Source organism: Geodermatophilus sp. URMC 65 (assembly GCF_053502545.1).
In genome coordinates, this window is the sequence record NZ_CP199954.1 from 4,311,412 (window position 1) to 4,366,070 (window position 54,659).

61 protein-coding genes (1 of these 61 running past the window's edge) are annotated in these 54,659 nt (G+C 75.0%); 36 read left to right on the plus strand and 25 right to left on the minus strand.

Annotated features, from left to right (window positions below):
• Positions 1-302 precede the first annotated feature (302 nt).
• From ACWIX7_RS20885 to ACWIX7_RS20895, 3 genes are all read left to right on the plus strand, one after another.
• A complete protein-coding gene (locus ACWIX7_RS20885) occupies positions 303-752 on the plus strand; it encodes a hypothetical protein (protein WP_448618323.1) in 450 nt (149 codons plus the stop codon).
• Positions 753-941: 189 nt separating this feature from the next.
• Positions 942-3,266: a transketolase-like TK C-terminal-containing protein gene (locus tag ACWIX7_RS20890; protein ID WP_448618324.1), complete on the plus strand. Its 2,325-nt coding sequence runs from the start codon at positions 942-944 to the stop codon at positions 3,264-3,266.
• A gap of 12 nt (positions 3,267-3,278) precedes the next feature.
• Entirely contained in the window at positions 3,279-4,073 is a 795-nt protein-coding gene (locus ACWIX7_RS20895) for an enoyl-CoA hydratase/isomerase family protein (protein WP_448618325.1), read from the plus strand.
• 268 nt (positions 4,074-4,341) lie between these two features.
• Here the strand turns inward: ACWIX7_RS20895 and ACWIX7_RS20900 are convergent, their stop codons facing one another.
• Both ACWIX7_RS20900 and ACWIX7_RS20905 read right to left on the minus strand, forming a co-directional pair.
• Positions 4,342-5,232, minus strand: coding sequence for an isocitrate lyase/PEP mutase family protein (locus ACWIX7_RS20900; RefSeq protein WP_448618326.1), 891 nt, complete (start codon positions 5,230-5,232; stop codon positions 4,342-4,344).
• Between the two features lie 37 nt (positions 5,233-5,269).
• A complete protein-coding gene (locus ACWIX7_RS20905; protein WP_448618327.1) occupies positions 5,270-5,695 on the minus strand; it encodes a nuclear transport factor 2 family protein in 426 nt (141 codons plus the stop codon).
• Between the two features lie 239 nt (positions 5,696-5,934).
• Here ACWIX7_RS20905 and ACWIX7_RS20910 point away from each other — a divergent pair, with 239 nt between their 5' ends.
• From ACWIX7_RS20910 to ACWIX7_RS20950, 9 genes are all read left to right on the plus strand, one after another.
• Positions 5,935-6,627 (plus strand): GntR family transcriptional regulator, encoded by a 693-nt coding sequence (locus ACWIX7_RS20910; protein ID WP_448618328.1) that lies wholly within the window; start codon positions 5,935-5,937, stop codon positions 6,625-6,627.
• Complete coding sequence (locus ACWIX7_RS20915; protein WP_448618329.1) at positions 6,624-8,708, plus strand: hydantoinase/oxoprolinase family protein; 2,085 nt, start codon at positions 6,624-6,626, stop codon at positions 8,706-8,708. The genes ACWIX7_RS20910 and ACWIX7_RS20915 overlap by 4 nt, the downstream gene beginning before the upstream one ends.
• A gap of 3 nt (positions 8,709-8,711) precedes the next feature.
• Positions 8,712-10,595, plus strand: a complete 1,884-nt coding sequence (locus ACWIX7_RS20920) for a hydantoinase B/oxoprolinase family protein (protein WP_448618330.1) — start codon at positions 8,712-8,714, stop codon at positions 10,593-10,595.
• A 52-nt stretch (positions 10,596-10,647) separates the two neighbouring features.
• On the plus strand, positions 10,648-11,307 hold the full coding sequence (locus tag ACWIX7_RS20925; RefSeq protein WP_448618331.1) for an isochorismatase family protein: 660 nt from the start codon (positions 10,648-10,650) through the stop codon (positions 11,305-11,307).
• 97 nt (positions 11,308-11,404) lie between these two features.
• On the plus strand, positions 11,405-11,869 hold the full coding sequence (locus ACWIX7_RS20930; protein ID WP_448618332.1) for an NUDIX domain-containing protein: 465 nt from the start codon (positions 11,405-11,407) through the stop codon (positions 11,867-11,869).
• Between the two features lie 125 nt (positions 11,870-11,994).
• A complete protein-coding gene (locus tag ACWIX7_RS20935) occupies positions 11,995-12,168 on the plus strand; it encodes a hypothetical protein (RefSeq protein WP_448618333.1) in 174 nt (57 codons plus the stop codon).
• A gap of 161 nt (positions 12,169-12,329) precedes the next feature.
• On the plus strand, positions 12,330-13,301 hold the full coding sequence (locus ACWIX7_RS20940) for a ferritin-like domain-containing protein (RefSeq protein WP_448618334.1): 972 nt from the start codon (positions 12,330-12,332) through the stop codon (positions 13,299-13,301).
• A gap of 174 nt (positions 13,302-13,475) precedes the next feature.
• Entirely contained in the window at positions 13,476-13,898 is a 423-nt protein-coding gene (locus ACWIX7_RS20945; RefSeq protein ID WP_448618335.1) for a hypothetical protein, read from the plus strand.
• A gap of 140 nt (positions 13,899-14,038) precedes the next feature.
• Positions 14,039-14,272, plus strand: a complete 234-nt coding sequence (locus tag ACWIX7_RS20950) for a hypothetical protein (protein WP_448618336.1) — start codon at positions 14,039-14,041, stop codon at positions 14,270-14,272.
• Positions 14,273-14,345: 73 nt separating this feature from the next.
• Here the strand turns inward: ACWIX7_RS20950 and ACWIX7_RS20955 are convergent, their stop codons facing one another.
• Both ACWIX7_RS20955 and ACWIX7_RS20960 read right to left on the minus strand, forming a co-directional pair.
• A complete protein-coding gene (locus tag ACWIX7_RS20955; protein WP_448618337.1) occupies positions 14,346-15,719 on the minus strand; it encodes an FAD-binding oxidoreductase in 1,374 nt (457 codons plus the stop codon).
• Between the two features lie 274 nt (positions 15,720-15,993).
• Positions 15,994-16,377: a PaaI family thioesterase gene (locus ACWIX7_RS20960; RefSeq protein WP_448618338.1), complete on the minus strand. Its 384-nt coding sequence runs from the start codon at positions 16,375-16,377 to the stop codon at positions 15,994-15,996.
• A gap of 121 nt (positions 16,378-16,498) precedes the next feature.
• On the opposite strand from ACWIX7_RS20960, the gene ACWIX7_RS20965 reads away from it, so the two are divergent.
• Entirely contained in the window at positions 16,499-17,191 is a 693-nt protein-coding gene (locus ACWIX7_RS20965) for a maleylpyruvate isomerase family mycothiol-dependent enzyme (protein WP_448618339.1), read from the plus strand.
• A gap of 296 nt (positions 17,192-17,487) precedes the next feature.
• Positions 17,488-18,465 (plus strand): bacteriorhodopsin, encoded by a 978-nt coding sequence (locus ACWIX7_RS20970; RefSeq protein ID WP_448618340.1) that lies wholly within the window; start codon positions 17,488-17,490, stop codon positions 18,463-18,465.
• 124 nt (positions 18,466-18,589) lie between these two features.
• On the opposite strand, the gene ACWIX7_RS20975 is transcribed toward ACWIX7_RS20970, so the two are convergent.
• On the minus strand, positions 18,590-18,943 hold the full coding sequence (locus ACWIX7_RS20975; protein WP_448618341.1) for a hypothetical protein: 354 nt from the start codon (positions 18,941-18,943) through the stop codon (positions 18,590-18,592).
• Positions 18,943-19,392 carry a GNAT family N-acetyltransferase gene (locus ACWIX7_RS20980; RefSeq protein ID WP_448618342.1) on the minus strand — a complete coding sequence of 150 codons (450 nt, stop codon included), beginning with the start codon at positions 19,390-19,392 and terminating at the stop codon, positions 18,943-18,945. Before ACWIX7_RS20980 ends, ACWIX7_RS20975 begins: the two co-directional genes overlap by 1 nt.
• A 95-nt stretch (positions 19,393-19,487) precedes the next feature.
• Between ACWIX7_RS20980 and ACWIX7_RS20985 the strand changes: the two genes are divergently transcribed.
• The 6 genes from ACWIX7_RS20985 (at position 19,488) to ACWIX7_RS21010 (ending at position 25,586) form a co-directional block, all read left to right on the plus strand.
• Positions 19,488-20,510, plus strand: a complete 1,023-nt coding sequence (locus ACWIX7_RS20985; RefSeq protein WP_448618343.1) for an iron ABC transporter substrate-binding protein — start codon at positions 19,488-19,490, stop codon at positions 20,508-20,510.
• A gap of 110 nt (positions 20,511-20,620) precedes the next feature.
• Positions 20,621-22,093: an ABC transporter permease gene (locus ACWIX7_RS20990; protein ID WP_448618344.1), complete on the plus strand. Its 1,473-nt coding sequence runs from the start codon at positions 20,621-20,623 to the stop codon at positions 22,091-22,093.
• A 34-nt stretch (positions 22,094-22,127) separates the two neighbouring features.
• Positions 22,128-23,180 carry an ABC transporter ATP-binding protein gene (locus ACWIX7_RS20995; RefSeq protein ID WP_448618345.1) on the plus strand — a complete coding sequence of 351 codons (1,053 nt, stop codon included), beginning with the start codon at positions 22,128-22,130 and terminating at the stop codon, positions 23,178-23,180.
• Positions 23,181-23,218: 38 nt separating this feature from the next.
• Positions 23,219-24,004: an aldolase/citrate lyase family protein gene (locus tag ACWIX7_RS21000; RefSeq protein ID WP_448618346.1), complete on the plus strand. Its 786-nt coding sequence runs from the start codon at positions 23,219-23,221 to the stop codon at positions 24,002-24,004.
• Positions 24,001-24,855, plus strand: a complete 855-nt coding sequence (locus tag ACWIX7_RS21005) for an NAD-dependent epimerase/dehydratase family protein (protein WP_448618347.1) — start codon at positions 24,001-24,003, stop codon at positions 24,853-24,855. The genes ACWIX7_RS21000 and ACWIX7_RS21005 overlap by 4 nt, the downstream gene beginning before the upstream one ends.
• Positions 24,852-25,586 (plus strand): glycosyltransferase, encoded by a 735-nt coding sequence (locus tag ACWIX7_RS21010; RefSeq protein WP_448618348.1) that lies wholly within the window; start codon positions 24,852-24,854, stop codon positions 25,584-25,586. Before ACWIX7_RS21005 ends, ACWIX7_RS21010 begins: the two co-directional genes overlap by 4 nt.
• A gap of 93 nt (positions 25,587-25,679) precedes the next feature.
• On the opposite strand, the gene srmL is transcribed toward ACWIX7_RS21010, so the two are convergent.
• Both srmL and ACWIX7_RS21020 read right to left on the minus strand, forming a co-directional pair.
• Positions 25,680-26,822 (minus strand): PheS-related mystery ligase SrmL, encoded by a 1,143-nt coding sequence (srmL, locus tag ACWIX7_RS21015; RefSeq protein ID WP_448618349.1) that lies wholly within the window; start codon positions 26,820-26,822, stop codon positions 25,680-25,682.
• A 226-nt stretch (positions 26,823-27,048) separates the two neighbouring features.
• The gene (locus tag ACWIX7_RS21020; protein WP_448618350.1) at positions 27,049-28,494 is read right to left on the minus strand and encodes a hypothetical protein; all 1,446 of its coding nucleotides are present in this window, start codon (positions 28,492-28,494) and stop codon (positions 27,049-27,051) included.
• A 101-nt stretch (positions 28,495-28,595) separates the two neighbouring features.
• Here ACWIX7_RS21020 and ACWIX7_RS21025 point away from each other — a divergent pair, with 101 nt between their 5' ends.
• Complete coding sequence (locus ACWIX7_RS21025; protein WP_448618351.1) at positions 28,596-29,036, plus strand: very short patch repair endonuclease; 441 nt, start codon at positions 28,596-28,598, stop codon at positions 29,034-29,036.
• Between the two features lies 1 nt (position 29,037).
• Here ACWIX7_RS21025 and ACWIX7_RS21030 read toward each other — a convergent pair whose 3' ends face one another.
• Entirely contained in the window at positions 29,038-29,565 is a 528-nt protein-coding gene (locus ACWIX7_RS21030) for a DUF6328 family protein (protein WP_448618352.1), read from the minus strand.
• A 107-nt stretch (positions 29,566-29,672) separates the two neighbouring features.
• Here ACWIX7_RS21030 and ACWIX7_RS21035 point away from each other — a divergent pair, with 107 nt between their 5' ends.
• Positions 29,673-29,894, plus strand: coding sequence for a hypothetical protein (locus tag ACWIX7_RS21035; protein WP_448618353.1), 222 nt, complete (start codon positions 29,673-29,675; stop codon positions 29,892-29,894).
• A 55-nt stretch (positions 29,895-29,949) separates the two neighbouring features.
• Here ACWIX7_RS21035 and ACWIX7_RS21040 read toward each other — a convergent pair whose 3' ends face one another.
• From ACWIX7_RS21040 to ACWIX7_RS21055, 4 genes are all read right to left on the minus strand, one after another.
• The gene (locus ACWIX7_RS21040; RefSeq protein WP_448618354.1) at positions 29,950-30,414 is read right to left on the minus strand and encodes a PGPGW domain-containing protein; all 465 of its coding nucleotides are present in this window, start codon (positions 30,412-30,414) and stop codon (positions 29,950-29,952) included.
• Between the two features lie 40 nt (positions 30,415-30,454).
• Positions 30,455-30,994, minus strand: a complete 540-nt coding sequence (locus ACWIX7_RS21045; protein ID WP_448618355.1) for a hypothetical protein — start codon at positions 30,992-30,994, stop codon at positions 30,455-30,457.
• Positions 30,995-31,077: 83 nt separating this feature from the next.
• The gene (locus ACWIX7_RS21050) at positions 31,078-31,347 is read right to left on the minus strand and encodes a DUF2277 domain-containing protein (protein WP_448618356.1); all 270 of its coding nucleotides are present in this window, start codon (positions 31,345-31,347) and stop codon (positions 31,078-31,080) included.
• Positions 31,348-31,387: 40 nt separating this feature from the next.
• Positions 31,388-31,969: a hypothetical protein gene (locus tag ACWIX7_RS21055; protein ID WP_448618357.1), complete on the minus strand. Its 582-nt coding sequence runs from the start codon at positions 31,967-31,969 to the stop codon at positions 31,388-31,390.
• Between the two features lie 90 nt (positions 31,970-32,059).
• Here ACWIX7_RS21055 and ACWIX7_RS21060 point away from each other — a divergent pair, with 90 nt between their 5' ends.
• On the plus strand, positions 32,060-32,452 hold the full coding sequence (locus tag ACWIX7_RS21060; protein ID WP_448618358.1) for a hypothetical protein: 393 nt from the start codon (positions 32,060-32,062) through the stop codon (positions 32,450-32,452).
• 158 nt (positions 32,453-32,610) lie between these two features.
• Complete coding sequence (locus tag ACWIX7_RS21065; protein ID WP_448618359.1) at positions 32,611-33,510, plus strand: SDR family NAD(P)-dependent oxidoreductase; 900 nt, start codon at positions 32,611-32,613, stop codon at positions 33,508-33,510.
• A 20-nt stretch (positions 33,511-33,530) separates the two neighbouring features.
• Here the strand turns inward: ACWIX7_RS21065 and ACWIX7_RS21070 are convergent, their stop codons facing one another.
• A complete protein-coding gene (locus tag ACWIX7_RS21070; RefSeq protein WP_448618360.1) occupies positions 33,531-34,256 on the minus strand; it encodes a GAF and ANTAR domain-containing protein in 726 nt (241 codons plus the stop codon).
• Positions 34,257-34,451: 195 nt separating this feature from the next.
• Between ACWIX7_RS21070 and eat the strand changes: the two genes are divergently transcribed.
• The 3 genes from eat to eutC all read left to right on the plus strand — a co-directional run bounded on the left by eat (position 34,452) and on the right by eutC (position 38,156).
• Entirely contained in the window at positions 34,452-35,918 is a 1,467-nt protein-coding gene (eat, locus tag ACWIX7_RS21075) for an ethanolamine permease (RefSeq protein ID WP_448618361.1), read from the plus strand.
• Positions 35,915-37,327 carry an ethanolamine ammonia-lyase subunit EutB gene (locus tag ACWIX7_RS21080; protein WP_448618362.1) on the plus strand — a complete coding sequence of 471 codons (1,413 nt, stop codon included), beginning with the start codon at positions 35,915-35,917 and terminating at the stop codon, positions 37,325-37,327. Before eat ends, ACWIX7_RS21080 begins: the two co-directional genes overlap by 4 nt.
• 73 nt (positions 37,328-37,400) lie before the next feature.
• A complete protein-coding gene (gene eutC / locus ACWIX7_RS21085) occupies positions 37,401-38,156 on the plus strand; it encodes an ethanolamine ammonia-lyase subunit EutC (RefSeq protein WP_448618363.1) in 756 nt (251 codons plus the stop codon).
• A 4-nt stretch (positions 38,157-38,160) separates the two neighbouring features.
• Here the strand turns inward: eutC and ACWIX7_RS21090 are convergent, their stop codons facing one another.
• The 4 genes from ACWIX7_RS21090 to ACWIX7_RS21105 all read right to left on the minus strand — a co-directional run bounded on the left by ACWIX7_RS21090 (position 38,161) and on the right by ACWIX7_RS21105 (position 42,027).
• Entirely contained in the window at positions 38,161-38,655 is a 495-nt protein-coding gene (locus ACWIX7_RS21090; RefSeq protein WP_448618364.1) for a nuclear transport factor 2 family protein, read from the minus strand.
• A 239-nt stretch (positions 38,656-38,894) separates the two neighbouring features.
• Positions 38,895-40,508 carry a tripartite tricarboxylate transporter permease gene (locus tag ACWIX7_RS21095; RefSeq protein ID WP_448618365.1) on the minus strand — a complete coding sequence of 538 codons (1,614 nt, stop codon included), beginning with the start codon at positions 40,506-40,508 and terminating at the stop codon, positions 38,895-38,897.
• On the minus strand, positions 40,508-41,023 hold the full coding sequence (locus ACWIX7_RS21100; RefSeq protein WP_448618366.1) for a tripartite tricarboxylate transporter TctB family protein: 516 nt from the start codon (positions 41,021-41,023) through the stop codon (positions 40,508-40,510). The genes ACWIX7_RS21095 and ACWIX7_RS21100 overlap by 1 nt, the downstream gene beginning before the upstream one ends.
• Complete coding sequence (locus ACWIX7_RS21105) at positions 41,020-42,027, minus strand: Bug family tripartite tricarboxylate transporter substrate binding protein (protein WP_448618367.1); 1,008 nt, start codon at positions 42,025-42,027, stop codon at positions 41,020-41,022. The genes ACWIX7_RS21100 and ACWIX7_RS21105 overlap by 4 nt, the downstream gene beginning before the upstream one ends.
• Before the next feature lie 185 nt (positions 42,028-42,212).
• Between ACWIX7_RS21105 and ACWIX7_RS21110 the strand changes: the two genes are divergently transcribed.
• The 3 genes from ACWIX7_RS21110 (at position 42,213) to ACWIX7_RS21120 (ending at position 44,990) form a co-directional block, all read left to right on the plus strand.
• A complete protein-coding gene (locus ACWIX7_RS21110) occupies positions 42,213-43,820 on the plus strand; it encodes an ATP-binding protein (RefSeq protein WP_448618368.1) in 1,608 nt (535 codons plus the stop codon).
• Positions 43,817-44,512, plus strand: a complete 696-nt coding sequence (locus ACWIX7_RS21115; RefSeq protein ID WP_448618369.1) for a response regulator — start codon at positions 43,817-43,819, stop codon at positions 44,510-44,512. The genes ACWIX7_RS21110 and ACWIX7_RS21115 overlap by 4 nt, the downstream gene beginning before the upstream one ends.
• Before the next feature lie 82 nt (positions 44,513-44,594).
• Positions 44,595-44,990, plus strand: coding sequence for a universal stress protein (locus ACWIX7_RS21120; RefSeq protein WP_448618370.1), 396 nt, complete (start codon positions 44,595-44,597; stop codon positions 44,988-44,990).
• A gap of 188 nt (positions 44,991-45,178) precedes the next feature.
• On the opposite strand, the gene ACWIX7_RS21125 is transcribed toward ACWIX7_RS21120, so the two are convergent.
• Positions 45,179-45,874: a GntR family transcriptional regulator gene (locus ACWIX7_RS21125; RefSeq protein ID WP_448618371.1), complete on the minus strand. Its 696-nt coding sequence runs from the start codon at positions 45,872-45,874 to the stop codon at positions 45,179-45,181.
• The gene (locus ACWIX7_RS21130; protein WP_448618372.1) at positions 45,871-46,953 is read right to left on the minus strand and encodes an Ldh family oxidoreductase; all 1,083 of its coding nucleotides are present in this window, start codon (positions 46,951-46,953) and stop codon (positions 45,871-45,873) included. The genes ACWIX7_RS21125 and ACWIX7_RS21130 overlap by 4 nt, the downstream gene beginning before the upstream one ends.
• Before the next feature lie 45 nt (positions 46,954-46,998).
• Here ACWIX7_RS21130 and ACWIX7_RS21135 point away from each other — a divergent pair, with 45 nt between their 5' ends.
• From ACWIX7_RS21135 to ACWIX7_RS21150, 4 genes are read left to right on the plus strand one after another with little or no spacing between them, the layout of a single operon-like run.
• Entirely contained in the window at positions 46,999-47,310 is a 312-nt protein-coding gene (locus ACWIX7_RS21135; protein WP_448618373.1) for a putative quinol monooxygenase, read from the plus strand.
• Entirely contained in the window at positions 47,307-47,780 is a 474-nt protein-coding gene (locus ACWIX7_RS21140; RefSeq protein WP_448618374.1) for a cupin domain-containing protein, read from the plus strand. The genes ACWIX7_RS21135 and ACWIX7_RS21140 overlap by 4 nt, the downstream gene beginning before the upstream one ends.
• On the plus strand, positions 47,777-49,189 hold the full coding sequence (locus tag ACWIX7_RS21145) for an NAD-dependent succinate-semialdehyde dehydrogenase (protein WP_448618375.1): 1,413 nt from the start codon (positions 47,777-47,779) through the stop codon (positions 49,187-49,189). Before ACWIX7_RS21140 ends, ACWIX7_RS21145 begins: the two co-directional genes overlap by 4 nt.
• A 14-nt stretch (positions 49,190-49,203) precedes the next feature.
• The gene (locus tag ACWIX7_RS21150; RefSeq protein WP_448618376.1) at positions 49,204-50,286 is read left to right on the plus strand and encodes an isocitrate/isopropylmalate dehydrogenase family protein; all 1,083 of its coding nucleotides are present in this window, start codon (positions 49,204-49,206) and stop codon (positions 50,284-50,286) included.
• Between the two features lie 2 nt (positions 50,287-50,288).
• On the opposite strand, the gene ACWIX7_RS21155 is transcribed toward ACWIX7_RS21150, so the two are convergent.
• Both ACWIX7_RS21155 and ACWIX7_RS21160 read right to left on the minus strand, forming a co-directional pair.
• Positions 50,289-51,467 carry an MFS transporter gene (locus ACWIX7_RS21155; protein WP_448618377.1) on the minus strand — a complete coding sequence of 393 codons (1,179 nt, stop codon included), beginning with the start codon at positions 51,465-51,467 and terminating at the stop codon, positions 50,289-50,291.
• Positions 51,464-52,141 (minus strand): GntR family transcriptional regulator, encoded by a 678-nt coding sequence (locus tag ACWIX7_RS21160; RefSeq protein WP_448618378.1) that lies wholly within the window; start codon positions 52,139-52,141, stop codon positions 51,464-51,466. Before ACWIX7_RS21160 ends, ACWIX7_RS21155 begins: the two co-directional genes overlap by 4 nt.
• 81 nt (positions 52,142-52,222) lie before the next feature.
• Here ACWIX7_RS21160 and rraA point away from each other — a divergent pair, with 81 nt between their 5' ends.
• Positions 52,223-52,714: a ribonuclease E activity regulator RraA gene (gene rraA, locus ACWIX7_RS21165; RefSeq protein WP_448618379.1), complete on the plus strand. Its 492-nt coding sequence runs from the start codon at positions 52,223-52,225 to the stop codon at positions 52,712-52,714.
• A gap of 3 nt (positions 52,715-52,717) precedes the next feature.
• Here the strand turns inward: rraA and ACWIX7_RS21170 are convergent, their stop codons facing one another.
• Both ACWIX7_RS21170 and ACWIX7_RS21175 read right to left on the minus strand, forming a co-directional pair.
• Positions 52,718-52,945 carry a hypothetical protein gene (locus ACWIX7_RS21170; RefSeq protein ID WP_448618380.1) on the minus strand — a complete coding sequence of 76 codons (228 nt, stop codon included), beginning with the start codon at positions 52,943-52,945 and terminating at the stop codon, positions 52,718-52,720.
• Positions 52,946-53,074: 129 nt separating this feature from the next.
• Positions 53,075-53,614: a dihydrofolate reductase family protein gene (locus ACWIX7_RS21175; protein ID WP_448618381.1), complete on the minus strand. Its 540-nt coding sequence runs from the start codon at positions 53,612-53,614 to the stop codon at positions 53,075-53,077.
• Positions 53,615-53,761: 147 nt separating this feature from the next.
• Here ACWIX7_RS21175 and ACWIX7_RS21180 point away from each other — a divergent pair, with 147 nt between their 5' ends.
• Positions 53,762-54,076, plus strand: a complete 315-nt coding sequence (locus tag ACWIX7_RS21180; protein WP_448618382.1) for a hypothetical protein — start codon at positions 53,762-53,764, stop codon at positions 54,074-54,076.
• A gap of 110 nt (positions 54,077-54,186) precedes the next feature.
• Here the strand turns inward: ACWIX7_RS21180 and cydC are convergent, their stop codons facing one another.
• Positions 54,187-54,659, minus strand: the 3' end of a protein-coding gene (cydC, locus tag ACWIX7_RS21185; protein ID WP_448618383.1) for a thiol reductant ABC exporter subunit CydC. The gene runs 2,911 nt beyond the window's last position; 473 of the gene's 3,384 nt are visible here — the last part of the coding sequence; its start codon lies off the right edge, out of view — the gene reads right to left on this strand; it ends in the stop codon at positions 54,187-54,189.

Genomic DNA, 54,659 nt, shown 5'->3' on the forward strand with positions numbered 1-54,659 from the left:
ACTGAAGAAGGACCCTCCTGCCCCCCATCGCTCGCACGCTCGCGGCGGGACCCTGCAGGAGGGCCGGCCGGGTGCCCCTGCGGAGGGTCACGACGCCGGGGTCGCGTGCCGAGACGGCCCCCGGCGGGCCCGATCCCAGCAGCGCCGGGCCGCCCGTCCTGGCCGTGCGGCCAGACCGTCGCCCCACCCCGGAGGACCTCATGACCCGACCGCCGTACGACCCACCGGGCCAGTTCGCCACTGCCCCCCTCCCGTCGGCGCCCGCCAGGAAGCCCCTCCACAAGCGTCCGGCGGTGTGGGCGGTGGCCGGAGCACTGGTGGTCGGCGTGGGCATCGGCAACGCCGGGGGCGAGACGGGGGAGGCGTCGACGAGTGCGACGGCGTCCACCTCCTCGTCGGCGCCGAGCCCGGTTGCCGTCGCTCCCACACCTGCGCCGGTGACGGTGACGGTGACCGAGACACCCGCCCCGGTCCCGTCGCCGGCCCCGGCCCCGGCCACGGCCACCGCCCCCGTCGTCGACTTCGCCATGCCGGATCTCGTGGGGCTCGACCTGCAGACCGCGCAGAACCTCATCCAGGGCAACGGTGTCTTCCTGAGTCGCTCCCACGACCTCCTGGGGATGCGCAACCAGGTCCTCGACTCCAACTGGGTGGTGTGCACGCAGAACATCCCGGTCGGTCAGCAGGTGACCGGGGACGCCGAGGGGGTGATCGACCTCGGCGTCGTGAAGCGTGAGGAGTCGTGCCCCTGAGCCAGCCCCGGTGATGTGCAGCTGGGGCGCGTCTCGTGGCCGAGACGCGCCCCAGCTGCACATGGTCGGCAGGGCACGGGCGCGTGGCGGTCCCTCGCGGATTGTGCGGCGCCGCCGTCCGTGATCGTCTGCTGGCGCCGGTGCGCGGGCCCGGCGACCGTCCCGGCGACACCCAGGAGCGAGGAAGGCATGAGCCTCACGGCCACCCCGGCGGGCAGCGACACCGGCAGCGACCGGGCCCTGCGCCAGATCGAGGACCGCGTCCTCTGGCTGGCGACCGCGATCGTCGACCACGCCAACCGGGTGCGCCCGAACCCGGGCGGGCTCAAGGTCGGCGGGCACCAGGCCTCCAGCGCCTCGATGGTCACGATCATGACCTCGCTGTGGCTCGAGCAGCTGCAGGCCGAGGACCGGGTCTCGGTCAAGCCGCACGCCTCCCCGGTGCTGCACGCGCTGGAGTACCTGCTCGGCCAGCTCGACGCCTCGTACCTGACGACGCTGCGCGAGTTCGGCGGCCTGCAGAGCTACCCCAGCCGGCTCAAGGACCCGGTCCCGGCCGACTACTCGACCGGCAGCGTCGGCATCGGGGCGACCGCGCCGATCTGGGGCGCCATCGCCCGCCGCTACGTCAACACCCAGCTCGGCGCCGGCGGCACCGGCCGGCAGTGGTCGCTGGTCGGGGACGCCGAGCTCGACGAGGGCGCGGTGTGGGAGGCCGTGCTCGACCCGATGGTCGCCGAGCTCGGCGAGGTGGTGTGGGTCGTCGACCTCAACCGGCAGTCGCTGGACCGCGTCGTCCCGATGATGGGCGCGACCCGGCTGCAGGGCATGTTCGCCGCGGCCGGCTGGCAGGTGCTCACCGTCAAGTACGGCCGGCTGCTCGAGGAGCTGTTCGCCCGGCCCGGCGGCGGGGCGCTGCGCGACCGGATCGACGCGATGTCCAACCCCGAGTACCAGCGGCTGCTGCGTCACGACCCCGCCGACCTGCGCCGGCTGCTGCCGGGGGAGGGCCCGGGCGCGACCGAGATCGCCGCGCTGGTCGCCGACCTGCCGGACGCCGCCCTGCGCGCCGCGGTGCGCAACCTCGGCGGGCACGACCCCGCCGCCCTCCGCGCCGCCTTCGCGCAGATCGACGACACCCGCCCGACGGTGGTCCTCGCCTACACGCTCAAGGGGTACGGGCTGGCCACCGAGGGCCACCCGCAGAACCACTCCGCCCTGCTGACCGAGGCGCAGCTGCACGAGCTCGCCGCCCGGGTGGGCGCCGACCCCGCCGACCCGTGGGCGGGCCTGCCCGCCGACGGCGACGCGGCCCGGCTGCTGCGCGACGCGGCCCAGCGGCTGCGCCGCCGGTCGTACGAGGCGCAGGCCACCCCGCCGGTGCCTCCCGACCTGGGCCGCACGCCGGCGGGGACGGCGACCACGCAGGCGGCGCTGGGCCGCACCCTGCTCGACCTCAACCGCGCCGCGCCCGAGGTGGGCCGGCGGGTGGTCACGGTCAGCCCCGACGTCAGCTCCTCGACCAACCTCGGCGGCTGGGTGAACAAGGTCGGCGTCTGGTCGCACGAGGACAGGCGGAACTGGTTCGCCGACGACGCCGAGACGATCCTGCACTGGCGCGAGCGCCCCTCCGGCCAGCACATCGAGCTGGGCATCGCCGAGACCAACCTGGTCGGCGCCATCGGCGAGCTCGGCGCGACCTGGAGCCGCTGGGGGCAGCCGCTGCTGCCCATCGGCGTGCTCTACGACCCGTTCGTCGAGCGGGCGCTGGAGCCGTGGTCGTTCGGCATCTACGCGGGCGGGCAGTCGATCCTCGTCGGGACGCCGTCGGGCGTGACGCTGGCGCCCGAGGGCGGCGCGCACCAGTCGATCACCACGCCGTCGGTCGGGCTGGAGCAACCCGGCTGCACCAGCTACGAGCCGGCGTTCGCCCTCGACACCGAGTGGTGCCTGCTCGCCGCGCTGTCCCAGCTGGGCCGGCCCGGCGGGTCCTCGGCGTACCTGCGGCTGTCCACCCGACCGGTGGACCAGGCCCTGGCCGCCGTCCCGGCCGATCCGGCCGCCCGGGAGCGGCGCCGCAGGCAGGTCGTCGCCGGTGCCTACCCGCTGCGCCGGTCCGCCCGGCCGGTGGTGACCCTCGCAGCCATGGGTGCCCTGGTGCCCGAGGCTCTCGCCGCCGCCGGGCGCCTGGAGGCACTGGGTCTCGGGGCCGACGTGGTGTGCGTGACCAGCCCCGGCCTGCTGTTCCGGGCGCTGCAGGGCCGTCGCGGCCTCGACGAGGCCTCCGGCTGGGTGCTCGACAGCGTGTTCCCGGCGGAGCGGGCGGCGCCGTTGGTCACCGTCCTGGACGGGCACCCGCACACGCTGGCGTTCCTGGCCGGCGTCCGCGGCGTGCCGGCCACCCACCTGGGTGTCACGGCCTTCGGGCAGAGCGGCGACCTCGAGAGCGTCTACCGGCACCACGGCCTCGACGTCGACTCGATCGTCGGGGCCGCCCTGGACCTGGTCGACTGAGAGGCTTCCGGCATGGCTGATGCACAGCGCCGGGAGTCCGGACTCGTCGTCGAGGAGCGCGGGCACGTCCGGGTGCTCACCCTGGACCGGCCCGAGCGCCGCAACGCGCTGTCCAGCGCGCTGCAGGCCGACCTGGTCGAGGAGCTGCTGCGCTGCGGGGAGGACGGCGACGTCCGCGCGGTCGTCCTCGCGGCCAACGGGCCGGCGTTCTGCGCCGGGTTCGACCTCGACGAGATCCGCCAGCTGGACCGCCGTGGCGAGCGGTTCCGCCCGCCCATGGACCGGCCCACCCGCGCGCTGTTCGAGGTGGTGACCGAGGTGCCGGTGCCGGTGGTCGCGGCGATCGCCGGTGCCGCCGTGGCCGGCGGGTTCGAGCTGGCGCTGGCCTGCGACCTGCGGGTCGCCGCCCCCGGCGTCCGCATGGGGCTGCCCGAGGCGAAGATCGGCATGGGCGCCAACTTCGGCTCCGTCGTCCTGCCCAAGCGGATCCCCATGGGCATCGCCCTGGAACTGCTCTACACCGGCGAGTACGTGACCAGCGAGGTCGCCGAGCGGTGGGGGCTGGTCAACCGCCTCGTGCCGGCGGACGACGTGCTGCCCACCGCGCTCGGGCTGGCCGACGCGATCGCCGCGAACGCCCCGCTCTCGGTGCGCCGCATGAAGGCGACGGCGGTCAAGGGCCTGGAGCTGCCGCTGTGGCAGGCGCTGCGGCTGGACGTCGGCCCGAACCCGTACCTGTCCGAGGACCGCAAGGAGGGCATCGCCGCGCAGCGCGAGAAGCGCGCACCGCGGTGGACCGGGCGCTGACCCGCTCCGTCCGCCCGCGGTCGGGAGCCGGAGCACGGTCCTCCCCGGAAGCTCTCCCCCTGCCCTGCACCGTGGGCAGGGGGGAGCTTCCCGGAGAGAGTGGGACGGCTGGGGTGGGAGGCGCGGCCGGGACGGTCCGTGCCCGGATCAGTGCACGCCGCCCGCTTCGCGCTGTGGATCGGCGAGCTGGAGACCGAGCCCGGCTCGGCTCCTGCTCACGAGGGCGAGCAGAGGTGGGCGCAGGGTGTCCGAGCCGTGCGGCGGCGGGTCAGGCGGTGCCGAAGCGACGCTCCAGGTCCTGCACCTCGGGCAGCCCGATGAGGTCGGTGAACTCCTCGAACGCCGGCAGCCCGTCGAGCGAGGGGGTGCCGTCGCGGCGGAGCCCCGCCAGCAGCGAGCGCATCCCGGCCGTCGCGGCCAGCAGGGTGCCGATCGGGTAGATCACCAGCGCGAAGCCGAGCTCGGTCATCCGCGCCAGGGACAGCGGGGGCGTGCGCCCGCCCTCGGCCCAGTTGAAGACCAGGGGCGCGACGCCCGCGAGCTCCCCGGCGATCCGCTCGATGTCGGCCTCGCTCGTGGGCGCTTCCACGAAGAGCAGGTCCGCGCCGGCGTCGGCGTAGGCCCGGGCCCGGACCAGCGCGTCCTCCACCCCGCTGACCGCCACCGCGTCGGTGCGCGCGACGAGCACCAGGTCGGGGTCGCTCCGGGCGGCGGCGGCAGCGTGCACCTTGCCGACCATCTCGTCGGCCCCGATCAGCGCCTTGCCGCTCATGTGGCCGCACTTCTTGGGCATGACCTGGTCCTCGAGCTGGATGCCGGCTACGCCGGCCTGCTCGTAGAGCTGCACGGTGCGGACGACGTTGAGCGCGTTGCCGTACCCGGTATCGGCGTCGGCGATGACCGGGACGTCGACCGCCGTGGCGATCCGGCGGGCGTTGTCGACCATCTCCGCGCCGCTGAGCAGCCCGACGTCCGGCCGGCCGATGAGCGAGGCCGTCGTCCCGAAGCCGGTCATGTAGACGGCGTCGAAGCCGGCCTGCTCCACCAGCCGGGCCGACAGCGCGTCGTAGGCGCCCGGCGCCACGAGCGGCGCGGGCGCCGCGAGCAGTTCACGCAGCCGGGCCCGCGGTGCGCGGCCGCCTCCCAGTAGGTCTCCCACGTGGGCCTCCTCGTTCGTGTCCAGCCCCGCGGGACGGTCAGTGCAGGACGTTGACGCCGTCGCTCATGTAGACGAAGACCCGCCGGAACCGCAGCCCCTCCAGGTAGAAGAAGTTGCAGTTGGTGAGCGTGACCTCGGTGCCCTCCACGTCGGTCAGCTCGACGGTGAACTGCGAGGTGATCCGGTTGTTCGCCGGGTCCGCCACGTGCGTGAAGTGGATGTGCCGCATGCGCGGCCGGTAGGTCGCGAACAGGTCCTCGTACATCTGGCGCAGCTCACCGTCACGACCGGTGTGCGTCGAGTGGGCCGACTGGATCGTGAGGACGGCGTCCTCCGTGAAGCAGTCGAGCACTCCGTCCAGGTCGTTGTCGTCGACGCAGGAGAAGTAGCGCTCGACGAGGTTCACCAGGTAGCCGTAGGTCGCGACCTGGTCGGCCGGACGCGTGAGCGTTGCAGAGACCATGACCTGTCCTCGTTCCTCGGAGGTCGGCCGGGCGATCCGGCCGGACTGCCGGTGTCACGACGCCGACGCGGCCGGTTGCATACAACGCCCGGCCGCGGGTGCCTCGGCGGCGAGCAGTCTGTACCCGGGGTGACGAGCCGCGCAAGCATGATGTCGACCCGAGGCCGTCCGCCTGCACCCTCTTGTGCCGCACCGGCATCAGCCCTAGGTTGCATGCAATCGTACGGGAGGTGTGACCTGTGCCACGTACCCTGACGTCCGCGGAACGGGTGCTGGCGACCCTGCGCGACCTGATCATGGGCGGCGAGCTGGCCCCCGGCGCCCGCCTCGGTGAGGTCGAGCTCGCCGAGCGGCTGGGGGTCAGCCGGACGCCGGTGCGCGAGGCCCTGTCCCGGCTGGCCGCCGAGGGGCTGGTCGAGGTCGTGCCCAACCGCGGCGCGCGCGTCGCCACCTGGACCGTCGCCGAGCTCGAGGGCGTCTTCGACCTGCGCGCGGTCCTCGAGCCGCAGCTGACCGCGCACGCCGTCCCGAACGCCACGCCGACCGACGTCGAGGAGCTGGACGACCTCGCGCGGCGCATGCGCGAGGTCGGCACCCCCGGACCGGGGCAGGACCTCGATGCGCTGGTCCCGCTCAACCGCGATTTCCACGACCGGCTCGTCGCCCTCGCCGCGCACCCCACCTTGGCCACCGCGCTGGCTGCGGCGATCCACCCGCCCATCGTGCGCCGCAACTTCCTCACCTACGACGAGGCGTCGCTGCGCCGCAGCCTCGCCCACCACAGCGAGATCGTCGCCGCCCTCCGCGCGGGTGACCCCGAGTGGGCCCGTGCGGTCATGACCTCGCACATCGCCAACGCCCGCGCCGTGATGGTGCGGGCGGCCCGTGTGCAGATCGCAGAGCAGGCAGCCCGAGAAGAGGAGTCCGCATGAGTTACCGGCTCGGAGTCGACGTCGGGGGCACCTTCACCGACGTCCTGCTCGTCGACGAGGACAGCGGGGCCACCTGGCGGGCCAAGACCGCGTCGACGCCGGCCGACCAGGCCGTCGGGGTGCTGCACGGCATCGAGAAGGTCTGCGCCGACGCCGGCATCGCGATGAGCGAGGTCGCCCAGGTGCTGCACGGCACCACCGTCGCGACCAACGCCATCCTCGAGGGCAAGGGCGCCACCGTCGGGCTGCTCACCACCAGGGGCTTCCGGCAGGTGCTGCAGATCGCGCGCTCATTCGTGCCCGGCGGACTGGCCGGCTGGATCATCTGGCCCAAGCCCGAGCCGCTGGCCGACCTGGAGAACACCGTCGAGGTCGACGAGCGGATCGCCAGCAACGGCTCGGTGGTGCGCCCGCTCGACGAGGGCGACGTCCGGCAGCAGCTGCAGCGGCTGGCCAGCCGGGGCGTGCAGGCCCTCGCCGTCTCGCTGGTCAACTCCTTCGCCGACCCCGCGCACGAGCAGCGGATCGGCGCGATCGCGGCCGAGGTGCTGCCCGGCGTCCCGGTGTCGCTCTCCTCCGACGTCCTGCCCGAGCTGCGCGAGTACGAGCGGACGCTCACCACCGTCGCCAACGGGTACGTCCAGCCGCAGGTGGCCCGCTACGTGCAGCACCTGTCGTCCGGCCTGCGCCAGGGCGGGGTGACCGGCGAGCTGTCCATCCTGCGCAGCGACGGCGGGCTGCAGTCGGCCGATGCCGCGGTCGCCGCTCCGGTGACCATGCTGCTGTCCGGCCCGGCCGGCGGGGTCACCGGCGCGGTGTGGGTGGCCGAGCAGTGCGGCCACCGCGACCTGATCACCTTCGACATGGGCGGCACCTCGACCGACGTCGCACTGGTCCGCGACCTCGACCCGCGGATCGGCCGGGAGACCAAGGTCGGCGACCTGTCGGTGCGGGCCTCGAGCGTCGACGTCCGGACCGTCGGCGCCGGCGGCGGCTCGATCGCGCACGTGCCCGAGCTGACCCGGGCCCTGCGGGTGGGCCCCCAGTCGGCCGGCGCCGACCCCGGGCCGGCTGCCTACGGCAAGGGCGGGGTGGAGCCCACCGTCACCGACGCCAACGTCGTCCTCGGCTACCTGCCCTCGTCGCTGGCCGGCGGGGAGATCACCCTGGACGTCGAGGCGTCGCGGGCCGCGGTGGGCAAGGTCGCCGAGGCGATGGGGCTGGACTCCCCGGAGGCCGCGGCCGCCGGCATCGTCGACATCGTCAACGAGAACATGCTCGGCGGCCTGCGCCTGGTGTCGGTGCAGCAGGGCTTCGACCCGCGCGACTTCGCCCTCGTCGCCTTCGGCGGCGCCGGCCCGCTGCACGCCAACGCGCTCGGGAGGCTCACCGGGGCGTGGCCCGTGATCGTCCCGCCCGGCCCGGGGCTGCTGTGCGCACTGGGCGACGCCACCACCAGCCGCCGCGACGAGTCCGCCCGCACCGTGCTGCGCCGGTTCGGCCAGCTGACCGGTGCCGAGCTGGCACAGGTCCTGCGCGAGCTCGCCGACGACGCCGGCGGGCGGCTGGCCGCCCAGGGGTTGCCGCGGGAGGAGCAGACGGTCGGCTACCAGGTCGACGTCCGCTACCACGGTCAGGGCTTCGAGATCCCGGTGACCGTCGACCCGGCCTGGCTGGCGGGCGACGGTGGGACGGATGGGGGCAGCACGGACGCCCTGACGAAGCTGGGGGAGGCCTTCGACGCCGAGCACGACCGGCTCTTCTCGTTCCTCCTCGACGTCGACCACGAGCTGGTCAACGCCCGTGCCACCGTCACCGGCCCGCGCCCGGACGTCGCGCCCGTGCACCTCGAGCCGGGGGACGGTGACCCGAAGGGCGCGCTGGTCACCGAGCACCCGATCCACGTCGGCGGGGACCAGGTGACCGCGTCGGTCTACGACCGGGCGCGGCTGCGTGCCGGCGACGTGGTGACCGGTCCGGCGATCGTCACCGAGATGGACTCCACGACCCTCGTCCTGCCCGGGCACGCGGCCGCCGTGCACCTCTCGGGCAGCCTGCTCATCAACCCGGTGGAGGTCTGAGACGTGGCACGGATCCTCGAGACCGCGACCGGCGTCGTCGAGCGGGTCGACGTCGACCCGGTGACCCTCGACCTCATCGAGAACGGCTTGCGCAACGCCCGGTACGAGATGGACGAGGTGCTGTTCCGCACCGCGCTGTCCCCGGGCATCCGCGAGCAGCACGACGAGTTCCCGCTCATCGGCGACCCCAGCGGGAAGATGGTCGTCGGCCAGTTCGGCCTCTCCATCCCCGACTTCCTCGAGGGCTTCGACGGCACCATCGAGGAGGGCGACGTCCTGCTGACGTCGGACCCCTACTCCTGCGGCGCCGCCATCAGCCACGCCAACGACTGGCTGGTCGTCGTCCCGATCTTCCACGAGGGCCGCATCGTCGGCTGGGCGTCGATGTTCGGCCACATGTCCGACGTCGGCGGCAAGACGCCGTCGTCCATGCCCACGGACGCGACCACCATCTACGAGGAGGGGGTGGTCATCCCGCCCTTCAAGCTCTACAAGAAGGGGGTCCCGAACGAGGACGCGCTGCGGATCATCCTCAACCAGGTCCGCAAGCCCGACTGGAACCGCGCCGACCTCAACGGCCTGGTCGCGGCCTGCCGCACGGCGTCGCGCCGGGTGGTCGAGATGTGCGACCGGTTCGGCACCGACACCTACCTGTCGGCGCTCGACGCGCTGCTGCAGCGCAACCACGACGCCATGAAGGTGTTGCTGTCGATGGTGTTCGAGGAGGGGCGCACGCTCTCGTTCACCGACTACATCTGCGACGACGGCGTCGGGAACGGGCCGTACGAGCTGAAGATGTCGCTGACCCGCACCGGCGACAAGGTGCACATCGACTTCACCGGCTCGTCCCCGCAGGCGGTGGGGCCGATCAACTACTACATCAACGAGAACCTGACCCGGATGTTCTTCGGGATCTACATGATCACCGTCGCCGACCCGCAGATCCTCTGGAACGACGGCTTCTACCCGCTGGTCGACGTCACCATCCCGGACGGCTCCTACTGGAAGCCGAAGTTCCCGGCCGCTCTGTCGGGGCGCAACCACGGCATCGGCCGGGTCTTCGACCTGTTCGGCGGGCTGCTCGGGCAGACCAACCCGGCGCTGCTGAACGCCGCCGGGTTCTCCTCCTCGCCGCACTTCATGTACTCCGGGCACTACTCGCAGGGCGAGCGGAAGGGGGAGTGGTTCCAGCTCTACTCGATCGGCTTCGGCGGCATCCCCGGTCGGCCGCTCGGCGACGGCCCCGACGGGCACTCGCTGTGGCCGAGCTTCGTCAACATCCCCTGCGAGTACCTGGAGTCCTACTACCCGCTGCGGATCGAGAAGTGGGAGACCGTCCCCGACACCGGCGGCCCCGGTCTGCACCGCGGCGGCAACGGCGTCGACGTGGCCTACGTCTTCGAGGAGTCCGGCGAGATCGCCATCCACGACGACCGCTGGCTGACCTACCCGTGGGGCGTGAACGGCGGGCACCCCGGCGCCCGCGGCCGCAAGTGGATCGACCGGGCCGACGGCACCCGCGAGGTGCTGCCCTCGAAGTGCCACGGGGTGCCCGTGTCGCCCGGTGACGTCCTCCACTTCGTCACCTGGGGTGGCGGCGGGTGGGGCGACCCGCTCGAGCGCGACCCCGAGTTGGTGGCGCTCGAGGTGCGCCGCGGGCTGGTGACGGTCCGGGGCGCCGAGCGGTACGGGGTCTGCGTGACCGAGGACGGCAGCGGCTCCTTCGTCGTCGACGCCGAGGCCACCGAGCGGGTGCGCGACCAGATGCGGGCCGACCGGCCGGCCGAGCTGCCGGTCTTCGACATGGGGCCGCCGATCGAGGAGCTGCTGGCCCGCTGCGAGGAGGAGACCGGCCTCCCCGCACCGCGGCGCCCGGTGTGGGTCTGATGCCCGTCCCCGTCGAGATCGCGCCATCTCGCCCGTCCGGCGGGCTCCCTGCGTGCGAGACCGCGCGATCTCGACGCCGGGGGGCGCGGTGACCGTCCCCGAGCCGGCGCCCGGGCCGCACGGGTCGGCGTTCTCCGGCCGGGTCGGCTGGGGGGTGCGCCCGGCGCTGCTGGTCATCGACCTCTGCCGGGCCTACACCGAGCCGGGCGGGCCGTTCGCCCTGCCCGACCCGGGCCCCGCGGTGGGCGCGACGGCCGAGCTGGTGGCGGCCGCCCGGGCAGGTGGCCACCAGCTCGTGTGGACGGCGGTCCGCTACGCCTCCGGCCTCGGGGACGGCGGGCTGTTCGTCCGCAAGGTGCCGGCGCTCGCCTGCTTCGTCGAGGACGCGCCGGGCGACTGGGGTGCGCTGACCCTGCGACCGGGGCCCGGTGAGCCGGTGGTCGTCAAGCAGTACGCCTCGGCCTTCTTCGGCACCTCGCTGGCCTCCACCCTGCACGCGGCCGGTGTCGACACGGTGGTGGTCGCGGGCGTCTCGACGTCGGGCTGCGTGCGGGCCACCGCGATGGACGCGCTCAACTGCGGCTTCCGCCCGCAGGTGGTGCGCCAGGCCTGCGCCGACCGGACGCCGGCGCTGCACGACAGCAACCTCGCCGACCTCGACGCCAAGTACGCCGACGTCATCGACCTGCCGGAGGCCCTCGCGCACCTGTAGACCGCGGCGCCGCCCGGCTGCCACCCCCCCCGCCGGGTGGCGTCGCTCCCACGAGCCCGGGGGCGGCGGGGGTGGCACGCGGGCGAGGATGGGGCCCGTGCCGAGGACCAGTGCGGGGCTGCTGCTCTACCGGCGGCACCCCGAGCGCGGCGTGGAGGTGCTCGTCGGGCACATGGGCGGGCCTTTCTGGGCGCGCAAGGACGCCGGCGCCTGGTCGATCCCCAAGGGCGAGCACGGCCCGGACGAGGAGCCGCGGGACGTCGCCCTGCGGGAGTTCGCCGAGGAGCTGGGCTCCCCGGCACCGGTCACCGATCTCGTGCCGCTCGGTGAGGTCCGGCAGTCCGGCGGCAAGCGGCTCACCGTCTGGGCCGCGGAGGGCGACCTGGACGCGGCGGCCGCGGTCAGCAACACCTTTTCCCTGGAGTGGCCGCCGCGCTCGGGTCGCGTGCAGGAGTTCCCCGAGATCGACCGCGCCGCCTGGCTGACCGTCGACGAGGCCCGCGGGAAGCTGGTGGCGGGCCAGGTGCCGCTCCTCGACCGGCTGCTCGACCTGCTCGCGTGATCGTTCCGCAACGGTTGGACGACGGCTCGTCCCACCCGTCCCACTCCGCACCGGAGCGGGCCGCCGTCCTGGCAGGGTCCGGCCGAGCGAAGTCGCCGGACTTCCCGAGGACGAGGAGGACGCCGATGTCGGCGTGTGCGAAGTGCGGTGCGGCCCGTCAGCAGGGCCGGTTCTGCGTCGGCTGCGGCGCGGTGGTCCCGGTGGCTACGGTGCGGCCCCGGTCGCCGCTGGCCGACGAGCTCACCCAGCCGGTGCTCCGCCTGGACCGCCCGTCGAAGCCCGCCGTCCCCGCACGCTGAGCCGACCCGCCCACCGCAGCACGACACGTCGACCTGTCCACAGGTCGACGTGTCGTGATGGGGTTCACAGCAAGCAATGCGCTTGCAGTAGTTAGCAAGCGCTCGTGTCGGGCATGGTGTGAGACGTCAGGTCATCCCCGATGTCTGGAGTCCCCCCCGTCATGACCGACAACGCCAAGATCATCAACCAGCTCCGTGCCCTCGTCCTGCTGACCCAGACCGAGGAGCAGGTCGCCCGCACCCGCGTCTCGCAGGCTCGCACCGAGGCCGTGCGTCGTGAGCTGACCCAGAACGCCGACAACGCCGCCGAGCGGACCCGGGCCATCACCGACCAGCTGCGCGCCCTCGGTGGCGTGCCGGACGTCGTGACCCCGGCCGTGGGTCGTCTCTCCGCCGTCCTCAAGGCCGGCTTCGAGCAGGCCGAGCCGCTCGAGGAGGCCCTGCTGCAGGACCTGTCGCTGGAGCACCAGCTGCTCGACCGCGCCACCTACCTCAAGGTCCTCGCCGAGCAGGCCGAGCTGCCGAAGGTCCGTCAGCTCGCCGAGCGGCTGGTCACCGCGCACAAGGCCACCGTCGAGTGGCTGACCGTCGTCCTCGCCGAGGAGGCCATGGGCGGCCCGGCCGCGCTGCAGGCCACCGCGCTGCAGCGGGTCGCCGGCACCGCCGCCCGCGCCGCCAACGCCCCGGTCCGCTTCTGGGCCAACCGGGTCAACGAGGTCGTCGAGTCGGTGCACCAGCGCCGGGAGCAGGCCGGCGAGCGGCTGAACGAGGCGTCCGACAAGGCCTCGTCGTTCACCGACGCCGTCCGCGAGACGCTGACCGTCGGCCGCAGCGCCGCGCTGCGCCGGGCCGAGCGGATCGCCCGCCGCGAGGGCAACAAGGACGCCGCGAACGCCGCCAAGGCCGCCCGCGAGGAGCTCGGCGACGTCAGCGCCGACGAGCTGCCGATCAAGGGCTACGACTCGCTGTCGACCCAGGACGCCATCAAGGCGGTCAAGGAGCTCAAGAGCGCCCACGACGTCCGGGTGATCATCCGCTACGAGGAGACCCACAAGAACCGGACCAGCGTCGTCAACGCCACGCAGACGCAGCTGGCCGCGCTGGCCAAGGAGGCCGTGGGCGTCTCCGAGTGAGGCTGCACCACCCTTCGCGAGGGCCCGTTCCCACCCCGGGAGCGGGCCCTCGCGGCTGTCCGGGGCGGGCTGCACGTGCACGCCCGGGCGCGGTCGGTCGGGGGCTCGCGCAGTCGGGTGGATCACGGTCGCACCGCGTTTGACCTGCGGCGCACCCCGGGGATGGGATGCCGCATGAGCATCACACCGGACGCCCTCGAGCAGGAGTTCTCCCTGACGACGGCCGTCACCCGCCTGGACTTCCTGGCCCGGCGGGACAGCGGGGAGACCACGCTGAACACGGCGCAGGACGTCGACGCCGACGACTGGACCTCGTTCAGGTCGGCCGGCACCTCGCTCGACGTCCCCGAGTCACTGGAGCTGCTCGCGCTCGGCGAGGTCGTCGCGCGCAAGGCCCGCGACAGCCAGCTGACCGGCTTCCGCGCCGCGCTGCGCGGCGGCGCCTCCTGGGAGCAGATCGCCGCGGCGCTCGACGTCCGGCCCGAGGAGGCCTGGACCCGCTACCACCAGCTCATCGAGCGCCAGGAGCGCGCCCGCGTGCTCGACGCCGACGCGGCCGCGGCCGCCCGCGAGCTCGCGGGCACCCGCCCCCGCTGACGCCGGGCGACCGCGCCGCGCACGGGCCGGTTCCGCTCCGCGAGCCGATCCGCTGCACTTGCCCTGCCGACGTCGTCCGGGGCAGCTGCCACGGGGGCGCCGACGCGCGACAGCCCGAGCAACCGTCGAGGAGGAACGCGATGAGCCAGGCCACGGAGACCGGCGACGTCACCGGCACCAAGGACAAGGACTACAACATCATCTGGTTCACCGAGCAGTGCCTGAGCAACGCGCTGCGGCTGGAGACCTACATCCAGGACGCGGAACGGGACGGTGACAACGAGGTCGCCGAGCTGTTCCGCAAGGCGCAGAGCGACAGCCGCAAGGGCGCCGAGCAGGGCAAGGCGCTGCTGCGCTCCCGCATGAGCGGCTGAGTTCCGGCGATCGGGGCCGGTGCCGGACGACGTCCGGCCCCGGCCCCTCCGCGTGTCAGCGGGACCGGTGCCCCTACGAGGGCTCGATGTTCTGGTTCAGCCGGAACAGGTTGCCCGGGTCCCAGGCGCGCTTGACCTCGCGCAGCCGCGCGTAGTTGGCGCCGTAGTTCTCGGCGACCTTGGGTGCGTCGTCGGCCGAGGCGAAGTTGGTGTATCCCCCGGCCTGGGAGTGCGGCGCGATCGCGGCGTGGTAGTCGCGAACCCAGCGGATGTTGGCCTCGTTGTCGGCCGGGTCCGGCCACATGCCGGCGATCACCGCCGCGAAGTCCGCGTCCCGGTGCCCGAACGCGGTCGCGTCCGACGGCACGTCGTGCACCGCTCCGTTGATCGGGTAGATGTGCACCGTCGAGTTGACGACCGGCACGCGGGGGCCGTGCTCGGCGTGCGCGGCGATCGCCTCGTCGGTGAGCTCGGTGACGAACGCGGCCTTCCAGTAGTGCTGCAGGCCCGGTGGCACCAGCGGGTCGAAGGCGCTGTTGAGCGCCGGGTAGGGCATCGGCCCGACGTGCTCGGCGACCGGCATCGCTACCTCGCGCAGCCCGTCGATGATCCGCTCGCCCTCCTCGGCCGGCCCGGTGTAGCAGGACACCACCGCGGCGAACGGCTCGCCGACCCGGTCCGCCGGCACGAACGGCAGCGGCGGGGCGATCTGGAAGGCCGGGAAGCCGCCGTACTCGCGGGGCGCGTCGCGGATGAACTCACGGAAGAACGTCAGCACCGCGGGTGCGTCGGAGAGCTCGAAGAACATGGGCCCGCCGTAGACGGTCTCGACGGGGTGCAGCCGGTAGGTGAAGCGGGTGACGACGCCGAAGTTGCCGCCCCCACCGCGCAGCGCCCAGAACAGGTCGGCGTTCTCGTCCTCGTCAGCGGTCACCACGCGGCCGTCGGAGGTGACCACCTCGGCCGCGGTCAGGTTGTCGCAGGACAGGCCCGCGGCGCGGCACAGGTAGCCGATCCCGCCGCCGAGGCTCAGCCCGCCGATGCCGGTGGTCGAGATGATCCCGCCGGTCGTGGCCAGGCCCGAGGCGGCGGTCGCGTCGTTGAACCGACCCCACGTCGTCCCGCCGCCCGCGGACGCCGTCCTGGCGCCCGGGTCGACGTCCACCGCCTGCATCGCCGACAGGTCGACGACGACCGCGTCGTCCGCGGTGCCGAAGCCGGGCACGGAGTGCCCACCGCCGCGGACGGCGACCGTGCGACCGGTCTCCGCCGCGTACCGGACCGTGGCCACCACGTCGTCGGTGCCTGCGCACCTGACGATCAGGTGCGGCCGGGCCTCGATCATGGCGTTGTAGACGTGCCGCGCCTCCTCGTAGTCCGGGTCCTCGGGCCGGATCACCTGGCCCCGGACGCGGTCGGCGAGCGTGCCTGGCACCTGCGTGGTCATGGCCCCTCCAGCTGTCGTCCGGAACGGTGGACGACGCCGACGGGGGTGCGGCCTGGCCAGCAGCGCGCGGCCGCCGACCCGGGGACTGCGGGAGCTCGCTCCTGGCTCGGCGCAGCCCCCGTCGTCGCCGGCCGGGGCCGACCGTAGTGACGCCGCACCCGCGCGGACAGGGCCCATCGACCGTGCGCCGGTGAGGGCCGCAGCGCGGCCGGAGGCGGCCTCCTGCAGGGTCCCGCCGCGAGCTTGCGAGCGGTGGGGGGCAGGGGGTCCTTCTTCAGCGCTGCAGCAGCGCGAACGTGGCGACGGCGTGCGCGACCGCCTCGCCGTCCTGCTCGACGTCGGCCTCGCAGACGGTGAGGTGCTTCCCGCGGGTGCGGACCCGGCCGGTCACGACGAGCGCGCCGGGCTGCCCCGGCCGCAGGTAGGTGACGGTGAGCTGGCTGGTCGCCGGCACCTCGCCCTCCCCGGTGGTGGTGCGCACCGCCTGGCCCATCGCGGTGTCGACCAGCGTGGCCACCACACCCCCGTGCAGCGTCCCCGCCGGGTTCAGGTGCTCGTCGCGCACCTCGAAGGCGATCCGCGCGCCGCCGTCGTCGGCGTCCTCGACCTGCGCGCCGATCCGTCCTGCGAAGCCACCCGGGCTCGTCTGCTCGCTCATGCCGCCGCGCTACCCCCGCACGGAGCCGCCGACGCACCGGCCCGGCTCGTGTCGCGGCCCCCGGGGCCCTAGCGTCGGGGCCGTCCCGCCGGCGCGGCCGGCGCCGTCGGGAGGAGGACGCGTGAGTGCACCGCAGCAGGTCCTGGACCGGTGGGCCGACGGCGAGCGGTTGTTCGCCACCGCGCTGGGGCGGCTGACCGACGAGGAGCTCGACGCCGCCTCGCTGCTGCCCGGCTGGGACCGCCGGCACGTGGTGGCCCACGTCGCCCGCAACGCCGACGCGCTGGGCAACCTGCTGACCTGGGCGCGTACGGGCACCGAGACACCCATGTACCCCTCGCGGGAGGCCCGCGAGGCGGGCATCGCCGAGACCGCCGCGCTCGACGCAGCGCGGCTGCGCACGGAGCTGGTCGCCGCCACCGCCCGCTTCGTCGACGCCGTCCGCGGGCTGCCGGGGGAGGCCTGGTCGGCGCAGGTGCGCACCCTGCTCGGCCGCGAGGTGCCGGCCACCGAGGTGCCGTGGATGCGCTGCATCGAGGTGGTCGTGCACGCCGTCGACCTCGACGCCGGCGTGGGGTTCGCCGACGTCGAGGAGGGGCTGCAGGCCGCGATCTGCGAGGAGGTGCTCGCCTCGTGGGCGCGCCGCGGCGAGACGCCCGACATCGTCCTCTTCGCCGGCGACCGCGAGTGGGGCAGCGGTGCGGTCGCGGTCTCCGGGCCGCTGCCGGCGGTCACCGGCTGGCTCACCGGGCGCAGCCGTGGGGAGGAGCTCACCGCGGACGGCGACCTGCCCGCCCTGCCCCGTTGGATGTGAGAACCCCGCCCGTCCCGTCGTTCGTCTGTCCCGCCGTCGTGCGCCGAGTGTGGTCTCGGCGCGGTCGGAGACCACACCGAGCGCACAGCCACCGGATCCACGGTGGTGCCCGGGGCCGGCTGGGCCGCTGCCCGGAGCTCACCGGTACCTGAACCTCATGGTCTCGTACAGTTCGGTGTGTCCGGCGTCACGGGGGCGCCGGACACCCCTCCTCGGGGGCGGACCCGCGGTTGCGCGCCGCGCTCGCCCGGGTACCGGGCACGGGCCCGCCCGCCCCCGAGCCTCCGGAGTGGTCCGTGGACCCGACCGACCCGCCCGTGCCCGAAATGCAGACCATGCCACTGGGCCTCTACGACGTGGTGCAGTTCGCCATCCTCGGCGCGGGCTTCGCGCTGCTCGCCTACTTCCTCTACTCCCTCGTCAGTCGGGACGAGGTCTCCGCCCGGTACCGGCCCTCGTCCTACGCCGCCCTCTGCCTGGCAGCGGTGGCGACGGTCGCCTACGCGCTGCTGTACCAGGACTGGGACAGCGGCTTCCGGCTCGAGGACGGCGTGTACGTGCCGACCGAGGAGGCGCGGACGACGGAGAGCACCCGCTACATCGACTGGTCGATCACGGTGCCCCTGCTGACCGTCGAGCTGCTGGCCGTCTGCTCCCTCGCCGGGTCTGCCGCCCGCCGGCTGCGCTCCAGCACCATGGCCGCGGCGTTCCTCATGATCGCCACCGGCTACCTCGGTGCACAGGTCCTCGACCAGGGCCGCGACCGGACCGCGCTGGTCGTGTGGGGCCTGATCAGCACCGCCTTCTTCGGCTACCTCTACGTCGCGCTCATCGGTGCGGTGCGCCGGTCACTGCCGACGATGGGCCCCGAGGCGGCCGTGAGCCTCCGGAACGCGACGATCGTGCTGCTCAGCAGCTTCGGCGTCTACCCGCTGGTCTACGCGGTCCCGGTCTTCGCCGACGTCACCCCCGCCTGGTTCACCGCCATGCAGGTCGGCTACTCCGCGGCCGACGTCGTGGCCAAGATCGGTTTCGGCGTCCTCGTGCACAAGGTCGCCAAGCTGCGCACCGCCGAGGACGTCGCGGCCGGGGTCGACACGCACCCCGAACCGGTGTGGTCGAGCAACGTGCACAAGAGCGACGGCGTGCTCCCCGAGGTCGGGCGGGTCGCCCCGGGGGTGCTCGACCGGCTCGGCGCCGCCTCGGGCGGGCAGGTCCTCCGCCGGACCGACGCGGTTCCCGGCGCTGCCGGCCGCCGCCGCGGGGACACGTGACGGGCCCCGTCCTCCTCACCGTGGAAGGACCCCGCCCTCCCCACCCTTCGCAGGCTCGGGGCGGTGCCCAGGACGGGGCCGCGGCGAGCCTCTGGAGGGGGCCTGCCCTGGACGGGGTGCTCCTTCAGGGCAGCCGGGCCAGCAGCGCCCGGGCGAACGCCTCGGCCGCCGGGTCGACCGGACCGCCCGCCGCCGCGGCCCGCAGCCAGCCGGCCAGCGGTTCGGCCAGCGCGGGGGAGAGCGCCGCGATCCACGCCCCGGTCCCCGCCCGCGCCTCGGCCACGTGCTCGGTGCCGCCGTCGGGGGAGTGCGCGACCACCTCGGGCCGGGTGGCCAGCAGCCCGCCGACCCGCCAGTCGCCGGGTGTCGTCCGGGCGGCGAGCGCCTCCAGCCGGTCGGCCGCCGTCCGCAGCAGGACGGCCCCGTCGAGAGGCTCGCCGCGAGCCTGCGAGTGGCGGGGGACAGGGGGTCCGTCCATCAGGCCGGCTCGCGGCGCATGGGCACGTGCGGGATGCCGTCCTCGACGTAGCCCGGGCCGCTGCGCACGAAGCCGAACCGGGCGTACCAGCCCTCCAGGTGCGCCTGCGCGCCGAGGGTGATCGGCGCGCCCTCGCACAGCGCGATCCCGGCCTCGACCAGTCGCGCCGCCAGCCCCTCGCCGCGGTGCGCGGCCGCGGTCGCCACCCGGCCGATCGCGCGGGTGTCGCCGTCGTCGAGCACGCGGATGGTCGCGGCGATCCGGCCGTCGTCGTCGGCGAACCACAGGTGCACCGTGGCGGGCTCGACGTCCCGGCCGTCCAGCTCCGGGTACGGGCACTGCTGCTCGACCACGAAGACGTCGACCCGCAGCCGGCACAGGCCGTAGACCTCGGCACCGGTCAGCTCGGCGAAGCGGGCTGTGCGCATGCGGAGCGGTGCAGCAGTCACGAGGTGAGTTGTAGCCGATCGGGCAGACCTGCCCGCTGCCGCCCGTGGTACACCTTCTGCTGAGGTTTGGCTTGCCTATCTTCTGGAGCTCCTACGTGACCAGGCTCGTGCGGACCACCGCGACCGCCCTCTCCGCCCTCACCGTCGCCGGGGCGCTCGCCGGCTGCGGGGGAGGGGACGCGGGGGCAGCCGAGACGCTGACGGTCTACAGCGCCCAGCACGAGAGCCTGGTCCGCACGATGCTCGAGGGCTTCACCGACGAGACCGGCATCGCGCTGGAGTTCCGCGACGCCAACGACGCCGAGCTGGCCAACCAGATCGTGCAGGAGGGCGAGGCCAGCCCGGCCGACGTCTTCCTCACCGAGAACAGCCCGTCGATCGACGTCCTCGACCGCGAGGGCCTGCTCGCCCCGCTGGACCAGGCGACGCTGGACCAGGTCGGCGCGCAGTACCGGCCCGCGTCGGGCAACTGGACCGGCTTCGCCGCCCGCTCGACCGTGCTGGTCTACAACCCCGCGCAGCTGCCCCAGGACCAGCTGCCGGCGTCGATCCTCGACCTGGCCGACCCCGTGTGGCAGGGCCGGATCGGCATCGCCGCGGGCGGGGCGGACTTCCAGGCGATCGTGGCCGGGGTCCTGGCGCTGCGCGGCGAGGAGGCGACCCGGGCCTGGCTGGAGGGGCTGGAGCGCAACGCGAACGTCTACCCGAGCAACTCCGCGGTGATGGTCGCCGCCGACGAGGGCGAGATCGACGCCGGGGTCATGTACCACTACTACTGGTACCGCGACCAGGCCGAGAACGCGCTCAAGGGCGACGACGCCGAGCTGCACTTCTTCCGCAACGGCGACCCCGGCGCCTTCCTCAGCGTCTCCGGCGCCGGCGTCCTGGCCTCGTCCGACCAGCCCGGGCAGGCCCAGCAGCTGGTCGCCTACCTGACCAGCCCCGAGGCGCAGCAGCGGCTTTCCGAGAGCAGCGCGCTCGAGTACGCCGTCGGCAACGGCGTCCCCTCGGCCGAGGTGCTGCCGCCGCTCGAGGAGCTGCAGGCGCCGGAGGTGGACCCGGGGTCGCTGGACCAGCAGCGGGTCACCGAGCTGATGCAGGACGTGGGGCTGCTCTGAGCGCTCCCGCGTCGCCGGTCGCCGCGCCCGGGACGACGGCCCGGCCGGCCGTCCCGGGGCGGTCGCGCACGCGCGCCCCGCTGACCCTGCTGCTCGCCGCGGCGGTCGCGGTGCTCGCGCTGGTGCCCCTGGCCTTCGTCGTCGCGGGGGTGGTCGAGGTCGGCTGGGCCGGCGTGCGGGAGCTGGTGTTCCGCCCGCGGGTGGCCGAGCTGCTGGGCAACACCGCGCGGCTGGTCGTCGGCACGGTGCTGCTGTGCGCCGTCCTCGGGGTCGGCGCGGCCTGGCTGGTGGAGCGCTCGGCGCTGCCGGGACGGCGGCTGTGGCACGTGCTGCTGGTCGCGCCGCTGGCCGTGCCGGCGTTCGTGAACAGCTACGCCTGGATCTCGCTGCTGCCGGGGCTGGACACCTACGGCGGGGCGCTGCTGGTCGTGACGCTGTCGTACTTCCCGTTCGTCTACCTGCCGGTGGTCGCCGCCTTCCGCGGCCTGGACCCGGCCCTGGAGGACACCGCCCGCGGCCTGGGCCTCTCCGGCCCCGCTGTGTTCCGGCGGGTGCAGCTGCCGCAGCTGCGGGTGGCCCTGCTCGGCGGCAGCCTGCTCGTCGCGCTGCACGTGCTCGCCGAGTTCGGCGCGCTGCAGATGCTGCGGTACCCGACCTTCACCACCGCCATCTACGACCAGTACCGCGCCACCTTCAACGGGCCCGGCGCGACCGCGCTGGCCGGCGTCCTGCTGCTGCTCTGCCTGGGCCTGCTGCTCGCCGAGCTGCGGCTGCGGGGCGTGCGGGGTTACGCCCGCACCGGAGCCGGGGTCGCACGCACCGGGCGGCCGGTCCGGCTCGGGGCCCTCGCCGTCCCGGCGCTGCTGGGCCTGGGCGGGCTGGTCGCCCTGTCGCTGGCCGTGCCGCTGGGCAGCCTGGCGCTGTGGATGGTGCGCGGCTCGTCGACCGCGCTGGACCGGTCCGCGCTGCTGGAGACCACGGGGACGACGCTCGGGCTGGCCGCGGTCGCCGCCGTCGTCACCACCGCGATGGCGCTGCCCACCGGCTGGCTCGCCGTCCGGGCCCGGGGCCGGGTGGCCACCCTGCTGGAGCGCAGCACCTACCTGGGCAGTTCAGTACCGGCGATCGTCATCGCGCTGGCGCTCGTGACCGTCTCCCTCGAGGTCACGCCGTGGGCCTACCAGACCGTGCCGGTGCTGCTGGCCGCCTACGCGATCCTGTTCCTGCCCCGCGCGATCGTCACCGTGCGCGCCGCCGTCGAGCAGGCACCGCCGCTCTACGACGACGTCGCCGCCTCGCTGGGCTCCTCGGCGGCCGACCGGCTGCGCCGTGTCACGCTGCCGCTGCTCGCCCCCGGCCTCGGCGCCGGCGCGGCGCTGGTGTTCCTGGCCGTGGTCACCGAGCTGACCGCCACGCTGCTGCTCGCGCCGATCGGCACCACCACGCTGGCCAGCGCCTTCTGGTCGGCCAGCAGCGCGCTGGAGTACGGCGCGGCCGCCCCCTACGCCGTGGTCATGGTGCTGCTGTCGGCGCCGGCCACCGTGCTGCTCTCCCGCGACGCCCGGCGGGGGCTGACGACGTGAGCCCCCGCCCCCCGACCCCACGAGGACCGCTGCCATGAGCTCCCTGACCGTCACCGGCGTGACGAAGTCCTACGGCGCGACGCCCGTGCTCACCGGCGTGGACCTGCACGTGCCCGAGGGCGGCTTCACCGCGCTGCTCGGACCCTCCGGCTGCGGCAAGACGACGCTGCTGCGGCTGGTCGCCGGCTTCGACGACCCCGACCGCGGCACCGTCGACATCGGCGGCCGCACGGTGGCCGGCGCGGGCCGCAGCGTGCCCGCGCGGCGCCGGCACGTCGGCTTCGTGCCGCAGGAGGGCGGGCTGTTCCCGCACCTGTCGGTCGCCGGCAACGTCGCCTTCGGCCTGCCCCGCCGCCAGCGCCGGGACGCCGGCCGCGTGGCGGCGCTGCTCGAGCTCGTCGGCCTCGACGCCGCCCTCGCCGAGCGCTCACCGCACCAGCTCTCCGGCGGTCAGCAGCAGCGCGTGGCGCTGGCCCGCGCGCTGGCACCCGCGCCGTCCCTGGTGCTGCTCGACGAGCCGTTCTCCTCTTTGGACGCGTCACTGCGCGAGGAGACCCGGCAGGCGGTCGCCGACGCGCTGACCGCGGCCGGCGCGACCGCCGTGCTGGTCACGCACGACCAGGCCGAGGCGCTGTCGATGGCCGACCAGGTGGCCGTGCTGCGCGGCGGGGCGCTGGTGCAGCTGGCCGACCCCCGCACCCTCTACCGCAGCCCGCAGGACCTCGACGTCGCCACCTTCGTGGGCGAGTCGGTGGTGCTCGACGCCGACGTCCGCGCCGGCCGGGCGCACTCGGCCCTCGGCGTGCTCGACCTCGACCGGACCTGCCCCGACGGCCCGGTGCGGGTCCTGCTGCGCCCGGAGCAGCTGCGCCTCGGACCGGCGGCCGGGGCCGGGCCGCGCGCCCGCGTGCGCGGCGTCGACTTCTTCGGCCACGACGCGCGGGTGCGCCTCGAGCTGCCGTCCGGGGTCGCGTTCAGCGCCCGGCTGGAGGGCTGGGACCTGCCGGCGGCGGGGGACGACGTGACGGTCGGCGTCCTCGGCGCGGCGCTGCCGTTCCCGGGGGACGACGCCCGCATACCGGCCTGAGTGTCCGCCGTGGGTTAGGTGTGCCTAAGCTCACCTGCGTGGACCTCTTCCTCTTCACGGTGGACCCCTCCTGGGGCGCCGACGTGGTCGCCGCCGGCGCGGCAGGGATCGTCGTGGACTGGGAGCGGCGCGGGAAACACCGCCGTCAGCTCGGCGAGGGCACCCAGATCAACAGCGACACCCCCGCCGACCTCAGCCGGGTGCGGGCGGCCACCGACGGCCGGCTGCTCTGCCGCATCAACGGCTTCGGGCCGTGGACGCCGGCCGAGGTGGACGACGCCGTCGCGCGCGGCGCCGACGAGCTGCTGCTGCCGATGGTGCGCACGGCCGAGGAGGTCGACCGGACCCTCGACCTGGTCGCCGGCCGCTGCGGACTGGGCATCCTGGTCGAGACGCAGGACGGCGTGGCGCGGGCGGCCGAGCTGGCCCGCCGGCCGCTGTCGCGGCTCTACGTCGGCCTCAACGACCTGCGCATCGACCGCGGCGCACAGGGGCTGTTCACGCCGCTGGTCGACGGCACCGTGGACGCCGTCCGTTCGGTGGTACCGGGTGTGTTCGGCGTCGGCGGGCTCACCCTGCCCGAGGGCGGCGCCCCGGTGCCGGCCTGGCTGCTGGCCGCCGAGCTGGTCCGGCTGGGCGCGGACTTCACCTTCCTGCGGCGCTCGTTCACCGCCGACATGGCCGGGCGCGACCCCTTCGTCGAGGTGCCGCGGCTGCTCGCCGTCCTCACCGGGCTGGCCACGGCCACCGCGGCCGAGGTGGCCGAGCGCCGGGCCGCCTTCGTCGCCGCCGTGACCGGGGTGCCCGCGGTCCAGCCGGCGTGAGGGCCCTGGTCACCGGCGCCGGCGGCTTCGTCGGCCGGCACCTGGTCGCCCGGCTGCGCGGCGACGGGTGGCACGTCGTCCCGCTGACCCGCGCCTCCGTCGACCTGACCGATGCGGTCGCTGCCGCCGCCGCTGTGCGGGCGGCCGACCCCGACGTCGTCTTCTCGCTGGCCGCGGCACGACGCAAGGCGACCCCGTCGGAGCGCACCGACACCGTCGCGGTCAACACCAGCCCCTGGCTGGTCGACGCGCTGCCCGACCGGTGCCGGGCGGTGGTCCGGCTGGGCTCGTCGACCGAGTACGCCGCCGCGCCGGTACCGCTGGCCGAGGACGCCGCGCTGCACCCGCGCGGGTTCTTCGGCGCCACCAAGGCGGCCGGCTCGCTGCTGCTGCAGGCCGCCGCCGCCGAGCGCGGGGTGCGGTCGGCGGTGCTGCGCGCGTTCCAGGTGTACGGGCCCGGCGACCACCCGACCCGGCTGGTGCCGGTCGTGCTGGACGCCGCGCGCACGGGCGGGGAGGTCCCGCTGCCGGCACGGGTGAGCCGGCGGGACTGGGTGTGGGTCGGTGACGTGGTGGACGCGTGCGTGCGGGCCGCCCTCGCCGACGACCTGCCGCCGGGGCAGGTGCTCAACATCGGCACCGGCGTGCAGACGTCCACCGAGGAGCTGGTGTCTCTCGCGTCGCGGGTGACCGGGCGGCCGATCGCCGTCGCGGCCGGCGCGCACCCCGGCCGGGACTGGGACACCGACTGCTGGGTCAGCGACCCGTCGCTGGCGGCGTCCTTGCTGGGCTGGCGGGCCTCCGTCGACCTGGCCCAGGGGCTGGCCCGCACCTGGGCCGCGCTGTCGTGACCCGCGTCGCCGTCGTCGTCCCGGTGTACCGGAACGCGGCGACGCTGGAGGCGCTGGTCGCCCGGCTGGGGACGGCGCTGGCCGGCCGGGACTGGCGGCTGCGGCTGGTGGTCGACGCGTGCCCTCTCGGCAGTGCGGAGGTCGCGCTGCGTCTCGCTGCCACCGATCCGCTGGTCGCCGTCACCGGGCTGACCGTGAACGGCGGGCAGCACGCCGCGCTGCGGCAGGGCCTGGCCGACGAGCCGGACGCCGACGTGTGGGTGTGCATGGACGCCGACCTGCAGGACCCGCCGGAGGCCGTACCGCTGCTGCTCGACCGGTTGGCCGGCGGTGACGTCGAGGCGGTGTTCGCCGGACGGCGCGGGGCCTACGAGTCGTGGCTGCGGCGGGTGACCGGCGGGCTGCACCGCCGGGTGGCCGCGCGGCTGACCGGCCTGCCGCCGGACGCCGGCGCCTTCCTCGCGCTCGGTCCTGCCGTGCGGTCCGCCGTGCTCGCCGCCCCCGCCTCGCCCAGCGTGGTGCTCGCCGTGGGAGTGGCCCGCCGCCCCGTCACCAGCGTGCCGGTGGCGCGGCACGTGCGGCCGGAGGGCCGCTCCGCATGGACGGCGCGAGCCCGGCTGGGGCAGTCGGTGCGCTCGCTGTGGTGGGCCCTGCGTCGGCGGTGGTCCGGTCGGGCGCCGGCAGCGCTTCGTGCACTCATCGTTCTCCAGCGCGCCGACTTGCCGCGATGAGTGCACGAAGCGCTGCCTGGAGGTCGGGGCGGTGAGTGCTCACGCTGCCGAACACGGGCCAGGAACGGGCACCGGCGTCAGGCGTGGGCCGTGTCAGTGCGTGGCCCACTCCTGACGTGGTCCGCGGTGGACGGCGGCGTAGACCTGGTCGCGCAGCTCGTTGGCGCGCTGGTCGGTCAAGGTCCCCGACAGGGGGCGCAGCACCAGCCGCAGCAGCACGTTGACCTGGTCCTGGCGCAGCCCGAGTCGCCGGCGAGCGACATCGGGGAGGTCGGCGTAGCCGGTACTGGACAGGACGGTCACCGCCTCGAGGTCGTCGACCGCCGGTCCGAGGGCGGCGCGGACGGCGTCCCCGAGCAGCTCGGCGTCGACCGGGGTGTCGGTGACGATGGACAGGTCCCGGCGTACTACCGGCTGCGACGACACCGGTCGCCACGGGCGCAGGTCGAGCAGCTGTGCGGCGATGCGCGGCTCGGTCGAGCGCAGTACACGGATGTCCGGGATGCCCTTGCGGGCCATGAGCGCCCGGTCCAGCCCCATGCCCAGCGCCAGGCCGGTGCAGCGGTCGGGGTCGAGACCGGCGCCGGCGAGCACGTGCTCAGCGGCCAGTCCGCACTCGGCCAGCTCCACCCACCCCGAGGCGGTGGCCACGTCGACCTGCAGGCCGCCCGTGGTGTAGGGGTGCCGGGCGGGGGACGTGCGCCGGCGTGCCCCGGGCAGCACGGCGCCGACGACCAGCTCGACCATCTGCTGGAGGTCGTCGGCGTCCAGCCGCCGGTCCGCGGACCCGGTCGCGGTGATGCGCCACAGGTCCACCTGGTGGGGCGTGCCCACGTGCAGCCGGTCGATGCTGTCCCGGCGGTAGCACACGCCGGGGAGCGCCAGGAGCACGTCGGCCTCGCCCTCGACCGCGTGGGTGCCGGCGAGCGCGCGGAGCGCGGGCGGGACCCCGGCGGTGGTGTGGCTGCGCAGCATCACCGTCTCGGCCGCGTAGCGGCTGTACCGGGCGTCCCGGGTGACGTCGGCAGCCGCGTAGCCGAGGCGGTCGTAGTTGTCCTCCACGCTCACCAGCGGCCGGCGCCGCTGCACGTCGAGGACGCAGTGCCAGGCGTCGGTCAGGGCGGCCAGCACGTCGTCCAGCAGCAACTGCATCGCGTGCGGACCGCCGCCGGGATCGGACAGGTCGCGCAGCTCGAGCGCGACCTCGAGGTCGTGGGGAGACAGCAGGGTGGTCATGGCAGGCCCCTGTCGGGTCGTCGGCGAGTGGTGGGGGTCACCCCCGGCCGACGGCTCCGGGAACGGGCTACCGGCAGACCTCGGCACCCGCCCGGCTGCTCGGCAGCCGGGGGCGGGCGAAGGAGGTTCCGCGCTCGGGCACGGGTCGACGGTAGCGCCGGAGAGCGACACCGCCCACGGGATGTCGGCGCCAACGGGGGCCGGCCGACGTCGGAGCTGGACGGGCTCAGCGCTGCCAGACCTGCACCAGCAGGTTCGTCTTCGAGGCGTCGAACGCGTACTCGTCGACCACCCGCAGCCCCGCGTCCAGCAGGATCCTGTCGTCGTCGGTCGAGACCGCCTCGCCGCGGACCACCCGGCGGACCAGCCACACCCGGTCCGCGGTCGCCGGGGCGTCGTCCGGCGGCAGCACGACGTCGGGCCGCAGCTGCGGAGCCGTCGTCCGCACGTAGTGGTCCAGGCCGGTCGCCGAGCGCTGGTCCGCGGCGACGATCGGCTCGCCGGCGCGGTGCCGCTCCGCCAGCAGCGCCACCACGTCGTCCGCCCGCTCCCGCGGCTCGCGCGCGGCCAGCGGCGAGGACGCCACCAGCGAGCACGCCACCAGCAGCCCGGCGACCGGCGCCCGAGCGGTCCGCGGCAGCGTCAGCGCGCCCACCGCCGCCAGCACACCGAGCCCCAGCAACCCGGCCAGCAGGTAGCGCGGCAGGTACACCGGCCGGACCTGCTCGGCCAGCAGCAGCAGTCCCAGCGGCACGAGCACCCAGCAGGTGCCGACCACCCGCGCGCCGACGCCGCGCAGCGCGCCCAGCACCGCCAGCCCCACGGTCAGGCACACCAGCGGCCGCAGCCCGCCGGCCCACGCCACGACGGCGAGGTCGGCCAGCGTCCCCTCGGTGTCGCGCAGGTGCTCGGCGTTGCGCGCACCGGTCCCGTTGAGCAGGTTCACCCCGACCAGCCCGACGGCGGGCAGCGCCGCCGCAGCACCGGTGAGCACCACCGGCCACGCCCGACGTCCGCGCAGCAGCAGCGCCGCGACGACGAGGGCCGCGAGCACCGTGACCGCGTACCAGTGCGCCAGCCCCATCCCCGCGCCGGCCAGCCCGAACTGCAGCAGCCCCCGCGGCGCTCCCTGCAGCCAGCGCACCAGCCCCAGCAGCGCCCCGCCGGTCGCCAGCACCGCCAGCCCGTACGGGCGGGCCTCCACCGCCTGCTCGAGCAGCAGCGGGCTCGCCGCCAGCACGACCCCGGCCAGCACCCCGGCCGCGCGCGAGGTCAACCGGGTCACCGCCCGCGTGACCAGGGCCAGCCCGCCGGCGGTCGCCAGCAGCGACAGCACCCGCAGCGACGTGTCGCCACCGATCCCCGGCAGCAGCACCCACGTGTGCACGACGAAGTACCAGGGCGCGTTGTAGGACGGCGGGACGTCGGCCAGGTAGCTCGTCGTCCCGCGTCCCTCGACGATCGCCGCGAGGATCTCGGCGTACGACCGGCGGCCCACCTCGGCGGTGAACAGCTCGTCGAACCACAGACCGTGCCCCGGCAGCAGCAGCACCGTGCCCAGCAGGAGGACGACCAGCGGTGGCAGCAGCTCGAGCACCGACCAGCGGGCGGGCGGCGACGGCACGCGGACCGGCTGCGGCGGTGCGGACACCCGGTCCGCCGTCGTGCTCACGCCCAGCAGGTTAGGCGACCCTTCCTCGGCGGCCGGACGTGTCGTCGGCGCGCCGTAGCGTCCGGGCCGACGCAGGGACGGGAGAGCAGGGGAGGGGAGAGGTGGCAGCAGGTCCGGGGCCGAGCCCGCCGCCGTCGTCGGAGACGGTCGCCCGGCGGTTCCGTCGGCAGCCGCGCCGCGACACCGCCCACGAACTCGCTGTCCGTCGCCGACTGCACGCCCGCGGGGTCCGCTACCGAGTCGACGTCCGCCCGTGCGCCGGCACCCGGGCGCGCGGGGACATCGTCTGGAAGGGACGGCGGCTGGTCGTCTTCCTCGACGGCTGCTTTTGGCACGCCTGCCCGACCTGCGGCCACCTCCCGCAGGCGAACCGGGAGTGGTGGGCCGCCAAGCTGGCCGGCAACGTCGCCCGCGACCGGCGGGCCGACGCGGTGCTGCGCGCCGAGGGGTGGCGGGTGCTCCGCTTCTGGGAGCACGAGGACCCCGACGCGGTCGCCGACGCGATCTGCCGGGCGCTCGGCCACCCGTCGGACGAGGAGTGAGTCAGGCCGGCGGCTCGTCCTGCCGGTTGTGAGCCCTCTTCCAGAGGGGGACGGCGATCCACCACCAGGCGAGGAACACGGCGATGGCCACCGCGGTGATCCACGCCAGCGTCAGGTCGAAGACCGCGTCGGTCACCAGCAACACCGCGCCGACGATCGCGACGGCCAGCACGGTCAGCCCGAGGAACGCCGACCGGTTGCTGCGCCGCAGCAGCGCCTCCTTGTCGTGCTGGCGGAACAGCACCCGGTGCTGTGCTGCGGGCGCGATGAGCAGCCCGGTCGCCACCGCGGCGGCCAGCAGGGTCACGAAGTACACGTCCCGCTGGAAGTCGGTGAACGGGGTGCCCGGCTGCTGGAAGGGCACGATCAGCAGGAAGGCGAAGAGGAACTGCACCCCCGGCAGCGCCACCCGCAGCTCGTTGAGCAGTTCCATCAGCTCGCGGTCGATCCGCTCCTTGCGGCTCTCTCCGGGCTCACCCTGCGGGTCGTCGCGCCGCTGAGCCGGTCGCGCGTCCGTCACCGTGCTCACCACCCATCCGTTCACCTGGGCTCGGGATGGTGCCACGCGGCGAGGCGGGGTACCTGCACTTCGTACGCCGAGTACCCCGGGAGGACGACGTGTCGATGTGGACGCCCATGGAGCCGAATCTCGGCCGGGGGGACGACGGCATCCCCGCGGCCGACCCCGGTGCGGGCGCTCCGCCGCCCGCCGACGGCTTCGGCGTCGGGGGCGAGGAGCCCGACCGGCCGGAGGACGCCGGCACCCGGGACGCCGACGCGCACGGGAGGACCGGGGACCGGCCGGACGACGACCCGCCGTTCCGCACCCCGGACCCCGGCGAGGTCGGACGGAGCTGAGACACGACGAGGCCCGGTGGACCGATCCGGTCCACCGGGCCTCGTGCGTGCGCGGTCAGCCCGTGACGGCTGCCATGGCGCGGTCCACCAGGTGGTAGTGCCCCACGGCCCACAAGACGACGCCGGCCGCGATCAGGCCGCCGATGGTCACCGCCGCCGAGCTCACCGGGTGCTGCTTGGCGTGCGCCCAGGTGTCGCGGGCCTTGCGGCAGAACGCCACGAAGAACCGCCGGGCCCACTCGAACTCCGTCGACCACACCCACAGGCCGATGAGGATCGGCGGGATGGTGAGCGGCCCGGGCAGCACGGTGAGCGCCAGGCCGAGCAGGACGAACAGCAACCCGGCGAAGAACACCGCGACCCGGTAGGCGGTGGCCAGTCCGGGCTTGCTCCGGACGCGGTCCCGCCACGAACCGGGCTCGACCGGGCGCGGCTGGCCCAGCCCGTCCGTGCAGTCGGGACAGCGGGTCGCGCCGCCGCGCGCGTGCGTCTGGTCGCGGGCGTCGAGGGTGCGGGTCACCAGGACTCCTGGTCGCGCTCGGGGATGCTGCTGAGTGCGGTCAGCGCGTGGCGATCCCGCGCGCGACCTCGCTGGGCCGCTGCTGCTCACCGGCGTAGGAGCTGACCACCACGAGGGCACCGGTCAGGGCCGGGATCACCCACTGCAGCTGGTCGAGCTTGGCCTGCGCGGCGGCGACCTCGGCCTTGGCCCGCTTGCTGGGCTTGGTGCCCGAGCGGGAGGGCGTGGCCCCGGCGTCGGAGACGACCCTGCCCAGCGCGCGGCTGTAGGCGGTCACGCCCAGCGCTGCCGCGGTCAACGCCGTCTTGAGCGCGCTCATCCCGCCCACGCCCTCCTGGTTGGCCACGCGCTGCCGGTTGGCCCGTAGCTGGCCGACGCTGCCGATCAGGTGCGCGCCGATGGCCGCCGCGTTGACCGGCGTCCACCGGTCCCAGCCGGCGTTGGCGACCCGGCCGGTGTCCGAGGCGCCGCCGGCCTCGCCGGCCGCGGCGTTGAGCGCGACGGCGTTGGCGAGCGTGCCGCCGAACCAGGCGGAGAGTCCGAGGTCGTGCAGCGAACGGGACAGGGTGTTACGCGCCATTGCTGAGCTCCTCCTGGGATGTCTGTGGGTGGAGTCGCTCTACCCCGTCTCCGAGATCCACACTCGATCGCGCGTGATCGTTCTCAGCTGCCGTAGCGCAGCGCCGCCCGCCGCCGCGCCTTGGCCGCCTCCTCCTCGCGGTCCTTGGGCGGCGCGGCGGTGACCAGCGCGGCGAGCAGCCGGGCGGAGGCCTCGGCGACCTCCGCGACGGCGCGGTCGAAGACCTCGGCGTTGGCCTGCGAGGGCCGCGCCGTCCCGCTGATCTTGCGCACGTACTGCAGCGCGGCGGCGTGCACCTCGTCGTCGGTGACGGGCGGCTCGAAGTTGGCCAGCGGCCGGATGTTGCGGCACATACCGGCAGCGTAGGAGCGCCCGCCGACGGTCCGGGGGTCCTCAGGCGCCGAAGCCGGCCCGGTCGACCCTGCGGTGGTAGCGGGTGCCCAGCCCACCGCCGAGCAGCGCGCCCACCAGCGACGCGCCCGCGGCGGCGGCGAGCGCGACCAGCCCGGCCGTGGTCGCGGTGCCCTCCCCGACCGGGATGCGCGGCAGCTGCAGCCGGGCGAGCACGTTGTACTCGCTGCCCAGGAGGGTGGCGGCACCGGAGACCAGCAGGACGACGACCAGGCCGACCAGCCAGACGGCCAGGCCCTGCCGCATCCCGGTGAAGCGGGCCATCCGCCCGGCCACGTACCCGCCGGCGAGGTGGGACAGGAACAGGACGACGAGCAGCGCCACCGCCCCGCCGAGGCCCACCTCCCCGGACGACGCCCCCTCAGTCAGACCCAGCGCGACGTCGGCCGCCGACACCAGCGCGAGCAGCAGCACGGCCAGACCGGTCGCCGACAACCAGCCGAAGAAGGCCGCTCCCCACTTGACGCCGCCGAACTCCGACTGCTGGACGGCCACGGCCTCCCGGGAGGCGGCCTCCCGAGCCGTCCCGTCGGCTCCCGGCAGGGGGTGGTCGGTGCGCGCCAAGGGGGCCTCCTGGGGAAGATCGGAGCCGGCCGTGCCCGCGGAGTGCCCGGTGCGGGCCAGGGGAAACGACACGCCGGAGAGGGGAGATCGGTGGTCGTGCTGCTGGTGGACACCGCGAACGTGGTCGGCTCCCGGCCCGACGGCTGGTGGCGCGACCGCGCCGGCGCGACCTCCCGGCTGCTGCAGCGACTGGCCCCGCTGGCCGGCCGCGAGCTGCCCGCGCCCGGTGGTGGCACGGTCGTCTGCGACGAGGTGGTCGCCGTCGTCGAGGGCGCCGCGCGGGGCGTCGACGCCCCGGACGGCGTGACCCTGGTGCGGGCCGAGGCGAGCGGCGACGACGCCCTGGCCGGGTGCGCCGCCCGGCTGGCCGCGGAGGGGCGGGAGCAGCTGGTCGTCACCGCCGACCGCGGCCTGCGCGCCCGGCTGCCCGACGGCGTCCCGGTCACCGGCCCCGGCTGGCTGCACGACGTCCTACCCGCGTGACCCGGGGAGGGCCGACGGTCGACTCCCTCGCGTGGGCCTGGGGAGGGCCGACGGCGGACTCCGTCGCATGACCCGGAGGGGCGGTGGGTAGAGCCACTCCACCGACGCGCACGGGACCCGTCCCCGCGCCCATCCCCCTCCCGAGCCCGAGGAGCCGCATGCCGCCGCCCGCCGCGCCGTCCCGCCCCCTGACCGCCCTCGTCACCGGCGCCTCGAGCGGGATCGGCCGAGCCACCGTGCACACCCTCGCCGCCCGGGGCGCCCGGCTGGTGCTCGTCGCCCGGGGCCGCGAGGCGCTGGAGGAGACCGCGGCCGAGGCCCGCGGGAAGGGCGCTGCCGACGTCCTGGTCTGCCCGGCCGACGTCAGCGACGCCGACGCGGTGCAGCGGGCGGTCGAGACCGCCGTCGAGCGGCTCGGCCGCCTGGACGCCGTCGTCCACTCGGCGCAGACCATGGCCTACGGCCGGATCGAGGACGTGCCCCGCGCGGCCTTCGAGGCCGTCGTCGACACCTCCCTGCACGGCACCGCGAACCTCGCGCGCAGCGCGCTGCCGGTGTTCCGCCGCCAGGGCGCCGGTCACCTGGTCGTCGTCAGCTCGCTGCTGGCCTCGGTGACCGCGCCGCTCATGGGCACCTACGCGGCGGCCAAGTGGGGGCAGCTGGGTCTGGTCCGCACGCTGCAGCAGGAGACCCGGGACGCACCCGGCGTGCACGTCTCCGCCGTCGCCCCCGGCGGGGTGAACACCCCGATCTACTACCAGGGCGCGACGTGGGCCGGCAGCACCGGCCGCCCGCCGCCCCCGGTGTACTCGCCGGAGCGGGTGGCGCGCGCGGTGGTGGCCCGGCTGGACCGGCCGCGGCGGCTGGTGCAGTCCGGCTTCGCCAACCCGGTCGTCATCGCCGGGTTCCGGCTGCTGCCGGCGGTCTACGACGCGCTGGTCGGGCCGCTGTTCCAGGTGTTCGCCCTGGCCGGGGACGGCGCACCGCCCACCGAGGGCAACGTGTTCGCCCCGCGGCAGGAGCGCAACGCCAAGGACGGCCGCTGGCACGGCCTCTGAGGCGCGGAGCGGTCACCAGGTCACCACCGCTCGCGCCGGTCGGCCAGGCCCTCCTCGAACGCGGCGACGACGCCCGCGGCGACGTCGCGGAGCTTGACGTTGCGCCGCTGCGAGGCGATCCGCAGCAGGTCGAAGGCCTGCTCGGCCGTGACCCGCTCCTGCGCCATGAGCAGGCCGACCGCCTGACCGATGGTGGCCCGGGTGTCCAGGCCGCTGAGCAGGGACTCGGCGCGGTGGTCGCTGTCGGCGATCCGCAGCGCCACCGCGAGCGCGCCGGTGGCCTGCCCCGCCCAGCGGTACGCGGTCGCCTCGTCGTCGGCACCGAACACCCGCGGCTCGGTGGCGTAGAGGTTCAGCGCACCGCGGCTGCGCCCCTCGACCACCAGGGGCAGTGACAGCGACGACCGGACGCCGAGCTCCGCGGCCTGCGCCGGATAGGGCGTCCAGCGTTCCTCGGCGGCCATGTCGTCCACGCGGACGACGGTGCCGGTGCGCATCGACTCCAGGCACGGGCCGGTGTCCTGCCGGTACTGCTGCTGGTCGGCCCGCTGGGCCATCGACCCGGTGCTCGCCACGGTCACCCCGGTGGCGTCGCGGGCCAGGGTCAGCCCGCAGGCCTCCGCGCGCGGGACCTGCCGGACGGCCAGGCGCACCAGGTCGCCCAGGAAGGACCGCAGGTCACCTCCCGCCGCCAGCAGCGCGAGCAGCTCGCCGTCGTCCGACCGCGTGTCCCCTCCCGGCGTCACTGCTGCCCCTCCGTGTCGCGCCCGATCCGGTGGTGCCCTGCTGGAATCATCCCGCACGCCGGCGGAGGCGGCAGCCCCCGGGGTCGGGTGTGTCGTGAACAGCGTGTTGCCGCCGTCGCGGCCCGTTGACCTGGGCCGGACGCCGGACCACGCTGGCCCTCCCCGCCTCCGGCGGGCCGACTCCCGGAGGCGCCCGTGACCGCCGATCCCAGCGCCCGCCCCACCCCGCCGAGGTCCGCGCACGCGGGCGTGGAGGCCGAGCGGGTCGAGGCCGGCTACCTCGAGAGACGCCGGCTGCGCACCGGGACGGCGGGCTGGCTGCTGCTGGCCGGTCTCGGCGTCTCGGCCGTCATCTCCGGCGACTACGCCGGCTGGAACTTCGGCCTGGCCGAGGGCGGCTTCGGCGGGCTGCTGATCGCCGTCGTCCTCATGGCGGTCATGTACACCGCGATGGTGTTCGGCCTGGCCGAGCTCGGCTCCGCGCTGCCGACCGCCGGTGGCGGCTACACCTTCGCCCGCCGCGCCCTGGGCCCGTGGGGCGGGTACGCCACCGGCGTCGCCGTGCTCATCGAGTACGCGATCGCGCCGGCCGCCATCGCCACCTTCATCGGCGCCTACGTCGAGTCGCTCGGGCTGTTCGGCATCACCGACGGCTGGTGGGTCTACCTCGCCGTCTACGCGCTGTTCGTCGGCATCCACCTGCTGGGCGTCGGTGAGGCGCTGAAGGCGATGTTCGCCGTCACCGTCGTCGCGCTGGCCGGGCTGGTGGTGTTCCTGGCCGGCGCGATCCCGCGGTTCGACGGCGCGCTGCTGCTCGACATCGCACCCACCGACGCCGCCGGCGCCTCGGCGTTCCTGCCGTACGGGCTGATCGGCATCTGGGCGGCCTTCCCGTTCGCCATCTGGTTCTTCCTCGCCGTGGAGAGCGTGCCGCTGGCCGCCGAGGAGGCCCGTGACCCGGCGCGGTCCATGCCGCGGGGGATCGTCGCGGCGATGGCGGTCCTCGTCGTCCTCGCCGTCCTCATGCTGGTGTTCACCCCGGGCGCGGCCGGGTCGGCGGCGATCGCCGGCTCGGGCAACCCGCCGGTCGACGCGCTGGCCGGTGCCGGCGCACCCGAGGGCCTGACCACGGTGGTCAACTACGCGGGCCTCTTCGGGCTGGTCGCCAGCTTCTTCTCGATCATCTACGCGTACTCGCGGCAGACCTTCGCGCTCTCCCGCGCCGGCTACCTGCCGCGGGCCCTGTCGGTGACCAACGCGCGCAAGGCGCCGATGCTGGCCCTGCTGGTCCCCGGGGCCATCGGCTTCGTGCTGTCGCTGACCGGTCAGGGCGCGATGCTGCTCAACATGGCGGTCTTCGGTGCGACGGTGTCCTACGTGCTGATGATGATCAGCCACATCGTGCTGCGCCGCCGCGAGCCGGACCTGCCGCGCCCCTACCGGACGCCGGGCGGGACGGCGACCACCGGGGTGGCGCTGGTGCTCGCCGCCGCCGCGGTCGTGGCGACCTTCCTCGTCGACGTCACCGCCGCGCTGTGGACCCTCGCCGCTTACGGCGCGTTCCTCGCGTACTTCGCCCTCTACAGCCGGCACCACCTGGTGGCCTCGGCGCCCGAGGAGGAGTTCGAGCTGCTGGCCGACGCGGAGGAGGACGTGCGATGAGACGCGTGGGCACCGTCGGCGGGCACACCTACGAGTTCCCGACGCTGGTGGAGCTGATGGCGAAGGCGACACCGGCCCGCTCCGGCGACGTCCTCGCCGGCTGCGCCGCGGAGTCGGCCGCCGAGCGGGTCGCCGCGCAGACGGTGCTCGCCGACCTCCCGCTGGCCACCTTCCTCGACGAGCAGGTGGTCGGCTACGACGAGGACGACGTCACCCGGCTGGTCCTCGACACCCACGACCCGGTCGCCTTCGCGCCGGTCGCGTCGCTCACCGTGGGGGAGTTCCGCGACCGGCTGCTGGCCTGGGCCGCCGCGGGGGACGAGGCGTCGATCAGCGACCTGGCCCCCGGGCTGACCCCGGAGATGGTCGCGGCCACGTCGAAGCTGATGCGCAACGCCGACCTGGTCGCCGTCGGCCGGCGCACCCGGGTGGTCACCGGGCTGCGCAGCACCCTGGGCCTGCCCGGCCGGCTGGCCTCCCGGCTGCAGCCCAACCACCCGACCGACGACCCGCTGGGCGTGACGGCGTCCATCGTCGACGGGCTGCTGCAGGGCTGCGGGGACGCCGTCATCGGCATCAACCCGGCCACCGACTCCCCGGCCCGCACGGTCGCGCTCCTGGAGCTGGTGGACGAGGTGATCGGCCGCTACGGCATCCCCACCCAGTCCTGCGTGCTCGCGCACGTGACCACCACGCTGCGGGCCCTCGAGCAGGGCGCGCCGGTCGACCTGGTGTTCCAGTCGGTCGCCGGCACCCAGCCGGCCAACCGCGGCTTCGGCGTCACCCTCGACCTGCTCGCCGAGGCCCGCGCCGGGGCGCTGGCGCTGGGCCGCGGCACGGTGGGCTCGAACGTCACCTACTTCGAGACCGGGCAGGGCTCGGCGCTGTCGGCCGACGCGCACCACGGCATCGGCGGCCGGCCGGTCGACCAGCAGACGCTGGAGGCCCGCGCCTACGCCGTCGCGCGGCACTTCCACCCGCTGATCGTCAACACCGTCGTCGGGTTCATCGGCCCGGAGTACCTCTACGACGGCAAGCAGGTGCTGCGCGCCGGGCTGGAGGACCACTTCTGCGGCAAGCTGCTCGGTCTGCCGATGGGCGTGGACGTCTGCTACACGAACCACGCCGAGGTCGACGAGGACGACATGGACTCGCTGATGCTCCTGCTCGGGGCGGCCGGCTGCACCTTCCTCATCGCCGTGCCGGGGATGGACGACGTGATGCTGCACTACCAGTCGCTGGCCTTCTCCGACGTGCTCACCACCCGCTCGGTGCTCGGGCTGCGGCCGGCGCCGGAGTTCGAGGCGTGGCTGGCCCGCATGGACCTGCTCGACGACGCCGGTCGGGTGCGCGAGCTGGCCGCGGACGCGCCCGCCGCGCGGGCCCTCCTCGCGGCGGCGTCGTCGTGACCGAGCTCGCGAGGTCATGCAGAGGTACAGCAGCTCTGCGAACGAGGTCGACGAGCGCCAGCGAGGAGGGCTCGTGAGCTCGGCCCTCGACGCGCCGCTGCCCCCCGGCGACGACCCGTGGGCGGTGCTCCGCGCGGCCACCCGCGCCCGGGTCGCGCTCGGCCGGGCCGGCGACGCCCTGCCCACCGCGCGGGAGCTGGAGTTCCGCGCCGCCCACGCTGCCGCGCGCGACGCGGTGCACCAGCCGCTGGACCCGGCGGTCGTCCGGGCCGCACTGCCGGGCGTCGAGTTGCTCGAGGTGCACTCGGCCGCGCCCGACCGCGCCACCTACCTGCAGCGGCCCGACCTCGGCCGGCAGCTCGCGGCCGGCACCGAGCTGCCGCGCAGCGGCGCCGACCTCGCGGTGGTCCTGGCCGACGGGCTCTCCCCGCGGGCGGTGCACGAGCACGCCGCCGGCCTGGTGACCGCGCTGCTCGAGCGGCTGCCCGGCTGGTCGGTCGCCCCGCTGGTGCTGGCGCACCAGGCGCGGGTGGCGCTCGGCGACGCGGTCGGCGAGGCGCTGGGGGCCCGGGCCGTCGTCGTGCTGATCGGCGAGCGGCCGGGGCTGTCGTCGGCGGACTCCCTCGGCGTCTACCTGACCTGGGCCCCGCGGCCGGGGCGGGCGGACTCCGAGCGCAACTGCGTGTCCAACGTCCGCCCGCCGCACGGGCTGTCCTACCCGCAGGCCGCGGACACCGTGGCCGCGCTGCTCGGGGCGGCGCGCGAGCTCGGCGCCTCGGGCGTGGTGCTCAAGGACGAGGGCCCGGCACTGCCCGCCGGCGCCGGCTGACGCCTCACCCCAGGACGGCGTCCACCGCGTACTGGTCCTCGAACGCCTGGTGCCACTCGGTGACCCGGCCGTCCCTGAACCGGTAGACGTGCAGCTCGAGCACGTCGTCGAACGTGCGGTCCCCGCCGCGGGCGCTGGTCCGCAGGACGGCCACGCCGTCGGTGTCGTCGGCGAGCACGGTGCGGACGTCGACCCGGAGGCTGCCCCCGGTCAGCTCGCCCAGCCGCTGCAACACCCGCTGCACCGCGTCGCGGCCGCGGTGGAGGCCGCTGAGCTGGTTGCGGCCGGCCTCGTACCACTCGACGTCCTCGGCGAGGAGGTCGTCGAGGGGGCCGAGGTCGCCCCGGAGGAAACCGTCGTAGGCATCCCGGATCCGCTGCGCGTTGGGTGTGCCGAAGCGGAGGACGCCGGGCCCGCCTGCATCGTCATGGGTGCCTCCTCGCAGGAGGAGGACCCTCCTGCCCCCGGCCCCGTCCGGGCAGGACGGGGGTCCTTCCACCTGCAGGAGGGCCGCACGGGTGGAGGACCGCGTCGGCGTCGCCGGGCGGACGACCCAGAACGACGCTCGGCGACACCGGCGGGCGCCTGCAGCGTCGACCCCGCCGTCCCGCCGGGGAAGGGGAGCGGCCGCGGGCGGTGTGGCGGTCGCCCTCCGTCCCGGCGCGGGTGGGCTCCGGTCAGCAGGGAACGGCGAGGGGGGAGGGAGGCCGCGGCCTCCCTCCCCCCTCGCCGTCGTCGTCAGAGGCTGTCGGAGTCCTGGGACCGGTCGAATCCCCGCTTCGCCCGGGCCTCGACCGAGATCGCGTCGGTCGTCCCGTGGTGGTGGTGCGCCTCCTCGATCTCGTGCACGGCTTCGTCGATCACCGGCACGTGCGCCTTCTTGGGCAGCACCCGGCGGATCAGCGGGAACAGCAGGATGAGCGCCACGATGACGTAGACGACCACTGCCACCGGGTCGACGAGCCCGCTGAGCTGGCCGTTGCTGATCTGCAGGGCGGTCCGGAGCTGCTCCTCGGCGAACGGGCCGAGGATGACCCCGATGATCGCCGGCAGCAGCGGCAGGCCGTAGCGCCGCATCATGAAGCCCAGCGCGCCGATGACCAGGAGCAGGAACAGGTCGAACACGTTGGCGTTGGCCGCGTAGGCGCCGAGGCTGGCGAAGAAGAGGATCCCCGCGTACAGGTACGTGCGGGGGATCCGCAGCAGCCGGGCCCACAGCGGCGCCAGTGGGAGGTTCAGCAGCAGCAGCGCCGCGTTGCCGATGAAGAGGCTGGCGATCAGGCCCCACACCAGCGCCGGCTCGGTGGCGAACAACCGGGGCCCCGGCTGGATGCCGTAGCTCTCGATGGCCGCCAGCATGACCGCCGCGGTCGCGGTGGTCGGGATGCCGAGCGTCAGGAGCGGGACCAGGCCACCGGCGGCGGAGGCGTTGTTGGTCGCCTCCGGGCCGGCGACGCCCTCGATGGCGCCCTTGCCGAACTCCTCGGGGTGCTTGGACAAGCGCTTCTCGGAGACGTAGGAGAGGAACGTCGGCACCTCGGCGCCACCGGCGGGGATCGCGCCGAACGGGAAGCCGATGGCGGTGCCGCGCAGCCACGGCTTCCACGACCGGCTCCAGTCCGACCGGCTCATCCGCGGGTTGCCGACCGGGATCACCTCGACCGGGCGGCGGCGCAGGTGGGCCGCCGTCCACAGCGCCTCGCCGACGGCGAACAGGCCGACCGCCACGACGACGATGTCGATCCCCTCGGCGAGCTCGCCGATGCCGAAGGTGAGCCGCTGCTGACCGGAGGTGGCGTCGATGCCGATGAGGCCGACGGTCAGGCCCAGGCCGAGGGAGGCCAGGCCGCGCACGCGGGAACTGCCCAGCACCGACGTCACGGCGATGAACGCCAGCAGCATGACGGCGAACATGTCCGCGGGCGAGATCTGCACGGCGAGGTCGGCGACCGTGGGTGCGACCAGGGCGAGCAGCAGCGTGGCGATCGTGCCGGCCACGAACGAGCCGATCGCCGCGGTCGCCAGGGCCTGGGCGGCACGGCCGGAGCGGGCCATCTTGTTGCCCTCGATGGCGGTGACCACCGAGGCGCTCTCGCCGGGGGTGTTGAGCAGGATCGACGTCGTCGACCCGCCGTACATGCCGCCGTAGTAGATGCCGGCGAACATGATCAGCGCGGTGGTGACGCCCAGCCCCGTGGTCAGCGGCAGCAGCAGCGCGACGGTCATGGCCGGGCCGATGCCGGGCAGCACCCCGATCGCCGTGCCCAGCAGCACGCCGAGCAGCGCGAAGGCGAGGTTGGTCGGTGTCAGAGCGGTGGCGAAACCGCTCCCCAGTTGGACGAAGGCGTCCATCAGAGGATCCCCCTCAGGATGCCCGGGGGCAGGACGATGCCGAGCCCGAGGGCGAACAGGTAGAAGCTGCCGATGGACAGCGCGACGGCGATCACTGCGTCGCGCACGTAGTGCCGGCTGCCGAGGGCGAAGGCGCTGCCCCAGAACAGGATCGCGCCCGAGAAGACCCAGCCCAGCGGCTCGATCAGCAGCGCGTTCGCGACGAACGCCACGGCGAGCATCGCGACGGTGCGCCAGTCGCTGCCCCCGGTCAGCTCGATGTCCTCGCCACCCTCGGGCTCACCCCGGCCGCCGCGCCAGACGTCGACGGCCAGGAACACCGAGGTGAGGACCAGCAGGCCGCCCACGACCACGGGGACGGCGGCCGGGCCGACCGGACCGCGGGCGATCCGGCTCTCCGGCAGCAGCAGTGCGGAGACGACGACGAGGAGGCCGAGCGCCCCCAGGAACAGGGCCACGCCGAACTCGGAGCGGCCCTGCTCCCGGGTCGTGCCTCCCGAGGAGGCGGCGCTCACGTCAGGCCCAGCTCGCTCAGCACGCCCTGGACCCGCTTGCTCTCCTCGTCGAGGAAGGAGCCGAACTCGTCGCCGGTGACGAAGGAGTCGGTCCAGCCCTGGTCCTCGAGCACCTGCTGCCAGGCCTCGCTGTCGTGGATCTCGGTGATGAGGTCGACGTGCCGCTGGGCCTCCTCCGGAGTGATGTCCGGGGCCGCCACGATGCCGCGCCAGTTGGTGAAGGTGAGGTCCACGCCCGACTCGGTGAGGGTCGGGGCGTCGACGCCCTCGACCGGCTCCGCGCTGGTGACCGCGAGGATGCGGACGTCACCGGAGGCGGCCGGCTCGGTGACCTCGCCGATGCCGGTCGCGGCGAAGGCCACGTCCCCACCGAGGATGCCGGCCAGCAGCTCGCCGCCGCCGTCGTAGGCGACGTAGTTGACCGCGGTCGGCGTCACGCCGACCTCCTGGGCCAGCAGCATCGGGGTCAGGTGGTCGGGGCCACCGGGGTTGGACGCACCACCCACGGGGGTGTTGCCGGGGTCGGCCTGCCAGGCGGCGACCAGGTCGTCGATGCTCTGGAACGGCGAGTCCGCCGGGACGACGATCGCCTCGGCCTCCTCGATCAGCCGCGCGATGGGCGTGGTCTGGTCGAGGGTCGCCTCGGACTGGTTGCTGTACTGCGCGCCCACCACGCCCAGGCCCATCTGCATGAGCAGGTCGGCGTTGCCGGTCTCGTTGACCAGGCGCTGAAGGCCGACAGTGCCGCCGGCGCCCTCGAGGTTGAACACCTCGATCGTCTCGGCCAGCCCCTCCTCCTCGGCGACCTGGGCGAAGGCGCGCGCGGTGGTGTCGTAACCGCTGCCGGGCGAGTTCGGGACCAAGACCCGCAGGCCGGTGACCGGGCCCTCCCCGGTGCCACCGCCGGAGGCGGAGCCGCCCTCGGCGGTGGTGCCACACCCGGTCAGCAGCAGACCGGCGGCCACCGTGCCGGCGGTGAGCTTCCGCAGGGAAGCAGTGCGCATGGGTTCCTCCTGTGTGTCCGGCGGACGTCCGCCGCTCGCAGGGACCGTCGCAACACGCGTGGCGCGTGTCACGCTTGCGTGCGCATCGGACGTTGTGGTCGTTGTGTGCACGGCGTCGTGTTGCGACGGCAGGCCCGGCCCGGGTCCGATGGCGTGCCGCGTCCCCCGACCAGTCAGGAGTGCCCGTGCCCCGGCGGCTGTCGCTCGCCGGCCAGCTGCTCGCGCTGCAGGTGGTCATCGTCTGCGTCGTCCTCGTCGGCGTCGCGGCGGTCACCGTCGCCCAGTCGACGCAGCGGGCCGAGGAGGTGGCGGGCCGCCGCGCGCTGGAGATCGCCGAGACGCTGGCCAACAGCCGCGCCACCCGCACCGCGCTGGAGCTGGGCCGCGTCGAGTACGTCCGCAACGCCGCGGAGGACAGCCGCAGCACCTCCGGGTCCGCCGACGTCGTCGTCGCCCTGGCCGACCGGACCGTCCTCGCCAGCGCCGACCCCGGGCTGCTCGGCCAGCCGCTCGATCTCGGGGTCAGCCGGGTGCTGGAGGGGCGGTCCTGGGTGGGGGACGTCGAGGTGCGCGACGGTCACGCCGCGGTCGCCATGGCGCCGGTCTACTCCTCGCAGGGGGACCGCGTGCTCGGCCTGGTCGCGGTGCGGCGGGACTACCCGGGGATCCTCGGGGGCCTCGAAGCGGCCGCGCCCAACCTGCTCACCTACCTGGGGCTGGCCAGCGCGCTGGGCATCGGCGGGTCGCTGCTGGTGGCACGCCGGGTGAAGCGGCAGACGCTCGGGCTGGAACCGGCCGAGATCGCCGGGCTGGTCGAGCACCGCGACGCGATGCTGCACGGCATCCGCGAGGGCGTGGTCGGGCTGGACCTGCGCGGCCGGGTGACCCTGGTCAACGACGAGGCGATCCGGCTGCTGCGCATCCCCGGGGACGCCCTCGGCCGCACGCTGGAGGAGCTCGGTGTCGCCGAGGAGGTGCGCGCCGCGCTGCTGTCCACCGGGGTCGAGCGGGACCGGGCCGTGGGCAGCGCCGGGCGGGTGCTGGTGGTCAACCGGCTGCCGCTGACCAGCCGGGGCCGCCCGCTGGGGTCGGTGGCCACGCTGCGCGACCGCACCGAGCTGCTCGAGCTGCGCCGCGAGCTGGAGCTCACCCGGCACGTCACCGACACCCTGCGCGCGCAGGCCCACGAGTTCGACAACCGGCTGCACACCATCGCCGGCCTGATCGAGCTGGGCGAGGCCGAGGAGGCGGTGCGCTTCGTGCACCGGGTCAGCTCCAGCCGCTCGGAGTTCGGCGCCGCCGTCACCGACGCCGTCCGCGACCCGGCGCTGGCCGCGCTGCTCATCGCCAAGGCCAGCCAGGCCGCCGAGCTCGGCGTCGACCTGCGCGTCGCGCCGGACTCCGCGCTGCCGGTGCTGAGCCCGGAGCTGAGCACGGACGTCGCCACCGTCGTCGGCAACCTGGTCGACAACGCCCTGGACGCCGCCTCGGGCGCCGCCGAGCGCTGGGTCGAGGTGGGCCTGGGGCTGGTGGACGACGAGGTCGACGTCGTCGTCCGCGACTCCGGCCCCGGCGTCCCCCCGGGCATGGAGGCCGAGGTCTTCCGCCGCGGGGTCTCGACGAAGAGCGGCCGGTCCACCGATGGCGCAGCGGTCCCCGCCGGGCGGGGCATCGGGCTGTCCCTGGTGCAGCTGGTGTGCACCCGGCGGGGCGGCGAGGTGACGGTCAGCTCGGCGGACGGCTCGGTCTTCACCGCCCGCATCCCTGCCGGCGCGTCGCTGGTGGACGCGTGATCCGGACGCTCATCGTCGACGACGACTTCATGGTCGCCAAGGTGCACGCCGGGTTCGTGGCGGCCCTCGACGGCTTCGAGGTGGTGGGGACGGCGTCCACCGGGGCCGACGCGCTCGCCGCGGTCCGGCGGCTGCGGCCGGACCTGGTGCTGCTCGACGTCTACCTGCCGGACATGACCGGCCTGGAGGTGCTCCGCCGGCTGCGGGCGGACGGCGCGCCGGTCGACGTCGTCGTCATCAGCGCGGCCCGGGACGTCGAGAGCATCCGCAGCGCGCTGCACGGCGGCGTCCTGCACTACCTGGTGAAGCCCTTCGACCGGCGGACCTTCGAGAGCCGGCTGCGGGAGTTCGCCGCGGTGCGGGCGGAGCTGGCCGCGCTGAGCCAGCCGCGGCAGGCCGACGTCGACCGGGTCTTCGCCGGCGCGCGCGGCGGGGGCCGGCCCGTGCCCACCACCCCCAAGGGGATCGCGCCGGAGACCCTGCAGCTGGTGCGGGAGGTGCTCGGCGCGGCGGGCGCCGACGGGCTGTCGGCCACCGAGTGCAGCGAGCGCACCGGGCTGGCCCGGGTCAGTGCCCGCCGGTACCTGGAGCAGCTGGTCACGCAGGAGGAGGCCGACGTCCGCCAGCGCTACGGCACCGCCGGGCGGCCGGAGCGGCGGTTCACCCTCCGCTCCCCGCAGCGTCCCGGGTGAGCGGCGGCGGGGACGCAATGACCGCAACGACCGCTAGGGGCACAAGCGCAGCCGGGATCCCACCGCCGCTTACTCTCCGGCCATGACCATCGTCGTGGGCTACGTCCCCACCCCCGAGGGCGAGGCCGCCCTCGACGCCGCCATCACCGAGGCCCGGCTGCGCGACCAGCCGCTGCACGTCGTCAACAGCTCGCGCGGGGACGTCCTCGCCGACCCCCGGTTCGCCTCGGAGCGGGCGCTGGACCAGGTGCGGGCCAAGCTCGACGGCGCCGGGGTGGTCTACGAGATCGACCAGCGGGTGGCCGGGCACGACGCCTCGGACGAGGTCGTGGACGCCGCCGATCGGGTCAAGGCCAGCCTGATCGTCATCGGCATGCGCCGCCGCACGCCCACCGGGAAGCTGATCACCGGCAGCCAGGCCCAGCGGATCCTGCTCGACGCGCACTGCCCGGTGCTGGCGGTCAAGGCCGGCTTCTGAAGAAGGACCACCCTTCCCCCCACGCCCCGCAGGCTCGGCGCGGGGCCCTGAAGGCCGGCCGTTCCAGCACGTCACCAGGCTCGCGGCGGGACCCTGCAGGGGGCCGTTCCAGCACGTCTCCGGGCTCCCGCCGGCCACCCTCAGAGGGGCCCGCGCCGAGCTTGCGAGGGGTGGGGGAGGGGTGGTCCTCAGCCGAGCAGGTCGAGGGCGTCGCCGGGGCCCGCGGCCAGGTTGCGGAAGATCGTCCGCAGGCTGAGCTCGAGGTGCTCGGCTGTCGCCGCCGCTGCCGTGTCGGCGTCCCCGGTCAGCAGCGCGTCGCAGATGACGATGTGCTCGGCGACGGACACGTCGACCCGTGCGGGGTCGACGTGCGAGAGGTTGCGCAGCCGGGCGGTGTGCGGCCGCACCTCGGCGATCGTGCGGCGCAGGTGCTCGTTGCGGGTCGCCTCGATCACCGCCCAGTCGAACCGGTCGGCCAGGTGGTAGAACGCCCGGGACCGCGCCTGGGACGGCTGCTGCGCCTGCAGCCGTGCAAAGCCCTCGCGCATCTCGGCGAAGGCCCGGTGCACCTGCGGGTCGGCGACCGCGGCCTCGGTGGCCTGTCGCACGGCCGCCGGCTCCAGCAGCGTGCGGAACTCGAAGAGGTCGCGGACGCTGCGGGCCGACACCCGGGAGACCCGCGCGCCCTGCCGCGGCACCAGGTCCACCAGGCCCTCGGCGGCCAGCCGGCGCAGGGCCTCGCGCACCGGCGTCCTCGAGGCGCCGGTGCGCGCGACCAGCGAGAGCTCCGACAGCGGCGTCCCCGGGGCCAGCTCGCCGAGCTCGATCTCCTCTCTCAGCCGCCGGTGCACCTGGTCGGCCTTGCTGGCCTCCTCGGTGCTCACGCCCCCTCCCCACCGGGGAACGGCACCCCGGCCTCTGCTCCGAGTGCACGGAGGTCGGTCAGCGACTGCTCGGCGAGGACGACGCCCCCGGCGGCGAGGTTCGCCGCCTCGGCGCGGTCCTCGGGCTCCCCGGGGTAGAAGACCTCGTCGAAGCCCTGCGCGAGCGGAACGGACTTCACCTCGTCGACGAGTCGCCGCACGCGGGCCTCGTAGCCGGCGCGATCGCCGAACGCATCGGGATCCAGCGCGAGGAAGAGGTGGCCGCAGCCGCTGGGCCGATCGGCCTCGTACGGCCCGCGGACCCCTGTGCCGACGGCGCTGCCGGTCAGGGCCCCGGAGAGGACGTCCATCAGGAACGTGATCGCGTACCCCTTGTGGCCGGCCATCGGCAGGATCACGCCGAGCACTCCTTCCGCCGGGTCGGTCGTCGGCGCGCCGTCCGCGGTCAGGGCCCAGGTCTCCGGGATGGGCTCGCCCCGGTTCTTCGCCAGGTAGATCTTGCCCCGGGCCACTGCCGTGTTGGCGATGTCGACCGCGACCACCCTCCCATCGGGGCCGGGCGCCGCGATCGACCAGGGGTTGGTGCCCAGCCGCTTCTCCCGTCCACCCCACGGCGCCATCGCCGGACTCGCGTTGGTGGTGAGGACGGCGACGCACCCGTCCTGTGCGGCGCGGCGGGTGAAGTACATGGCCGTGCCGAAGTGGTTGGAGTTGCGCACCCCGACGACCCCGACGCCGTGGGCGCGCGCCCGCTCCACCGCCATCCGGCGCGCGCGCTCGGTGAGCACCTGCCCGATCCCGTCGCGGCCGTCGAGGAGGACGAGTGGGCCGGTGTCGGTGAGCACCGCCGGGTCGGTGACCGCGCGCATGGCGCCCGAGCGCAGGCGCGCTGCGTACCAGGGCAGGCGCAGGAAGCCGTGCGACTGGTGACCCCACAGGTCGGCCTGCACGAGGCTGTCGGCCACCAGGGCGCCGTCCTCGCCGGGGACCCCCTGGGAGGCGAGGACCTGGGTGCCGAACTCCCGGAGGGACGTCGCGGGGATCCGGCCGCCCACTCCTTGCGTCTCGTTGTATGCCATGATGTATACAGTATTGCATACGGCACTTCGAGGGAAGGGGAGACGATGTTCAGCCTGGTGGTCCAGATGGAGGTGCGGCCGGGCCGGCGCGAGGAGTTCCTCGCCGGCATGGCCGCCAACGCGGAGGCGTCGGTCCGCGACGAGCCGGGGTGCCTGCGGTTCGACGTCTGCTCTGTGGAGGGCGACGAGAACCGCTTCGTGCTCTACGAGCTCTACGCCGATGCGGAGGCCTTCGCCGCGCACAAGGCGTCCCCGCACTTCGCGCGGTGGCGCGAGATCGCCGAGCAGGTGCTCGCCGGCCAGGTCAACACCCCCGGCGAGCTGCTGGTCACCCACACCACCGAGGAGTCAGCGTGAGCACCGCACCCGAGCCGACGCAGCCCGTCCCGCCGTCGATGGTCCTGCGCCCCGAGGAGATCGAGCGCTTCGACCGCGGCAACGGCGTCGTCACCATCCCGTTCGTCGGCAAGTGGAACTGCGAGGGCAACCGGGTCACCACCGGGATGACCGTCTTCTCGCCCGGCACCAGGATCCCGCTGCACTCGCACAACGTCGAGGAAACCGTCCTCGTGTACGAGGGCGAGGCCACCGCGGTCGTCGGCGACGACGAGTTCGACCTGGTCGCGGGGCAGGCCACCTGGGTCCCGGCCGGCGTCCCGCACTGCTTCCGCAACCGAGGCGAGGGCACGATGACCATCTACTGGGTCTACGGCGGCCGCGACGTCACCCGCACGATCACCGCGACCGGCGAGACGTTCGAGCACCTGTCCGACAGCGATCGCGGCGCTGGACCCGCGCGCCAGGGCGACAGCGCGAGCCGGGCGTGAGCGCCGTCGTCACCGTCGACCCCGCCACCGGGGAGCGGCTGGACGAGTACCCGGCCTTCTCGGACGCCGACGTGGACGCCGCGCTGGACCGGGCGTCCGCGGCGCAGACCGGCTGGGCGGCGCTGCCGTTCGCCGAGCGGGCCGCCGTCCTGCGCCGGGCGGCCGGGGTCCTGCGAGCCGACGCCGAAGAGCTCGCGCTGCTGGTCACCCGGGAGATGGGGAAGCCGCTGGCCGAGTCCCGCGCCGAGGTCGAGAAGTGCGCCACGGCCTGCGAGTTCTACGCCGAGCACGCTGCCGCGTTCCTGGCCGACGAGCCGGTGGCCACCTCCGCCGACCGCAGCTGGATCGGCTACGAGCCGGTCGGCGTGGTGCTCGCCGTCATGCCGTGGAACTTCCCGCTGTGGCAGGTGCTGCGGTTCGCCGCACCGGCGCTGATGGCCGGCAACGCCGCGCTGCTCAAGCACTCGCCGAACACCACCGGGTGCGCACTGGCCGTGGCAGGCGTGCTGCGCGACGCCGGGGCACCGGAGGGGCTGTTCACCGCGCTGGTGGTCGCCGAGCCGGACGTCCCCGCCGTGACCGGGCGGCTGATCGAGGACCCCCGCGTCGGGGCGGTCACCATCACCGGCAGCGAGCGCGCGGGCCGGGCGGTCGGCGCGGCCTCCGGCGCCGCGCTCAAGCGATCCGTGCTGGAGCTGGGCGGCTCGGACCCGTTCGTCGTCCTGGCCGATGCCGACCTGCCTCGGGTGGCCGCGCTGGCCGCCCGGGGACGGCTGCTCAACGCCGGGCAGAGCTGCATCTCGCCGAAGCGGCTGGTCGTCGACGCCGCCGTCGCCGAGGAGTTCACCCGGCTGCTGGTCGCCGAGGTCGAGGTGCTCACGGTCGGGGACCCGCAGGACCCGGGCACCGACGTCGGCCCGATGGCGCGGGAGGACCTGCTCGAGGGCGTGCACCGCCAGGTCGCGGCCTCGGTCGCCGCGGGCGCGCGGCTGCTGACCGGCGGGCGACGGCTCGACCGACCGGGCACCTTCTACGCGCCGACCGTGCTGGCCGGCGTCCGGCCCGGGGTGCCCGCCTACGACGAGGAGGTCTTCGGCCCGGTGGCCGCCGTCGTCGAGGTCGACGGGGAGGACGAGGCGGTGCGGGTCGCCAACGACACCCGGTACGGCCTCGGGGCCAGCGTCTGGACCGCCGACCCCGAGCGGGGGATCGCGGTGGCCCGCCGCATCCGCTCGGGCGCGGCCTTCGTCAACGCCGTCGTCGCCTCCGACGTCCGCATGCCCTTCGGCGGCACCCGCGCGAGCGGCTACGGGCGGGAGCTGGCCGCGGCCGGCATCCGCGAGTTCGTCAACGTCCGCACCTGGTGGGTCCTGGACGAGCCCGCCGCCACGGTGCCCGCGTCCGAGTGACCCCGAGGAGAGACATGACCACGGAACGCCGCTACCGCCTGGGTGTGATGCTGGGCGACGGCATCGGACCCGAGATCGTCCCCGCGTCCGTGCGGGTGGTCGACGCCGCTCTCGCGGCCGCCGGCGCCGAGCCGGTGGACTGGCAGGAGCTCCCGGTGGGGGCCGGCGCGATCGAGACGCACGGCAGCGCCATCCCCGACGTCACGCTGGCGGCGCTGGCCGGCCTCGACGGCTGGCTGCTCGGCCCGCACGACAGCGCCGTCTACCCCGAGCCGCACCGGTCGCAGCTCAACCCGAGCGGCACGCTGCGCAAGCACTTCGACCTGTACGCCAACGTGCGGCCGGCGCGCGCCTTCGAGGGCGGGCGGGCGATCGCCCCGGACACCGACCTGGTCATCGTCCGGGAGAACACCGAGGGGTTCTACGCGGACCGGAACACGCACGCGGGCACCGGCGAGTACATGCCGACCCCCGACGTCGCCATCGCGATGGGGGTCTTCACCCGGCCGGCCGTCGAGCGCATCGCCCGGACCGCCTTCGAGCTGGCCCGGCGCCGGCGCAACCGGCTCACGATCGTGCACAAGGCCAACGTCCTGCAGCTGAGCTCCGGGCTGTTCAAGCGCGTCTGCCTCGAGGTCGCCGCGGGCTACCCCGACGTGGCTGTCGACGACTTCCACATCGACGCGATGACGGTGCACCTGCTGCGCCGGGCCGCGGACTTCGACGTCGTCGTCGCCGAGAACATGTTCGGCGACATCCTGTCCGACCTGGCCGGCGAGCTGGCCGGCTCCCTCGGCATCGCGCCGTCGGTCAACGCCTCGGACGACCGCGCCATGGCCCAGGCCGCCCACGGGTCGGCCCCGGACATCGCCGGGAAGGGCCTGGCCAACCCCATCGCGATGGTCCTCTCGGCCGGGATGCTGCTCGACTGGCTGGGCACCCGGCACGGCGACCCGCGGCTCGTCGACGCCGCGGTGCGCGTTGAGGAGGGGGTCCGAGCGGCCGTGCGCAGCGGCGTCAGCACCCGCGACCTCGGCGGCTCCGCCTCGACCGGAGAGTTCACCGACGCCGTGGTGGCGCGCATCGCCCGGGCCTGAGGTCAGGGGCCGCCGTCCACGTGCAGCCGGCGGGCGGCGGCCCCGGCCAGGACCAGCGCCCCGGCCGTCGCCCACAGCACCCCGGCCGAGCCGACGCCGGCGGCCAGCAGCCCGACGGTGCTGGGGATGAGCACCTGACCGAGCCGGTTGCCGGTCAGCCGCAGCGACATCGCCCGGCCGCGCAGCCCGGCCGGCGCCATCTCCGCCAGCCAGGACATGGTGAGCGGCTGACCGACGCCGAGCCCCAGTCCCAGCAGGACCACCAGGACCACCGTCCCGGCGACCGGCATCGGCACCGCGACCGCCGCCATCGACACCGCCGAGAGCGCGACGCTGGTCAGCATCAGCCGCCGTCGTCCGGTCAGGCGCACCAGCCGGCCGAGGAAGAACCGCGAGGTCATCGAGGCGGCGGCGCGCAGTGTCAGCAGCACGCCGACGGTGCCGGCGGCCAGCCCGCGGTCCGCGCCGAGGGCGGGCAGGTAGACCAGCGTGATGTCGACGGCGGCGAGCACGACGCAGCTGACGGTCAGTGCCCGCAGCAGGCCGGGCAGGCGCAGCAGGGTGCCCATGCCGCCGGTCTCGGCGGCGCCGCCGGAGCGCTCGCGGACCGGGAACCGCAGCACAGTGGTGCACCCGAGCAGCAGGACGGCGATCCCCGCGGCCCCGAGGAAGATCGGCCGGGTGTCGGGCAGGGCGCCCTCACCGCCGGCCACGGTGATCAGCGCGGGGCCCAGCGCCTGCCCCAGCGAGGCGGCGAAGGTGTAGTGGCCGAACGCCGTGTCGAAGCGGCCCGGCCCGGCGGTGTTCGCCACGGCCGCCTGCTGGCCCACGACCGAGAGCAGGTGGCCGGTGCCGAGTACCACGCTGCCGGCCACCAGGCCGGCCGCTCCACCGCGCCCGCTGGCGAGCACGACCGCCGAGAGCAGCAGCAGGACCGCCCCGGCCAGCATCACCCGCCGCTCGCCGAACCGGTCGGTGGCCTGCCCGGAGGGGACGGCGAGCACCAGCGGGACGACGGCGAACGAGGCGGTGAGCGCGCCGAGCCAGGCGGTCGGCACGTCCAGCTCGATCGCCCGGTACGCGGTCGTGGGGCGCAGCACGAAGGTGACCACCTGGGTGAGCGCCGAGTGCGCGAGCAGCAGCCCGAACAGCCGCCGTCCCCCGGGGAGCCGCGCGCTCACGCCGACGACCGGTCGGCGGCGGCCAGCCGACCGGCGGCCCGGGCGGCCAGGCTGGTCTCCACGTGCCGGCGCATGAGGTCGCCGGCCGCCGCGGCGTCGCGGTCGGAGACCGCCTCGACCAGCAGCCGGTGCTCCTCGGCCCGCTGGGCGACCTCCTCCTCGCTGCGCCCGGCCCGCAGCGCGTGCCGCCGGTAGCGGTCGGTCTTGTCCCACAGGCCGTCGAGGGTCTCGACCAGCAGCGCGTTGTGCGAGGCTCGGTACAGGGCTGCGTGGAACCGCCGGTGGCCGGCCAGCTGGGCCGGCGACGGGTCCGGAGGCAGCGACTCCAGGCGGGCCAGGCTGTCGGCCATCTCGGCGAGGTCGGCGGCGGTGCGGCGCTGGGCGGCCAGGCCGGCGGCGAGCGGGTCGAGGTCCTGCCGGAGTTCGACGAGGTCGCGCGCCTCGGCGGCGTCGAGCGGGGCCACCCGGGCGTCGCGGTGCGCGCCGAGCTCGACCAGACCCTGCTGGGCCAGCCGCCGCAGGGCCTCACGGAGCGGGGTGGTGCTGACGCCGATCTGCCGGGCGAGGGTGGCCTGGTTGAGCACCGAGCCCGGCTCCAGCTCGCCGCCGAGGACCATCTCCCGCACCCGTGCGTAGGCCAGCTCGCTCTTGGTGGCGACGCCGGTCCCGGACACCGTCACAACCTCCACACCACGCTGAGCTGCTTATTGGGACCGGAGCTGCGTCCCGACGTCCTCAGGTTATAACGTGTCCGCATGACCGACGCGCCGGCCCAGGCCACGACGGACCTCTCCGACGACCACCCCGACGCGCAGGTGTGCGACCCGGTGTTCCAGGCCTTCGGCGGCCGGCCGGCGTTCAGCGGGCCGGTCACCACGCTCAAGGTCTTCGAGGACAACGCGCTGGTCCGCGACGCGGTCGAGCGGCCGGGGGAGGGCCGGGTGCTCGTCGTCGACGGCGGCGGCTCGCTGCGCTGCGCCCTGTTCGGCGGCAACCTCGCCGTCCTCGCCGCGCGGAACGGCTGGGCCGGTGTGGTGGTCAACGGCGCGGTGCGCGACGCCGACGAGCTCGACGCCCAGCCGATCGGGGTGCGCGCGCTGGCCACCCACCCGCGGCGCAGCGTGAAGGGGCTGCACTCGGGCCAGGCCGGGCTGCCGGTCGTCTTCGCCGGCGTGGTGTTCCGCGAGGGGGCGTGGCTGGCCGCGGACCGGGACGGCCTCGTCGTCCTCCCGGCACCGCCGGCCTGAGCGTCAGCGGCGGCGCAGCACCCGGGCGAGCCGGTGCCCGCGCCCTGAGACCAGCTCCGCGGTCGTGACCGGCTCCGGGACGTCGGCCAGCGCGGCGTGCCGCTCGCTCAGCCGGGCGGGGATCTCCTCGGGGGTGTGCGCCCGGCGCTGCCGCTCACCGCGGGCCAGCACCGCCCCGGTCGCCACGACGCCGGCGAGACCGGCCAGGCCGAGCAGCTTCCACAGGCGCACGGCCCCAACGTAGCGCCGTGCCCGAGCTGAGCTGGACGCGGCGGTCGACCGCACCCGCACCGGCGACGACCTTCGGCTGCTGCAGGGCGTGACGCTGGGTCCGGGGATCCCGGTCGCCGTCCCGGCGGCTCAGCCCTCGCGGCGCACCCGGTAGGTCGTCTGCACCATCCCGCCGGGGAAGGTCCGGGTGCGCACGTGCTCGAGCAGCACGTCGGCCGGCAGCGGCCCGAACGGCGTGTGCCCCTCGCCGATGAGCACCGGCACCCGCGACAGCGTGAGGTCGCCGACCAGCCCGGCGGCGAGGAAGTCGTGCACGGTCCGGCCACCGTCGACGTAGACCCGGCGGTGGCCGGCGGCGGTCAGCGCGGCGATCATCTCTTCGAACGAGCGGTGCACGGTGACGCGGGGGTCGGGCTCCAGCGTGGTGCTGAGGACGTGCACCGGCTTGCCCTGGTAGGGCCACTCGGCCAGCGGTGCGATCACCTCGTAGGTGCCGCGGCCCATCACGAGCGCGTCCACCCCGGAGACGAACTCGGCGAACCCGAAGTCGCCGCCCTCGCCGTCGTCCGGCGCGCCGCCGGTCAGCCAGGCGAGGTCGCCGTCGGGACGGGCGATGAACCCGTCGACGCTCATGCCGAGGAACACCGAACCGGTGAAGGACGCGTCCATGCCAGGAGGGTGCCCGACGGCACCGACGAGCGGAGGCGCCCGGCCGACGTATCTGCTCAGGACTGTCGGACCTCTGCGCTACACAAGGCATGCGCCACCTCCCCCCGGCGTTGCACCAGAGCACGGGGAACCGCTCAGGAGAGCACCATGTCCGAGGCCATCGTCAGAGCACCCCACCCCACCCACTGGGGCCGGCCGGACATCGCCGGCGACCTGATCGCGGTCGCTGTCACCCCCGGGGCGGCCCCGCCCCGCGAGCTCCGCATCCGGCCCGAGCTGTACGAGCGCATGCTCGCCCAGCTGACGCCCGACGAGCGCGCTGCGGTGGTCGGCGGCCGCCTGCTGGGACCGCCCCCGGGCGTGCCGGTCGTGGTCGACCCCGCGCTGCCGGCCGTCCCGGGGTTCGAGGTCGTCCGCGCCCGGCCGCAGGCCCCCGGCCGACCGCACGCCGCGGCCGCCTGAGGAAGGACCACCCTCCTCCCCACGCCTCGCAGGCTCAGCGCGGGCCCCTGAAGGGTGGCCGTTCCAGTACGTCGCCAGGCTCGCGGCGGGCCCGGGACGTGGCCGCCGGATCAGCTCGCGAGTGCGCCCTGCGTCGCGCCGATCCGCACGACGGTGTCGCCGGGCTGCTCGACGGAGTCGTCGTGGGTCACGCAGACCACGACCCGGCCGGCGAGCGCCGCCCGCAGGTCGCGCAGCAGTGCCGCGGCGGTGGGCGGGTCGAGGTGCGCGGTCGGCTCGTCGAGCAGCACGACGTCCCGGTCGGCCAGCAGCGCCCGCGCCGCGGCCAGCCGGCGCCGCTCGCCGCCCGAGAGCGCGGTGCCGCCCGCGCCGACCGGGGTGTCCAGGCCCGCGGGCAGCGCGGCCAGCAGCCGGCCGAGCCCGGTGGCGCCGAGCGCCGCACGCATCCGGGCCTCGCCGTCCGGCCCGGCCAGCTCGCCCCGCGGCGCGGCCAGGGCCAGGTTGGCGCGGATGCTCGAGGCGAAGACGTGCGCGTCCTGCGGCAGCCAGGCGATCCGGGAGCGGACGCCGTCCCCGGTCAGCC

Bases quoted from the DNA above. Each gene is read 5' to 3' on its own strand.
- ACWIX7_RS20890 (WP_448618324.1), top strand. From the start codon at position 942: ATGAGCCTCACGGCCACCCCGGCGGGCAGCGACACCGGCAGCGACCGG.
- ACWIX7_RS20895 (WP_448618325.1), top strand. From the start codon at position 3,279: ATGGCTGATGCACAGCGCCGGGAGTCCGGACTCGTCGTCGAGGAGCGC.
- ACWIX7_RS20905 (WP_448618327.1), bottom strand. From the start codon at position 5,695: ATGGTCTCTGCAACGCTCACGCGTCCGGCCGACCAGGTCGCGACCTAC.
- ACWIX7_RS20915 (WP_448618329.1), top strand. From the start codon at position 6,624: ATGAGTTACCGGCTCGGAGTCGACGTCGGGGGCACCTTCACCGACGTC.
- ACWIX7_RS20935 (WP_448618333.1), top strand. From the start codon at position 11,995: ATGTCGGCGTGTGCGAAGTGCGGTGCGGCCCGTCAGCAGGGCCGGTTC.
- ACWIX7_RS20940 (WP_448618334.1), top strand. From the start codon at position 12,330: ATGACCGACAACGCCAAGATCATCAACCAGCTCCGTGCCCTCGTCCTG.
- ACWIX7_RS20945 (WP_448618335.1), top strand. From the start codon at position 13,476: ATGAGCATCACACCGGACGCCCTCGAGCAGGAGTTCTCCCTGACGACG.
- ACWIX7_RS20950 (WP_448618336.1), top strand. From the start codon at position 14,039: ATGAGCCAGGCCACGGAGACCGGCGACGTCACCGGCACCAAGGACAAG.
- ACWIX7_RS20955 (WP_448618337.1), bottom strand. From the start codon at position 15,719: ATGACCACGCAGGTGCCAGGCACGCTCGCCGACCGCGTCCGGGGCCAG.
- ACWIX7_RS20960 (WP_448618338.1), bottom strand. From the start codon at position 16,377: ATGAGCGAGCAGACGAGCCCGGGTGGCTTCGCAGGACGGATCGGCGCG.
- ACWIX7_RS20975 (WP_448618341.1), bottom strand. From the start codon at position 18,943: ATGGACGGACCCCCTGTCCCCCGCCACTCGCAGGCTCGCGGCGAGCCT.
- ACWIX7_RS20995 (WP_448618345.1), top strand. From the start codon at position 22,128: ATGAGCTCCCTGACCGTCACCGGCGTGACGAAGTCCTACGGCGCGACG.
- srmL (WP_448618349.1), bottom strand. From the start codon at position 26,822: ATGACCACCCTGCTGTCTCCCCACGACCTCGAGGTCGCGCTCGAGCTG.
- ACWIX7_RS21035 (WP_448618353.1), top strand. From the start codon at position 29,673: ATGGAGCCGAATCTCGGCCGGGGGGACGACGGCATCCCCGCGGCCGAC.
- ACWIX7_RS21045 (WP_448618355.1), bottom strand. From the start codon at position 30,994: ATGGCGCGTAACACCCTGTCCCGTTCGCTGCACGACCTCGGACTCTCC.
- ACWIX7_RS21050 (WP_448618356.1), bottom strand. From the start codon at position 31,347: ATGTGCCGCAACATCCGGCCGCTGGCCAACTTCGAGCCGCCCGTCACC.
- ACWIX7_RS21065 (WP_448618359.1), top strand. From the start codon at position 32,611: ATGCCGCCGCCCGCCGCGCCGTCCCGCCCCCTGACCGCCCTCGTCACC.
- ACWIX7_RS21080 (WP_448618362.1), top strand. From the start codon at position 35,915: ATGAGACGCGTGGGCACCGTCGGCGGGCACACCTACGAGTTCCCGACG.
- ACWIX7_RS21095 (WP_448618365.1), bottom strand. From the start codon at position 40,508: ATGGACGCCTTCGTCCAACTGGGGAGCGGTTTCGCCACCGCTCTGACA.
- ACWIX7_RS21105 (WP_448618367.1), bottom strand. From the start codon at position 42,027: ATGCGCACTGCTTCCCTGCGGAAGCTCACCGCCGGCACGGTGGCCGCC.
- ACWIX7_RS21120 (WP_448618370.1), top strand. From the start codon at position 44,595: ATGACCATCGTCGTGGGCTACGTCCCCACCCCCGAGGGCGAGGCCGCC.
- ACWIX7_RS21130 (WP_448618372.1), bottom strand. From the start codon at position 46,953: ATGGCATACAACGAGACGCAAGGAGTGGGCGGCCGGATCCCCGCGACG.
- ACWIX7_RS21135 (WP_448618373.1), top strand. From the start codon at position 46,999: ATGTTCAGCCTGGTGGTCCAGATGGAGGTGCGGCCGGGCCGGCGCGAG.
- ACWIX7_RS21150 (WP_448618376.1), top strand. From the start codon at position 49,204: ATGACCACGGAACGCCGCTACCGCCTGGGTGTGATGCTGGGCGACGGC.
- rraA (WP_448618379.1), top strand. From the start codon at position 52,223: ATGACCGACGCGCCGGCCCAGGCCACGACGGACCTCTCCGACGACCAC.
- ACWIX7_RS21175 (WP_448618381.1), bottom strand. From the start codon at position 53,614: ATGGACGCGTCCTTCACCGGTTCGGTGTTCCTCGGCATGAGCGTCGAC.
- ACWIX7_RS21180 (WP_448618382.1), top strand. From the start codon at position 53,762: ATGTCCGAGGCCATCGTCAGAGCACCCCACCCCACCCACTGGGGCCGG.